Annotated in this window: 39 protein-coding genes (2 of these 39 running past the window's edge); 18 read left to right on the top strand and 21 right to left on the bottom strand. The window is 74.5% G+C overall.

The window, feature by feature from the left end:
* Positions 1 to 586 carry the 3' portion of a phosphatase PAP2 family protein gene (locus tag ACZ6S8_RS04460; RefSeq protein ID WP_469452375.1) on the top strand. Its footprint begins 11 nt before the window's first position, so only the last 586 of its 597 coding nucleotides appear in the window; the start codon falls outside the window, past its left edge; it ends in the stop codon at positions 584 to 586.
* Positions 587 to 713: 127 nt separating this feature from the next.
* Positions 714 to 1,055 (top strand): HopJ type III effector protein, encoded by a 342-nt coding sequence (locus ACZ6S8_RS04455; RefSeq protein ID WP_469452373.1) that lies wholly within the window; start codon positions 714 to 716, stop codon positions 1,053 to 1,055.
* A 102-nt stretch (positions 1,056 to 1,157) separates the two neighbouring features.
* On the opposite strand, the gene ACZ6S8_RS04450 is transcribed toward ACZ6S8_RS04455, so the two are convergent.
* Complete coding sequence (locus ACZ6S8_RS04450; RefSeq protein WP_469452371.1) at positions 1,158 to 2,780, bottom strand: ATP-binding cassette domain-containing protein; 1,623 nt, start codon at positions 2,778 to 2,780, stop codon at positions 1,158 to 1,160.
* A 513-nt stretch (positions 2,781 to 3,293) separates the two neighbouring features.
* On the opposite strand from ACZ6S8_RS04450, the gene ACZ6S8_RS04445 reads away from it, so the two are divergent.
* From ACZ6S8_RS04445 to ACZ6S8_RS04425, 5 genes are all read left to right on the top strand, one after another.
* Complete coding sequence (locus ACZ6S8_RS04445) at positions 3,294 to 8,960, top strand: amino acid adenylation domain-containing protein (protein ID WP_469452369.1); 5,667 nt, start codon at positions 3,294 to 3,296, stop codon at positions 8,958 to 8,960.
* 42 nt (positions 8,961 to 9,002) lie between these two features.
* Complete coding sequence (gene gntD, locus ACZ6S8_RS04440) at positions 9,003 to 9,998, top strand: guanitoxin biosynthesis L-enduracididine beta-hydroxylase GntD (protein WP_469452367.1); 996 nt, start codon at positions 9,003 to 9,005, stop codon at positions 9,996 to 9,998.
* Positions 9,999 to 10,070: 72 nt separating this feature from the next.
* The gene (locus tag ACZ6S8_RS04435; RefSeq protein WP_469452365.1) at positions 10,071 to 11,297 is read left to right on the top strand and encodes an ATP-grasp domain-containing protein; all 1,227 of its coding nucleotides are present in this window, start codon (positions 10,071 to 10,073) and stop codon (positions 11,295 to 11,297) included.
* Positions 11,294 to 13,141 carry a hypothetical protein gene (locus ACZ6S8_RS04430; protein ID WP_469452363.1) on the top strand — a complete coding sequence of 616 codons (1,848 nt, stop codon included), beginning with the start codon at positions 11,294 to 11,296 and terminating at the stop codon, positions 13,139 to 13,141. Before ACZ6S8_RS04435 ends, ACZ6S8_RS04430 begins: the two co-directional genes overlap by 4 nt.
* Entirely contained in the window at positions 13,138 to 14,391 is a 1,254-nt protein-coding gene (locus tag ACZ6S8_RS04425) for an MFS transporter (RefSeq protein WP_469452361.1), read from the top strand. The genes ACZ6S8_RS04430 and ACZ6S8_RS04425 overlap by 4 nt, the downstream gene beginning before the upstream one ends.
* Before the next feature lie 57 nt (positions 14,392 to 14,448).
* Here the strand turns inward: ACZ6S8_RS04425 and ACZ6S8_RS04420 are convergent, their stop codons facing one another.
* The 7 genes from ACZ6S8_RS04420 to ACZ6S8_RS04390 form a co-directional block, all read right to left on the bottom strand.
* Entirely contained in the window at positions 14,449 to 16,272 is a 1,824-nt protein-coding gene (locus tag ACZ6S8_RS04420) for a potassium channel family protein (protein WP_469452782.1), read from the bottom strand.
* A 168-nt stretch (positions 16,273 to 16,440) separates the two neighbouring features.
* The gene (locus tag ACZ6S8_RS04415; RefSeq protein WP_469452359.1) at positions 16,441 to 16,716 is read right to left on the bottom strand and encodes a hypothetical protein; all 276 of its coding nucleotides are present in this window, start codon (positions 16,714 to 16,716) and stop codon (positions 16,441 to 16,443) included.
* 359 nt (positions 16,717 to 17,075) lie between these two features.
* Positions 17,076 to 19,718 (bottom strand): SpoIIE family protein phosphatase, encoded by a 2,643-nt coding sequence (locus tag ACZ6S8_RS04410; protein WP_469452357.1) that lies wholly within the window; start codon positions 19,716 to 19,718, stop codon positions 17,076 to 17,078.
* 207 nt (positions 19,719 to 19,925) lie between these two features.
* A complete protein-coding gene (locus tag ACZ6S8_RS04405; RefSeq protein WP_469452355.1) occupies positions 19,926 to 21,800 on the bottom strand; it encodes a VanW family protein in 1,875 nt (624 codons plus the stop codon).
* Between the two features lie 201 nt (positions 21,801 to 22,001).
* Positions 22,002 to 23,015, bottom strand: coding sequence for a TolB family protein (locus tag ACZ6S8_RS04400; protein WP_469452353.1), 1,014 nt, complete (start codon positions 23,013 to 23,015; stop codon positions 22,002 to 22,004).
* Entirely contained in the window at positions 23,012 to 24,685 is a 1,674-nt protein-coding gene (locus ACZ6S8_RS04395; RefSeq protein ID WP_469452351.1) for an MFS transporter, read from the bottom strand. Before ACZ6S8_RS04395 ends, ACZ6S8_RS04400 begins: the two co-directional genes overlap by 4 nt.
* Positions 24,686 to 24,868: 183 nt before the next feature.
* Positions 24,869 to 25,822, bottom strand: a complete 954-nt coding sequence (locus ACZ6S8_RS04390) for a glycosyltransferase family 2 protein (RefSeq protein ID WP_469452349.1) — start codon at positions 25,820 to 25,822, stop codon at positions 24,869 to 24,871.
* Positions 25,823 to 26,303: 481 nt separating this feature from the next.
* Between ACZ6S8_RS04390 and ACZ6S8_RS04385 the strand changes: the two genes are divergently transcribed.
* The 7 genes from ACZ6S8_RS04385 to ACZ6S8_RS04355 all read left to right on the top strand — a co-directional run bounded on the left by ACZ6S8_RS04385 (position 26,304) and on the right by ACZ6S8_RS04355 (position 36,007).
* Complete coding sequence (locus tag ACZ6S8_RS04385) at positions 26,304 to 27,404, top strand: Gfo/Idh/MocA family protein (protein ID WP_469452347.1); 1,101 nt, start codon at positions 26,304 to 26,306, stop codon at positions 27,402 to 27,404.
* A gap of 157 nt (positions 27,405 to 27,561) precedes the next feature.
* On the top strand, positions 27,562 to 28,569 hold the full coding sequence (locus ACZ6S8_RS04380; RefSeq protein ID WP_469452345.1) for an NAD-dependent epimerase/dehydratase family protein: 1,008 nt from the start codon (positions 27,562 to 27,564) through the stop codon (positions 28,567 to 28,569).
* On the top strand, positions 28,566 to 29,762 hold the full coding sequence (locus ACZ6S8_RS04375) for a DegT/DnrJ/EryC1/StrS family aminotransferase (RefSeq protein ID WP_469452343.1): 1,197 nt from the start codon (positions 28,566 to 28,568) through the stop codon (positions 29,760 to 29,762). The genes ACZ6S8_RS04380 and ACZ6S8_RS04375 overlap by 4 nt, the downstream gene beginning before the upstream one ends.
* Positions 29,759 to 30,526 carry a NeuD/PglB/VioB family sugar acetyltransferase gene (locus tag ACZ6S8_RS04370; RefSeq protein WP_469452341.1) on the top strand — a complete coding sequence of 256 codons (768 nt, stop codon included), beginning with the start codon at positions 29,759 to 29,761 and terminating at the stop codon, positions 30,524 to 30,526. Before ACZ6S8_RS04375 ends, ACZ6S8_RS04370 begins: the two co-directional genes overlap by 4 nt.
* Positions 30,523 to 31,638, top strand: a complete 1,116-nt coding sequence (locus ACZ6S8_RS04365) for a DegT/DnrJ/EryC1/StrS family aminotransferase (protein ID WP_469452339.1) — start codon at positions 30,523 to 30,525, stop codon at positions 31,636 to 31,638. Before ACZ6S8_RS04370 ends, ACZ6S8_RS04365 begins: the two co-directional genes overlap by 4 nt.
* Before the next feature lie 26 nt (positions 31,639 to 31,664).
* Positions 31,665 to 34,964 (top strand): DUF4082 domain-containing protein, encoded by a 3,300-nt coding sequence (locus ACZ6S8_RS04360; protein WP_469452337.1) that lies wholly within the window; start codon positions 31,665 to 31,667, stop codon positions 34,962 to 34,964.
* Positions 34,961 to 36,007: a glycosyltransferase gene (locus ACZ6S8_RS04355; protein WP_469452335.1), complete on the top strand. Its 1,047-nt coding sequence runs from the start codon at positions 34,961 to 34,963 to the stop codon at positions 36,005 to 36,007. The genes ACZ6S8_RS04360 and ACZ6S8_RS04355 overlap by 4 nt, the downstream gene beginning before the upstream one ends.
* A gap of 59 nt (positions 36,008 to 36,066) precedes the next feature.
* On the opposite strand, the gene ACZ6S8_RS04350 is transcribed toward ACZ6S8_RS04355, so the two are convergent.
* Complete coding sequence (locus tag ACZ6S8_RS04350; protein ID WP_469452333.1) at positions 36,067 to 36,750, bottom strand: hypothetical protein; 684 nt, start codon at positions 36,748 to 36,750, stop codon at positions 36,067 to 36,069.
* 80 nt (positions 36,751 to 36,830) lie between these two features.
* Here ACZ6S8_RS04350 and ACZ6S8_RS04345 point away from each other — a divergent pair, with 80 nt between their 5' ends.
* On the top strand, positions 36,831 to 38,903 hold the full coding sequence (locus tag ACZ6S8_RS04345) for an O-antigen ligase family protein (protein ID WP_469452331.1): 2,073 nt from the start codon (positions 36,831 to 36,833) through the stop codon (positions 38,901 to 38,903).
* Positions 38,816 to 39,820 (top strand): glycosyltransferase, encoded by a 1,005-nt coding sequence (locus ACZ6S8_RS04340; RefSeq protein WP_469452329.1) that lies wholly within the window; start codon positions 38,816 to 38,818, stop codon positions 39,818 to 39,820. The genes ACZ6S8_RS04345 and ACZ6S8_RS04340 overlap by 88 nt, the downstream gene beginning before the upstream one ends.
* A gap of 34 nt (positions 39,821 to 39,854) precedes the next feature.
* On the opposite strand, the gene ACZ6S8_RS04335 is transcribed toward ACZ6S8_RS04340, so the two are convergent.
* The 9 genes from ACZ6S8_RS04335 to ACZ6S8_RS04295 all read right to left on the bottom strand — a co-directional run bounded on the left by ACZ6S8_RS04335 (position 39,855) and on the right by ACZ6S8_RS04295 (position 49,613).
* Positions 39,855 to 40,661: a glycosyltransferase family 2 protein gene (locus tag ACZ6S8_RS04335; RefSeq protein ID WP_469452328.1), complete on the bottom strand. Its 807-nt coding sequence runs from the start codon at positions 40,659 to 40,661 to the stop codon at positions 39,855 to 39,857.
* Between the two features lie 58 nt (positions 40,662 to 40,719).
* The gene (locus ACZ6S8_RS04330) at positions 40,720 to 41,847 is read right to left on the bottom strand and encodes a hypothetical protein (RefSeq protein WP_469452327.1); all 1,128 of its coding nucleotides are present in this window, start codon (positions 41,845 to 41,847) and stop codon (positions 40,720 to 40,722) included.
* 6 nt (positions 41,848 to 41,853) lie between these two features.
* Positions 41,854 to 43,380 (bottom strand): oligosaccharide flippase family protein, encoded by a 1,527-nt coding sequence (locus tag ACZ6S8_RS04325; protein WP_469452325.1) that lies wholly within the window; start codon positions 43,378 to 43,380, stop codon positions 41,854 to 41,856.
* Positions 43,377 to 44,141, bottom strand: a complete 765-nt coding sequence (locus tag ACZ6S8_RS04320) for a YveK family protein (RefSeq protein WP_469452323.1) — start codon at positions 44,139 to 44,141, stop codon at positions 43,377 to 43,379. Before ACZ6S8_RS04320 ends, ACZ6S8_RS04325 begins: the two co-directional genes overlap by 4 nt.
* A gap of 81 nt (positions 44,142 to 44,222) precedes the next feature.
* Positions 44,223 to 45,362, bottom strand: coding sequence for a non-hydrolyzing UDP-N-acetylglucosamine 2-epimerase (wecB, locus tag ACZ6S8_RS04315; RefSeq protein WP_469452322.1), 1,140 nt, complete (start codon positions 45,360 to 45,362; stop codon positions 44,223 to 44,225).
* Positions 45,363 to 45,366: 4 nt separating this feature from the next.
* Positions 45,367 to 46,623 (bottom strand): nucleotide sugar dehydrogenase, encoded by a 1,257-nt coding sequence (locus ACZ6S8_RS04310; RefSeq protein WP_383925348.1) that lies wholly within the window; start codon positions 46,621 to 46,623, stop codon positions 45,367 to 45,369.
* Positions 46,623 to 47,393, bottom strand: a complete 771-nt coding sequence (locus ACZ6S8_RS04305; protein WP_469452321.1) for a WecB/TagA/CpsF family glycosyltransferase — start codon at positions 47,391 to 47,393, stop codon at positions 46,623 to 46,625. Before ACZ6S8_RS04305 ends, ACZ6S8_RS04310 begins: the two co-directional genes overlap by 1 nt.
* Entirely contained in the window at positions 47,390 to 48,559 is a 1,170-nt protein-coding gene (locus ACZ6S8_RS04300) for a hypothetical protein (protein WP_469452319.1), read from the bottom strand. Before ACZ6S8_RS04300 ends, ACZ6S8_RS04305 begins: the two co-directional genes overlap by 4 nt.
* A gap of 412 nt (positions 48,560 to 48,971) precedes the next feature.
* Entirely contained in the window at positions 48,972 to 49,613 is a 642-nt protein-coding gene (locus ACZ6S8_RS04295) for an acyltransferase (protein WP_469452317.1), read from the bottom strand.
* A gap of 393 nt (positions 49,614 to 50,006) precedes the next feature.
* Here ACZ6S8_RS04295 and ACZ6S8_RS04290 point away from each other — a divergent pair, with 393 nt between their 5' ends.
* Together ACZ6S8_RS04290 and ACZ6S8_RS04285 are read left to right on the top strand one after the other, a co-directional pair.
* Positions 50,007 to 50,909: an ion transporter gene (locus ACZ6S8_RS04290; protein ID WP_469452316.1), complete on the top strand. Its 903-nt coding sequence runs from the start codon at positions 50,007 to 50,009 to the stop codon at positions 50,907 to 50,909.
* 58 nt (positions 50,910 to 50,967) lie between these two features.
* The gene (locus tag ACZ6S8_RS04285) at positions 50,968 to 51,435 is read left to right on the top strand and encodes a hypothetical protein (protein WP_469452314.1); all 468 of its coding nucleotides are present in this window, start codon (positions 50,968 to 50,970) and stop codon (positions 51,433 to 51,435) included.
* 27 nt (positions 51,436 to 51,462) lie between these two features.
* Here ACZ6S8_RS04285 and ACZ6S8_RS04280 read toward each other — a convergent pair whose 3' ends face one another.
* The 3 genes in view from ACZ6S8_RS04280 to ACZ6S8_RS04270 are tightly spaced (at most 33 nt apart) and all read right to left on the bottom strand, a layout consistent with a single transcriptional unit that may run on beyond the window.
* The gene (locus ACZ6S8_RS04280; protein ID WP_469452312.1) at positions 51,463 to 55,251 is read right to left on the bottom strand and encodes an SAV_2336 N-terminal domain-related protein; all 3,789 of its coding nucleotides are present in this window, start codon (positions 55,249 to 55,251) and stop codon (positions 51,463 to 51,465) included.
* Positions 55,248 to 56,348 carry an AAA family ATPase gene (locus ACZ6S8_RS04275; RefSeq protein WP_469452310.1) on the bottom strand — a complete coding sequence of 367 codons (1,101 nt, stop codon included), beginning with the start codon at positions 56,346 to 56,348 and terminating at the stop codon, positions 55,248 to 55,250. Before ACZ6S8_RS04275 ends, ACZ6S8_RS04280 begins: the two co-directional genes overlap by 4 nt.
* A gap of 33 nt (positions 56,349 to 56,381) precedes the next feature.
* On the bottom strand, positions 56,382 to 57,671 hold the 3' portion of the coding sequence (locus ACZ6S8_RS04270; protein ID WP_469452308.1) for a VMAP-C domain-containing protein. It continues 972 nt past the right edge of the window; only the last 1,290 of its 2,262 coding nucleotides appear in the window; its start codon lies beyond the right edge, outside the window — the gene reads right to left on this strand; it ends in the stop codon at positions 56,382 to 56,384.

Raw genomic sequence — 57,671 nt, 5'->3', positions numbered from 1 at the left:
GCTCACCCGACCCGAAGAGTCCCGGGCCGCGCGCCTCGTCACCGACGGGCTCGATCCCAAGACCTGGATCATCGCCGACACCGTCCTCATCGGCTGGCACACCGGCCGCTTCGCCGGGATCGGGTGGGGCCTCCTCGGCTGCCTGTTCGCCGCGGTCATCCCGCTGGCCTTCATCAGGTACGGCATCCGCCGCGGCCGCTGGGCCGACCGGCACGTCGGCCGGCGGCAGCAGCGTCTCGTCGTGATGACCTTCATCATCTTCTCGGTGACGACCGGCATCCTGCTGCTGTGGGACTTCGGAGCCCCCCGGGGCATGATCGCGCTGATCGCGGCCATGCTGGCCACCCTCGCCGCGCTCCTCGCCGTGACCCCCGTCTGGAAGATCAGCGTGCACGCGGCCGTGTCCTCCGGGAGCGTCGCCATGCTCGCCCTGGCCTACGGACCCCGGGTCCTCCCCGCCTACGCGCTGGTCGCCGTCGTCGGCTGGTCCCGGGTCGCGCTGAAGGACCACACGCCGGCCCAGGTCCTCGCGGGCACCCTCGTGGGCGGCGCCGTCGCGGCCGGCACCTTCGCTTTGATCCGATAGGTCGTGACCTGCGCAGATGCCGCTCGTCCGGATGCGCCGGGCGATTCTCACCGGCCGGCGCGAAGGGGGTAGTGTCGTCCGGTCACGGACGGCAACCGGAGCGTCCGCTCAACCCGGGGGATCCCACATGACCGATCTGAACGCGCTGCGGACGAGCCTTGCGTCAGGTGAGCACGAGTTCGCCGACACCCTGGCCTTCGTCGCCGCACACTACGCGTATCAGCCGGTGGCGTTCCGCAACGGCGACGTGGATAACGCCGCAGGTACGAACGAGGGTTCCTGCAAGACCCTGGGGCTGGCCCTGCTGGAAGGGCTGAGCGACCAGGAAGCGCTGCTGGCCTTCGGTGAGCACTACCGCAGCGTGCTGGCGACGCCGGACGACACGGATCACGGCAACATTCGCAACCTCATGGCCCACGGCCTGGCAGGGGTGGTCTTCACCGGACAACCGCTGACGCGCAAGGGCTGACCGGCGGATCCGGGGGCGCCGACGGCCGCGAGGGCCGCCCGTCCGCCCGGGCCGCCGGCCGGGCGCCTCCGTGCCCCGGCCCGCGGCCGACAGCCGCGCGGGTCAGCGTGTGCGGGCCACCCGTCGCTCGTCCCAGACCGGCTCGGAGGTCTCGCGGACGACGCCGTCCGCGCCGAAGACCAGGTACCGGTCGAAGGACGTGGCGAACCACCGGTCGTGCGTGACGGCCAGGACCGTGCCCTCGTACGCCTCCAGTCCCTCCTGCAGGGCCTGCGCCGACTCCAGGTCGAGGTTGTCCGTCGGCTCGTCCAGCAGCAGCATCGTGGTGCCGGCCAGCTCCAGGAGGAGGATCTGGAAACGGGCCTGCTGGCCGCCCGAGAGCTTGTCGAACGGCTGGTCGCCCTGGCGTTCCAGCTCGTAGCGCCGCAGCACCGACATCGCCCCGCCCCGGTCCCGGGCGTGCTCCGTCCACAGGATGTCGACGAGCGGGCGGCCCTGCAGTTCCGGGTGCGCGTGCGTCTGGGCGAAGTGGCCCGGCACGACCCGCGCGCCCAGTTTCCACGCGCCCCGGTGCCCGACCGACGGGTCCCCCGCGAGCAGCCGCAGGAAGTGCGACTTCCCGGAGCCGTTGGAGCCGAGGACGGCGACCCTCTCCCCGTAGAACACCTCCAGGTCGAACGGCCGCATGAGACCGGTCAGTTCGAGGCCCTCGACGGTGACGGCGCGCACGCCGGTGCGGCCCCCGCGCAGCCGCATGCTGATCTCCTGCTCGCGCGGCGGCTCCGGCGGCCGGCCCGCCTCCTCGAACTTGCGCAGCCGGGTCTGGGCGGCCTGGTAGCGCGAGGCCATCACGTCGCTGCGGGCGGCGTACTGCTGCATGTCCTGGACGAGCTTCTTCAGCTGCGCGTGCTTCTCCTCCCACCGCCGCTTGAGCTCGTCGAAGCGCGCGAACCGCTCCCGCCGGGCCGCGTGGAAGGTGGCGAAGCCGCCGCCGTGCACCCACACCTCGGAACCGGCCGGGCTGGGCTCGACGGCCACGATCTTCTCGGCGGCGCGGGCGAGCAGCTCGCGGTCGTGCGAGACGAACAGCACGGTCTTGCGGGTCCCGGCCAGCTGCTCCTCCAGCCACCGCTTGCCGGGAACGTCCAGGTAGTTGTCCGGCTCGTCGAGCAGCAGCACCTCGTCGGGGCCGCGCAGCAGCGCCTCCAGGACCAGCCGCTTCTGCTCGCCGCCGCTGAGCGTCCGGACCTCGCGCCACTGGGCCTTCTCGTACGGGAGGCCGAGCGCGGCGGTGGTGCACATGTCCCAGACGGTCTCGGCCTCGTACCCGCGGGCCTCGGCCCAGTCGCTCAGCGCCTGCGCGTACGTCATCTGGGCGGACTCGTCGTCGACCGTCATGACGAGGCGCTCCGCGGCGTCGACCGCCTCGGCGGCCTTGCGGATCCGCGGCTGCGCCACGGACACCAGGAGGTCCCGGACGGTCCTCTCGTCCCGTACGGAGCCGACGAACTGCGGCATCACGCCCAGGCCGCCGCCGGTGGTCACGGTGCCCGCGTGTGCCCGCAGTTCACCGGCGATCAGGCGCAGCAGGGTGGTCTTGCCGGACCCGTTCGCGCCGACGAGCGCCACGACCGCGCCCTCGCCCACCCGGAACGACACGTCCCCGAGCAGGACCCGTCCGTCGGGCAGGTAGTACTCCAGGTGCGCGGCTTCCACATGTCCCATGCGGCGCCATTCTTCTTCCCGCCGTCGTGATCGGCAACGCAATAGATTCCGGCCCCGGGCGCCGTGCGCCGGTATCCGTCGTGAATGCGTACGGCCGGGATCGATCCGGCCATGCGTGAAGGGCGGGCGGTCGCCGGAGGAGTCCGACCTGACATATTCGAGATCCCGCAGGCCGCTCGTCCGCAGGCCGATTCGTGGTCCGCCGGGCCGTCCGGCGGCCGGCCCGGAGACCCGCCTCCCGACCCCGTTCGGCCCGGTCCACCGGGGTCCGGAGCGCTTTCGGGCCACCCGAGGAGCTGCTCGTTCATCAGCCGGGTACCGGACATGCAGGGCTGAAAACAGCCGGTTGACGGCCCTGGATCTTGCGTTTAGCGTCCATTTCCGGGCCGCGCATATCGGACGTCGAGTTCGCACATCGAACAACCCGCAGGGGTCACGTCGGGCGCCCTTTACACGCAAGGCGGACGTCGCGCCACCGACTTACTTTCGCTCGCTGAGGTGGGAATGACCGGCATGGATGCAAGCCCGATGTCGCACGGCGCGGGCACGGACGGAACCACGGACGAGGCAACCCTCTCGGAGCTCACGGACGGGGCAACCCTCTCGGAGCTCACCGAGCGGCACGTCCGCGCCGATCCGGAGGCGATCGCGGTCGCGTACCCGGCGGAGGGCGTCACCCTCACGTACGCCGCGCTGAGCCGCCGGGCCAACCAGCTGGCGTCGTACCTCATCGGGCGGGGAGTGGGCCCCGGGGACCGGGTGGTCACCTGTCTGCCGGCGGGATCCGAACTGGTCGTCGCGTTCCTCGGGATCGCACGGGCCGGCGCCGCCTACGTGCCGGTGGATCCGGCACACCCGCTGGAGCGCCGCCGGCTGATCGTCCGCGACTGCGCGGCCCGCGCCGTGGTGACGACCGGCTCCTGCGCGCCGGACTACGCCGGCCTGCCGACGGCCGTCGTGGCCGTGGACGCCCTCGCGGACGCGATCGCCGCGGAACGCGCCTGCCTCCCGGACGTCACGCCGGCCCCGGAGGACGCCGCCTACGTCTGCTACACGTCGGGGACGACCGGGACGCCCAAGGGCGTCGTCGTCCCCCACCGTGCCGTCGTCGACCTCGTCCGGTCCACCGACTACGTGCGGCTGACCCCCCGGGACGTGGTGGCGCAGGCCGCCAACCCCGCCTTCGACGCCGTCACCTTCGAGATCTGGGGTGCGCTGACCGCGGGCGCCCGGGTGCTCGGCCTGCCGAAGGACACCGTCGTGGACCCGGCCGCCTTCGAGCGCGCGGTGCGCGACCACGGTGTGACCGTCCTGTTCCTCACGACCGCGCTGTTCCAGCAGATCGCCCGGGAGCGGCCGGCGGCGTTCGCCACGCTGCGCGTCCTCCTCTTCGGCGGCGAGGCGTGCGATCCGCGCCGGGTGCGGGAGGTCTTCGCGGCGCGGCCCCCCGGCACGCTCCTGCACGTGTACGGGCCCACCGAGACCACGACCTTCGCCACGTGGCACGAGGTCACCGAACCCGCCGCCGACGCCCGGACCATACCGATCGGCCGGCCGATCGGCGCCACGGTCGCCCACGTCCTCGACGAGTCCGGCCGGCCCGTTGCGCCCGGCGCCGCGGGCGAACTCCACCTGGGCGGGCCCTGCCTGGCGTCGGGCTACCTCGGGCGGGAGGACCTCACGCGGGAACGGTTCGTCGACGACCCGTTCGCGGCGGACGGCAGCAGGCTGTACCGCACCGGCGACCGCGTCCTGCTCCGCCCGGACCGCGCGATCGAGTTCCTCGGCCGCGTCGACAACCAGATCAAGCTGCGCGGATTCCGCATCGAACCCGGCGAGATCGAGGCGGTGCTGACCTCGCACCCGGGTGTCGCCCAGGCGGTCGTGTCGCTGCACGAGGCGCAGGACGACCGGCGGCTGGTCGCCCACGTCGTACCCGCGGCGGCCGCCGCCGCCGAGACCACCGAGCAGGTCACGGAGTGGCGGGAGATCTACGAGGCGCTGTACGACGACGCGGGGTCCGCCGAGCTCGGCGAGAACTTCAGCGGCTGGAACAGCAGTTACGACGCGAAGCCGATCCCCGCCGACCAGATGGAGGAGTGGCGGACGGCAACGGTCCGGCGCATCCGGGAGCTCCGGCCGCGCCGCGTGCTGGAGATCGGCGTGGGCACCGGCCTGCTGCTCTCCCGGCTCGCCCCGGACTGCGAGGACTACTGGGGCACGGACTTCTCCGCGTCCGTGATCGAGGCGCTGCGGTCCCAGACGGAGGCCGACCCCCGTCTGCGCGACAAGGTCACCCTGAGCTGCCGGGCGGCGGACGTCACCGAGGGGCTGCCCGTCGGCCACTTCGACACCGTCGTGATCAACTCGGTCGTCCAGTACTTCCCCAACCTCGACTACCTGAACACCGTGCTCGCACGTGTGCTCCCCCTGCTGGCGCCCGGCGGTTCCGTCTTCCTGGGGGACCTGCGCAACCTGGACCTGCAGCGCTGCATGCAGACCGGCGTGGAGCTGGCGCAGGGCAGCGGTCAGGACCGCGAGGGACTGCGCAGGGCGATCGACCAGCGCGTGGCCCTGGAGACCGAGCTGCTGCTCTCCCCCGCGCTCTTCGCCGCGCTGGCCGGAGACCTGCCGGCCATCCGCTCGGTGGACGTACGCGTCAAGCGCGGCGCGCACCACAACGAACTGACCCGCTACCGGTACGACGTCGTGCTCGGCACGGCGGAGCCCGCCGCGGACCTGCGGGACGCCCCCCGCGTCGACTGGGGCACGCAGCTGACCGGCATCGCGGAACTGGACGCGTACCTCCGCGCGCACCGGCCCGCCGTCCTGCGGGTGGCCGCGGTGCCCAACCTGCGCGTGCACGGCGAACACGCGGCGCTGCGGGAGCTGGACGCGGGCGGCCCGGCCGCCGCCGCCCTGGCGCGGCTCGCGGGGACCGGCTCCGTACCCGACCCCGAGGCGCTCTGCGCGGCGGGCGAGGCCTTGGGATACCGGGCGTTCACCACCTGGTCGGCCGACGCGGACGAGGCCCTCGACATCTGCTTCCTCGCGCCCGGCGGAGTCCCGGACGGGCCGCTCACGAACGCATACGCGGCAGGTGGCGCGGCGCCCCGCGCGGCCGCGGACTGCGCGAACACCCCCACCGCCTTCGACCGCACCGTGGACCTGGGCATCGTCCTGCGCGGCTACCTGCAGGAGCAGCTGCCGGACTACATGGTCCCGGCCGCGCTCCTCACCCTGGACGCACTGCCGCTCACCCCGAACGGAAAGGTCGACCGGCGGGCCCTGCCCGCGCCCGTCTTCACGACCGCCGCACCCGGGATCCTGCCGGGAACACCGGTCGAGGAGATCCTCCGGGACCTCTTCGCCGAGGTCCTCGGCCTGCCCAGGCGCGACGTGTACGCGGACTCGGACTTCTTCGCGCTCGGCGGACACTCCCTGGCGGCCGCCCGTCTCGTCGCCCGGCTGCGCGCGACCCTCGGGTCCGACCCGAGCAACCGCGCCCTGTACGAGGCGCCGACCCCCCTGCGGCTCGCGGCCCTGCTCGACGGTCCCGGCCCGCAGGCCGTCGCCGACGACGTCCTTTCCGGCGCCGGATCCGGCGGGACGGGCCGCCTCGTCCTGCCGCTGCGGCTGCGGGGAGCCCTGAACGCGCGGGCCCTGACCGGCGCCCTGGGCGATCTGGCCGGCCGGCACGCGACCCTGGGCGCGGCGCTCTCCCCGGACGGCGGGCACCGGGCCCCCGGGGCCGAGGCCCCCGACCCGCTCGTCGCGTCGGCGGTCCGGCCCGCGGACGCCGACGTGGCCCGCCTGCTGCGGACCGCGCGGCAGGCCGACGGGAGCCCCGAAGGCCCCTTCGGCGGGGTGGAGTTGTACGCCCTCGCTCCGGACGACCACCTGCTCGTCCTCTCCCTGCCACCCGCGGCCGCCGACGCGGGGTCCTGTCTCCCGCTCGCCGCGGACCTCGCCGCGGCCTACGCCGCCCGGGCCGTGGGTGACGTCCTGCGCCCGGAGCCGCCGGCCCCGCCCGTCGGCGCCGCGGAGCCGCTCCGGCCCGCCGGCGACGCCCCCCTCCCCACCCCGCTGCCCGTGGCCGCCCCGCAGGTGCCGGAGCCGGGCATCGGGACGTGGGAGGCGCCGATCGACGAGGCCCTGCACCGCAGGCTCGCGGAGTTCACCGCCGAACGCGGCAGCACGCTGTTCATGGTGGTGCACGCCGCCGTGGCCGCGCTGCTCGGCCGGCTCGGGGCGGGGACCGACATCGTGCTCGCCACCCCGGTGCCCGCACGGTCCGGCGAGGCCCTGCGGCTCGCCGTCGGTCCGTACACGCGCATGCTGTCGCTGCGTACGGACGTGTCGGGCGACCCGGCGTTCACCGAGCTGCTGCGGCGTGTACGGGGAGCCGACCTGGCGGCGTACCGGCTGCAGGCAGCGCCGCAGGCCCGGCCCGGCGGCGTGGTCCTCGCGGTGGCCCAGCAGACCGGCGCCGGCTTCGAGGCGGCCGGGCTGTCCGTCCAGCCGCAGCAGCCCCTCCTGCCCCACCCCGACGCGGAGCTCGCACTGCTGCTGACGGAACGGCAGAGCGCGACCGGCGCGCCGCTCGGCATCACGCTGAGCGCCACCTTCCGCCGGGACGCGGTCGACGGGGAAACGGTCGCCGACCTCGGCGGCCGGCTGGTGGCGCTGCTCGGCGCGGCCCTGGAACAGCCGGGGAGCAAGGTCAGCCTCCTTCCCCTCGGATACGAGGGCCCGGCGGCCCGTGCACGGCGCGAGGCCGACACGGAAGGGCGCACGGCGGCGCCCACCACCCTGCCCGAACTCTTCGCGCGGCGGGCCGAGCAGTCCCCGGACGCCGTGGCCCTCGTCCACGCGGGAACGGACACCACGTACGCGGAGCTCGGCGCGCGCTCCGACCGGCTCGCCCGCACGCTCGTCGGCCACAAGGCGGGACCGGGCGCGGCAGTGGCCACCGCGATCGCGTCACCCCTCGGTTTCGCGGTCGCCGCCCTGGCGATCGCGAAGGCGGGCGCGGTGTGCAGGCCGCTCGACCCGGACGCCGGTGCCCCGCGGATCGCGGAACTGCTCACCGCGACACCGCCCGTCGTGCTGCTCCTGGACGCCGCGGCCGAGGAGTCGCTCCCGGCCACGCCCGGGGTCGTACGGCTGCTCCAAGAGGCCGGGGCGCCGCCCGGTGCGTCGTCCGAGGGCCCGCTGCGCGACGCCGACCGCACCGGCCCCCTGACCGCGGACCACCCGGTCCTGCTCGCCGGCCCGGACTCCGCCGCGGCCGACGGCGTCCTCATCGGCTCCCTGCCCGTCAGCGCCGACGCCGCCCGCAGGGCCGAGGAGCTCCCGGGGGCGCGGAGCGCCTGGCTGGCCGGACGCCACCCCGGCGCCGACGACGCGCTGGGCATCCTGTGCGTCCTCGCCTCGGGCGGCACGGTGCTCGCGCCCGACGTCGGCTGGGCGGAGGAACTTCCGCGCCTGCTGGACTGGTTGCGCGACAGTGCGGCCGACGAGGTGCTGGCCTCGGCCGAGGACGCCGACGCGCTGTGCCGGACGGCCGGAGCCCTGGGGCGCGGAATCGCCCCGGTGCGGGCCCTCACGGTGTCCGCCTCGTGGGAGGGCGCCGGACCCGACACCCTCGGTTTCGCCCGCGCCGAGGGGCTGGTGCTGCGGGAACGCGGAGGTCCGGCCGAGGCGCGCTCCGTCCGGGTGCGCGAGCCCGGACCGGATGCCGGGACCGCGTGGGAGCACCGGGCGTACGTGCTGGACGAGGCGCTGCGGCCCGTACCGCCGGGAGCCGTCGGCGCGCTGTACCTCGCCGGCACGGAGCTGGCGCTCGGATACGCGAACCGGCCCGGTCGCACGGGCGAACGCTTCGTCCCCGACCCCATGGGGGCACCCGGCAGCCGCATGTGGCGGGCCGGGCGGGCCGCCCGGCGGGGCTCCGGGGACGCGCTGGAAGTCCTCGGCGAACCCTGGCCGGAGGACCCGTTCACCGACGAGTACGGGACGTTCGCCGTCGTGGTCAACGACCGGGGACAGCGTGCGCTGTGGCCCACCGCCGTCCGGGTCCCGGACGGCTGGCGCGAGGCGCATCCCGAGGACCTCCGCGAGCAGTGCGTCGGACACCTGGACGAGCACCCGACGGCGTACCTCGACATCTGCAACTGACCCGCCCCACCCGCAGAGCTCTTGCGAAACGGAAGTCATCGCATGCATGAAACGCAGCAGGCCGGTCCTTCGGACCTGCGCCATCACATACTCGACCTGACCGAGCAGGACGCGCACGCGGCCCGCCGGCTGGCCCAGCGGTGCGCGAGGGAATTCAAGACGGCCGACGATCCCCGGTTCCTCGACGAGGCGCCCGTCATCGCCCACGACCTGCCCCTGTCGGTGCGCCGGCACCTCAACGCCGCGCGCCGGGACGAGAACACGCACGCGGCGATGATCCGCGGCAACGTCCTCGACCAGGCGGCCCTCGGGGCGACTCCGAGCCACTGGCGCGAGGCCGACACGGAGTCGAGCCAGACCTACGGCTGCCTGCTCGTCCTCTACTCCGCCCTGCTCGGCGACGTCATCGGCTGGGCGACCCAGCAGGCCGGCCGGCTGGTCACGGACGTACTGCCCAGCCGGGGCTACGAGCACAGCCTGGTGTCGGCGTCCAGCGAGCTGGAACTCGCTTGGCACACCGAGGACGCCTTCTCTCCGCACCGCGCGGACTGGGTGGGCCTGCTCGCGCTGCGCAACACCGCCGAGGTCCCCACCACCGTCTCGCACGTCGACGTCCGCCGCGTGCCGAAGGACATCGCGCGGGTCCTCGCGCAGCCGCGCTTCGTGCCCGTCCCCGACGCCTCGCACGAGTTCGGCGACCAGGAGCCGGAGAACGAGCCGGTCCCGGTCCTGGACGGCCATCCGGACTCCCCCGTGCTGCGCATCGACCGGGACTACTTCCGGGCCCGCGACGAGGACCCCGAGGCGGCCGAGGCCCTCGCCTGGGTCGTGGACCACCTGGACGCCAACCTCGTCGACGTGTTCATCCGCACCGGCGACGTGTGCTTCGTGGACAACCGCAACGTCGTCCACGGACGCCGTCCGTTCCACGCCGGATTCGACGGCTCGGACCGGTGGCTCAAGCGCGTCAACATTGCCCGTGACCTGCGGCGCACCCGTCCGGGACGCCTCGACGGCGCGACCCGCGTCATCGGCTGACGGGCCGGCCCCCGTCCCCGGCCCCGGCCCCCCCTGCCCCGCACGGCACCCCAGATCCAGCGAGGAACCCGTATGACTCCGCAGACCCCCCGCCCCGTCGTCCTGCTGGTGGAGAGCCGCCGGGCGACGTTCACCGACAGCGTGCTCGGCCGTGACGACGTCACGGTCGTGCTGCTCCGCTTCGACTCCGTGGAGCTGACCCCGGAGTACGTCGAACGCGTCGCGCACGTTCCCACGTTCACCCTGGCGACCGCCGCACCGCTGGAGGACGAGGCCGCGCGGTACCTGAACTGGATCCGGGACGCCGGTGTCCTGCCGCGGTACTTCTGCAACCCGAACGAGGCGCTCCAGGCGGACGCCCAGCGCTTCGCCGCGCTGGTGGGCCTGCCGCACCTGGAGCAGGAGCAGGTCTCCTGGGTGCGCGACAAGAAGGCCATGAAGGACCGCTACGCCGAGCTGGGGATCCCCCACGCCGCCTACCGGCCGGTGGACACCCTCGACGACGTGGAGGCCTTCGCCGCCGACCACGGCTGGCCGGTCGTCCTGAAGCCGATCGACTCCGACTCGTGCATCGCCACGTACCGGATCGAGTCACCGCAGGACCTGGCCGGCATACCGGCGCTCAACCCCGAACTGGACTGGATGGTCGAGCAGTTCATCAGCGGACGGGAGTTCCAGCTGTGCGCCGTGATCGCGCGCGGGCAGGTGGTGGACGCGTACCTGTCGAAGAACCCCCGGCCGATCCTCGAAGTCCTCGACGGCGCCATCAACGCCAACATCACCTACGCGCCGGGGGAACCGCTCCCCGTCGACGCCAAGGCGCTGGCGCAACAGCTCACCGACGGCCTGGGCATCCCCCACGGTTACCTCCACGGCGAGTTCTTCCTCACCGACACGGGCGAGTTCTTCATGAGCGAGGTCGCGGCGCGGCTCAGCGGGTGCGAAGTGCCCATGAACCACGGCCTCGCCTACGGTTTCGACTTCCTCCACGTCATCCTCGACACCTACCTCGACCGGGTTCCGGTACCGGAGTACACGAAGGACCGCGCCGTCGGCGACCTGCTCCTGCCCGTCCGGCCCGGAAGGCTGCTGCACATCAGCACCGAGGAGGCGCTGTGCCGCCTGCCCGGTGTCCTCGGCGCCCACCTCACCGCGGCCCCCGGCGACCTGCTCGACCCGCCGCGCGCCTCGCACGCGAGCACCGGCTACGTCCACGTGGAGGGCGCCACCGCCGACGAGGTCGAGCAGCGGATGTACGCGGTGCTCGACGCCTTCGAACTGAAGGTGGAAGAGGCGTGAGCGGGCCGGAGCGCGGCGCGCTGTTCGTCGCCTGCGAGACGCTGCGGGAGTTCGACGAGGCCGTGAACCGGTGCCTGGCCGACGGCCCGGAGACCGCGCCGCTCCCGGTGTGGAGCGGCGGCCGTGCCGAACTCCTCGACGGGATCTCCCTGGCGGAGCAGGTCTACGACAGCCGGCGCGCCCCGGCCCCCAGCACCACCGGCGTGGTCGTCGGCGCCCCACTGCCCGAGTCGCTGCGGCGCCTGGCCGATCCGCTCGCCGAGTCCTGGGTGTCCGACGTGGCCGACCTGCCGGACGCCGGTTCGGTGCTGCTCGTCGGCGCGTACGCGGACCTGCGCTCGGACTCCGTGCAGGAGGTGATCGACCGCGCCCACGCGCAGGGCCGTGCGCTGTTCCTGCTCACCGGCCGGGACGTGCACACCCTCAGCTGGATGGTCGCCAAGCAGTACGGCAGGGTCGTGGCGCACGGCGAGGTGGGGATGATCTCGGAGCTGGACACGCTGCCCCCGGCTCCCGGCACGGTCTGGCTCGGCGCCGAGGACGTACGGCACCAGGACGTCCTGAGCATCGCTCTGGGCCGGGTCTGGAGCCGGGTGCTGTTCCACGGCAACGGCAAGGACGACCAGCTCAACCTGGGGCAGTTCACGCTGTGCGGGCTGAGCCCGGCCGGTGAGCGGCAGCCCGGTGCGGACGGCCCCAAGTGCGCGTACGGACTGGGCTGCACCAAGCCCGAGGACAAGCTCATCCCCGCACGGCGGGTCCGGGCGGCGGAGCTGGTCCTGGGCAACTGCTTCAGCGGGGCCCTCGCGGACCACGCGATGTACGACCCGAAGTACGTCATCCTGCTCGACGCGCTGGACGGTCCCGCGCAGACGGTCGTCGCCACCCTCACGGCGTGCGACGCCCAGCGTCCGGAGAACCTCGCCTGGCTCACCGACACGGCTTCCCGGGGCAGCGCGTCCGGCGCGATCAACGAGCGGCTCGGGGACATCAACCCCTACCCGTCGTTCGTCCAGGTCGGTCTGCAGTCGTCCGGGCCGGCCGACGAACCGGCCGACGAACCGGCCGACGGACCGGCGCCGGTGACCGAGGAGGCGGACACGGACCTGTACACCCTGGGGGCCCGGCTGTCCGGCCTGCTCGACAGCGGCCTGCTGAACGAGGACCACCCGCTGTGGCCCCGGCTGCGGCAGCTCGCCGACACGGTCCTGCGCGACACCGCGCGGACCGTGCTGCTGTCGCCGCCGGACGCCGGACCGGCGCTGGCCGCGATCGCCGCCGAGACGAGGTCGCTCGACTTCGCCCTGGCCCAGCGGATCGCCAAGCACCACGGCGACCCGGTGATGCAGTTCCCGACGTACTTCGGGGAGCGCAGCGTCGCCGGGGCGCCCGTCGACCTCGACGGTCCGTGCACGTGCGGCCGGCCGCTGCGCAGCTACACGCGCCGGGGGCGGGTGCCGGTCGTCACGGACACGGTGCAGGCGGTGTGCGCCCGGTGCGGTGACGTGCTGAACTCCTACGTCGACGCGCCGGAGCTCCGGGTGAAGTCGGCCGACCGGGCGGCGCCCGGCGAGAGCCTGCACGTCGTGGTCGAGGCCGTGGCGCGCCGGGCCGGCACGGTGAACACGGGCATCGTGCTGCCCGGCTACCTGAACGCCCGGGTGCGGCCCGTGCTGCGCCGGGCGCAGGCCCGGGCGGGCGAGACCGTGCGCGGTGAGTTCGAGATCGAGCTGGCGCCGGAAGCCACTCCGCAGGCCTACTACCACACCCCTTACGCGGTACAGGACTTGGGGATCTCCACTCGTCGTGTGCACTTCACACTGACCGGGAGCCCCACCGCATGAGCCTCTTCCCCGCCGGCACGTCGCCGCTGGTGCCCCTGCGCCACCCCGATTTCCGGTGGCTGGTCTCGGGGCGGCTGCTCATGTACTTCGCCAACTCGATGGCGCCCATCGTGCTGGCCTTCGCCGTGCTCGACCTCACCGGGTCCACGATCGACCTCGGCATCGTGGTCGGGGCGCGGTCCCTGGCCAACGTGGTGCTGCTGCTGCTCGGCGGGGTCATCGCCGACCGGGTGTCCCGCACGCTGATCCTGCAGGGATCGGCGGCGGCCGCCGCCTGCGTCCAGGGCGCGATCGCGCTGAGCGTGCTGCTCGGCTTCACGTCGATCCCGCTGCTGATCGCGCTCAGCGTGCTGAACGGCGCCCTCGCCGCGCTGTCCTTCCCCGCGTCGGCGGCCATGACCCCGCAGACCGTGCCCGCCGACGTGCTCCGGCCGGCCAATGCGCTGATGCGGATGGGCATCAACATCGGCATGATCATCGGCGCCTCGCTCGGCGGGATCGTCGTGGCCGTGCTCGGCCCGGGGTGGGGTCTCGTCTGCAACGCCTCCGCCTTCCTCGTCGCCGCCCTGTGCTTCCTGCGCCTCAAGCTGGCCGCCACGCAGACCGATCCGGCCGAGCGGTCCCATCCGATCCGCGAACTCCGCGAGGGCTGGGCGGAGTTCACTGCCCGCACGTGGGTGTGGGTGGTGGTGCTCCAGTTCATGGTGGTGAACGCGGCCGTCGCCGGGGGCATCCAGGTCCTCGGCCCCACGGTGGCGGACGACACCTTCGGCCGTACCGCCTGGGGCGTGGTCCTCGCCGCACAGATGGCGGGCGCGGTGGTGGGCGGCTTCATCGCCGCCCGTTCCCGCCACCGCCACGCGCTGCGCATCGGGGTGGCCGTCGTGGCCCTGGAGGCGCTCCCGCTGGTGGTCCTCGCCGAGGCTCCCGGAGCCCTGCTGCTGAGCCTGGCGATGTTCGTGAACGGGATCGCCCTGGAACAGTTCGGGGTCGCCTGGGACGTCTCGCTCCAGGAGAACATCCCGGAGGACCGCCTGGCCCGCGTGTACTCGTACGACGCGCTCGGCTCGTTCATCGCGCTGCCGATCGGGGAGATGGCCGCAGGTCCGCTGAGCGACCTGATCGGCAGGGAGACCACCCTGCTGGCGGGCGCGGCCCTGGTCACGCTGGCGACGGCCGGAGCCCTGTGCAGCCGCGACCTGAGGAACCTCGTGTCCAACCCGCCCGCCGCCGTCAAGCAGGCGGCCTGACGGCATCCCCCGGCCCCGGCCTCCGGCACGCGAGCACCGCCGCCCGGGACCCGGCGTTCACGCCCTCGGCCCGGCGTCCGGGGCCGGGAGGCGTCCGGTGCCGAGCAGCTCCGCGAGGCCCTGCCGGGTCGCGGCGACGACGACCCGGTCCTGCGGGCCGAGGACGTGCCCGGGGTGCAGGTCGAAGAGGAGGCCGCTGACGTGCCCTCGGCCGTCGAGCCGGGTGGTCCGCAGGTCGGGGCGGCGGTCGGCGGGGTCGGCGGTGTCCAGGGCGAGGATCCGCCAGTGGCCCGGCCGGAACGTGTCGGCGATGGTGCTGCCTTCGAGGTGGGGCAGGCCGGCCACGTCGACGGCGGCGAAGAGCAGGACGCGGCGCTCGACGGGCACGGCCCCCAGGATCTGCCGGCCCATCATGGCGCTGGCGAAGGCGGGGGCGGCCAGCGAGGTGACGCTGCGGCTGCGGGTCAGGGCCTGGGGGTGCGCGGCGCGCAGGGTGCGGTGGACGGCGGTGGCGAAGTCGTCGTCGTACAGGCGCAGCGCCACGCGCAGTTCGGGGGCGATGGTGCGGGCGCAGAGGATGGCTTCGAGGTTGGTGGTGTCGGAGCTGGTGAGGGCGAGGAGCGCGTGGGCGCGGCCGGTCCTGGCGGTTTCGAGGACGCCCTCCTGGGTGACGTCGCCGAGGACGACGGGAACCCGCAGGCTCCGCGCGAGGGCGATGCCCCGGGCCTCGGGGTCCTCTTCGACGCAGACGACGGGGATGCCGAGTTCGCGCAGCCGGGCCAGGACGCGGGTGCCGACCTTGCCGAGGCCGAGCAGGACGACGTGGCCGGCCGTACCGCGCGGTGGACGGCGCAGGGCGGAGGCGGAGCGGAAGGATCCGAAGGCCTCCAGGACGGCGGCGACCAGCACGGGCAGGAGGAGCAGTCCGACCAGGCCGGAGAAGAGCTGGAGCAGCTGGCGCTCCGTGGTGTCGCCCAGGGCGGGGTCGTTGATGGAGAACAGGTCCAGCAGGGTGACGTAGGCGGCGTGGACGGGGTGGTCTCCGGTGGTGACCGCGGAGGCGACGGCGATGGCGGCCACCGCGGCCGTGATCCCCGCCAGCGACCACCGGACGCGGCGGGAGAACAGCTCCGTCAGGGGCAGGCCGGCCGCGCTGATCCGCCGCTGCGGCGCGGACGGCGCGGTGTGCGAGACCGCTTCGAGGACGACCGCGCCCCGCTGCGCGGACCGGGCGATCTCCTCGGACGACGGCAGGAGCCGGGGTCCGGCGGGGCCGCTGCGGTCGGAACCCTCCGTGCCGGCGGGGTCGTCGGTCGTGGAGGACAGCAGGGCCAGGGTGCACAGGCCGGGCCGGGTGGTCTCGCGGCGCCGGCGCGGGGTGCGTTCGGCCGCCCGTAGGAGCAGGCCGTCGGCCTGCAGGACCTTGCCGGTGCCGGCGACCACGGTGGCCGCGAGGGCGGGGGCGGCCGTGTCCGCGTCGGAGAGGACCACGGTCGCCGAGTCGGCCGCGGGCCCGTCGGCGGTGCCGGCGGCCACGGCGGCGGCCTGGTCGAGGAGTTCGGCGAGATGGCTGCCCAGCCGGCGGTTGTAGAGGCGGATGACCAGGCGGACCCGGGGGTTGATGCGGCGGGCCGTCAGCGCGGCCCGGATGTTCGTCTCGTCGTCCTCGTAGACCAGCGCCGCGGCGACGGCGTGCGCCATGCCCGCCTCCCGGAGGGCGGTGGTGTCCGGCGTCTCGGCTTCGACGACCCGGGTGGAGGGCGGCGGTTCGGGACCGATGGTGTCGGCGTCGGGGAGCAGGAGCGTGACGGGCTGCCGGTAGATGTCGTGGAGCTCTCCCGCCAGGCGCACGGCGAGCGCGTCGTCGCCGCAGACGACCATCGGGTCGCCGCTGTACGGGGGTTGGGGCCGCTGGGCTGCCGGGTCCATGCGGGTCACCCCGCACCGGTGTGCGGGCGCCGGCGGTGGGCCGGGGCGTTCCACTGCGCGTTCACGGGGTTTCGCTCCAGAGGTCGGGGACGGACGGCGGCCCGGGGAGGTGTCGCCCTGTTACGGCCCGGGTGTGCCCGTGGGGGGCAGGGGCGGCCAGGGCGCGGGCTCGGCCGGCGCGGCCGGCCGCGGGTCGAACGGGGGCGGGGTCCGGGGCGTCGGGGCGGGTGAGGGCGCGAACGGTCCGGCGCGGTTGGTCATGAGGATCATCATCGTGCCGACGAACAGCACGGTGAGGACGATGAGGGCGAGGCCGACGGGGTTGCGGTGGTTGTAGACGTAGCGGCTGGTTCCCCATCTGCTCCGTATGAAGACCGGCTCGTCGTCATGCTGCACGGGTCGTGTCCCAGGGTCGAAGGTGGTCCGGCGGATGGTGCGGTCGTGAGGCCGTGAGGTCCGCGGGTCGAGCGGGTTCGGGCGGTCGCCGTGGCCGTCGTCCGACCGTCGCGCGGGCCGGGACCACCGCGGTCGCCCGCTCCTGTGCTCGCCGCCCCCGCACCGCACCGCACCCACCGTGACCTGCGGCGGGACTGGTCCCCGCCTCACCCTGCCGACCGTACGTGGTCTTGTCCATCCGTGCCAGCACCCGTCTGCGGCCCGCACCCGCCCCGGACCGCCCTCCGGGAGCCGGATCAACGGCGCACGCCCTGGCGGCCGTTGGCCACGAGCGCGGAGCGGTCAGACGGGGTCCTCGGTCAGATGGGGTCCACGTCCAGGAACGCCGCGAGGGAGGGTTCCGCGGCGCCCGGGGAGCCGGGGAGGGCCTGTTCCGCCCAGATGACCTTGCCCTCGGGGGTGTACCGGGTGCCCCAGTGCTCGCTGAGCTGGGCGACCAGGAACAGTCCGCGGCCCCCCTCGTCCGTGGTCGCGGCGTACCGCAGGTGCGGGGCGGTGCTGCTGGCGTCCCACACCTCGCAGGTCAGCCCCCGGTCGTGCAGCAGCCGTACCCGTACCGGGGCCCTGCCGTGGCGCAGGGCGTTGGTGACCAGTTCGCTGAGGATCAGTTCCGTGGCGAAGGCCAGTTCCGGCAGGCCCCACTCGTCGAGCTTCTTCGCGGCGGCGTTGCGCGTGGCACCGACCGCGCTCGGCTCGAACGGGACGTCCCACTGCGCGACCCGGTCCGGGCCGAGGGTGCGCGTACGGGCGATGAGCAGCGCCACGTCGTCGGTCGGCCGCTCGGGCAGCAGGATGTCGAGGACGGCCCGGCAGCTCTCCTGCGGATCGCGCTCGGGGTGGCTCAGCGCCGTGCGCAGCAGTTCCAGGCCCTCGCCGATGTCCCGGGTGCGCTCCTCGACCAGGCCGTCCGTGTAGAGGACGAGCTGGCTGCCCTCCGCCAGGTACAGCTCCGCCGTTTCGAACGGCATGCCTCCCAGCCCCAGCGGGGGGCCGGCCGGCAGGTCCACGATCTCCGTGGTGCCGTCGGGGGCGACGACGAGGGGCGGCAGGTGGCCGGCCCGCGCCATCGTGCAGCGCTGCGACACCGGGTCGTAGACGGCGTACAGGCAGGTGGCGCCGATGACGCCGCCGCTCGTGTCGTCGCCGTCCCCGTCGTGGTCGATGCGCTGTACGAGGTCGTCGAGGCGGGCGAGGATCTCGTCGGGGGGCAGGTCGAGGGAGGCGAAGTTGTGCACCGCGGTGCGCAGCCGGCCCATGGTGGCCGCGGCGTGCAGGCCGTGTCCGACGACGTCCCCGACGACCAGCGCGACCCGGCTGCCGGCGAGCGGGATCACGTCGAACCAGTCCCCGCCGACCCCGGACTGGGCGGGCAGGTAGAAGTGGGCCACGTCGACGGCGCTCTGCTCGGGCAGGGCGCGCGGCAGCAGGCTGCGCTGGAGCGTTTCGGCGAGGGCGTGCTCACGGGTGTAGCGGCGGGCGTTGTCCATGCTGATCGCCGCGCGGGCGACGAGTTCCTCGGCCAGCGACAGCTCGTCCTCGTCGAAGGGCTCGGGCTTCTCCGATCGCCAGAAGTTGACCACGCCGAGGACGACGCCCCGGGCCGTGAGCGGGGCCGCGATCAGCGAGTGGATGCCGTAGTCGATGATCGCCCGGGCGCGCGGCGGGTCCTGGGCCTGCCAGCCCGGCGCGTCCTCCAGGTGGGTGACCAGCTCGGCCTGGCCGGTGCCGAAGCCGCGGGCCTGCGGGGTGGAGGGCAGGAAGTCGATCAGCCGGCCGCGGGGGTAGAGGGGGTGGTCGGCGCGGATGCCGCTGACCGCGGTGCGCCGCATGTCGGCGCCCGGGGCGGGCTCGTCTCCGTCGAGCACCTGGTCGGCGAGGTCGACCGTGACGAAGTCCGCGAAGCGGGGCACGGCCACGGCGGCGAGCTCCTCGGCCGTGCGGACCACGTCGAGGCTGGTCCCGATGTCGCCGCCGGCGTCGTACAGCAGCTTGAGCCGCTTGCGGGCCGTCTCGGCCCGGCTGGTCAGGACCTGCATCTCGGTGGAGTCGCGGATGGTGACGGCGGTGCCCTCGGGCCGGCCGCGGGGGTGGGTGAGCCGCTGGTTGACGACGAGGAGCCGGTCCCCGGTCTCCAGGACCTCGTCGGTGGCGACGCGGCCGGACAGCAGCAGGTCGGCCATCCGGCGGTCGAGGCACGGCACGTTCCCGATGTAGCGGCCCTCGGCGTCGTCCGGCAGGCCGAGGAGCCGTTTGGCCTCGTCGTTCGCCAGCAGGAGCCGTCCGTCACCGTCGGTGATCAGCACCCCTTCGCGGACGGCGTGGAGCACCGCGTCGTGGTGCTCGTACATGCGGGTCATCTCCTGCGTGCCGAGCCCGTGGGTCTGGCGCCGCAGCCGTCTGCTGATGAGGGCCGTGCCGCCGGTGGCCAGGGCCAGGCCGGTGGCGATGGCCAGGAGGATGACGGGGAGCTGCCGGTCGACGACCCCGGTCACGTTCTTCACGGTCAGACCGGCGGAGACCAGGCCGATGACGCGGCCGTCGGAGGCGGTGACCGGTACGACGGCCTGGATCTCCTTGCCGAGGGGGCCCTGCACGCTCTCCGTGTGGACCCGCCCGGCGAGGGAGGGCTCGATGGTGCCGACGAACCGTTTCCCGATGCGGTCGGGCTGGGGATGGGTGTAGCGGATGCCGTTGGTGTCCATCACCACGATGAAGTCGACCCCGGCGGCCTTGCGCGTCTCCTCGGCGACGGGCTGCAGGATGGCGGCGGGGTCGGGCGCTCGCAGGGCGGCCGGCAGGCCCAGGGAGTGGGCGAAGGTTTCCGCGACGGAGACCGACCGGTTGCGCGCCTCACGGTCGATGTCGTGTCGCGACTGCAGCACGAGGGCCAGGAGGGCTCCGGCGGCGAGCAACACCACGATCGCCACCTGGAGGACGAACACCTGGCCGGCGACGCTTCGGAACCTGATGCCTAGGGGTGACCGCACCGACGTGCCCGGCACGGGAGGCGAGGAAGGGTCACGATCCCAGTTGTAGCACTTCCGGGCGCCCGCGGCCCCCGGCACGCACAATTCACACCCTGGCGGTTACCCGCCGTCCCCCGCCGGCCGGACAGCGGGCCGCCGCCGCGGCGCGGCAGGGGGCCCGCGTCACGCGGTACGGGGGCTGCCGGCGGCCAGGGCGGTGGCGGCGTCCGCCTGAGCGGAACCCGGGGCGGCGGGGGCCTGCGGCGCCTGCTGCGGGGCCTGGGGGCTCTGCGGGGCCGCGGGGGCCTGGGGGCTCTGCGGGGCCGGCGGGGTCTTCGTGGCCGGCGGGGTGCAGGTGACCTCGTCGCGGGGCGTGTAGTGGGTCGTGAACTCCTCGCGCCGGACTTCCTTGCCGCCCTGTACGAACACGCGCCCGACGGACACGTCGAAGCCTTCGAGGGGGGTCTGCACCTCGCACTTCGGTCCGCTGCCCGTCCGCTTGCCGGGCGGCGTGACGTTGGTGCGCGGCCCCTGGGTCGCCCGTACCTCGTCGTACTTCTTCGTGCCGAGCAGGCTGATGGTCAGGGAGGTGTCGGTGGATTCGGCCTGGATGTAGAGGGGGTGGCCGGTGTCGTTGATCCAGCGCAGGTCCAGGGTGCCCCAGGCGACCGTTGCCTCCCGGCCCTCCGGGTAGCGCTCGATGTAGAAGGAGTGGGCCCCGTGCTCGACGGGCTTGACGCCCGCGAAGAACATCGCGTTGTACATGGTGGTGGCGACCGCCGAGACGCCGCCGCCGGGCGACTTCACGTACTGGCCGTCGTTGATCATGATGCCGTCGACGAAGCCGTTCTCCGGGGTGCGCTCCCCGACCGTCCGGTTGAAGCTCCACTCCTCGCCCGGCATGACCACGGACCCGTTGATGAGCTCCACGGCCCGGCCGATGTTGGTGGTGCGGTACGGGGCGGCCGGGAAGGACACGGTGAAGGAGGAGACCTTCTCCTTGATGCCGAGGCGCTTGGCCCCGGCGGGGGTGAGGTCCGGCTCGACGGCCACGGTGGCGACCTCGGCGCTGCGGGCGGCTCCCGTGCGGGTCAGCAGCGGCATGACGGCCTGGCCGAGCGCCGCGTCGGTGACCTTGCGGCCCGTACGGCCCTCGTCCTCGACGATCACGCGGCCGTCGGCGTCGAGGCCGAGGTCGGCGTCGCGCGGGACCCCGGCGGCCGCCTTGACCGGGCGGGCCACCGCGGCGTCGGCGAGGAGGCCCTTGGCGTCGAGGTCGGGCACGAGGCGGCCCTGGGCGTCGGCCTTCATCACGAGGTGCTCGCCGAGGACCGCGGGGCTTATGGAGATGCGCTTGCCCGCGACGCCGAGGCTGACCGGTCCCGACATGGCGGGCTGCGCGAACTGCCGCAGCGCCCGGTCCGTCTCCTCGGCCCCGGTGCGCGGCGGGGTGCTCTCGACCGGCAGCACGACGGGGCCGCCGCGCGGCTTCAGGTACGCCTCGCGCAGGGTGGCGTAGGCGCGGTCCTCGATCAGGTTGACGCCCGGCTGCGGGGTGACGGCCTTCGCCGCGCCCTTCTCGAACGCGATCACCCCGTCGCGGACCTGCTGCCGGGTGGTGTCGGCGAGGCGGTCGACGGCGGCCCGGCCGGTCCGCTCGTCGGTGCGGATCACGGGCTGGACGTCCCGGTCGCCGGAGGCGAAGAGCCTGCCGATGACGGTCACCGGGCCGTGTCCGGCGGGGGCCGCCTCGGCCACGGTCGCGGCGGTGTCGAAGGACAGCCCGAGCGCGGCCGGGTCGGCCTTCTCGACGCGGTCGCCTATCTTCATCGCGACGGGCGCCGCGGCGGCGGGCCCGAGCTCCCGCTCCAGCGTCCGCCGGGCCTCCGCCCGGTCCATGCCGCCGATGTCCACGCCGAGGACCCGTGTGCCCGGGTCGACGTCGCCGCCGGCCACGAGCCCGGTGACGTAGAGGCCGCCCAGTCCGAGTACGACGGCTCCGCCCGCCACCGGCAGGGCGATCCGCCAGTTACCGGTCCAGCTGCCCGCGCGTCCCATGTCACTCCCTGTGGCGCCGGCCCTGCGACGGACGGCGCAGACCTCAGAGGAGGCCCATATACGACAATTCCGAAAATAATGATCCCCGCTGGGCCGCAGCTTTGGGGATGAATGTGCGGATTGTCACGAAGCGGGCGTGCCGGGTTGCGGCGGCGCCCTTCCTCGGGGCGCGACGTGAGGGGACCGCCCGGGACGGACCGGTCAGCGCAGGCGGGCCGGGGAGGACGCCCCGGGGGTCAGCAGGCGCGGGGCCCCGGTGCCGTCGGCCGGGACGGTCCACAGGTCCGTGCTGTCGACGACGCCGTCGGTGGGCAGGGCGTAGGCGAGGGTGCGGTCGTCGAGCCAGACGGCCTGGTCGTCCACGCTGCGCTTCTCCGCGAGCGGCACCTCGCGCAGGGTGCGCAGGTCCAGGACGTGCTCGCGCCACAGCGACGCGCCGCGCGTCACGCGCTTCTTGTACGCCACGCGGGTCTCGTCCGGGGAGAGGGACGGGCACTCGACGTTCCGGGCGAGCGTGGTGACCGCGCGCCGGGAGACCGAGCCCTTGACCAGGTGGGTCTGGCCGGCGGTGCCCAGGGTCGCGTAGAAGGTGTCGTCGTCCGCTGCGAAGGTCACGCCCCAGAAGTTGACGTCGGCGGCGCTGTAGGGCCGGCCGTCCAGGGAGATGGCGAACTTCTCCAGGTCGGGTTCGAGGGCCCAGGTACGGGTGTCCACGATCGAGGTGCGGGTGGAGAAGAACGCGGCGCCGTACGACTCGCCGGAGACGAAGACCGTCCAGGCGGCGAACCGGCCGCTCGGGGAGACGCGGGCCCGGCTGGGCGTGCCGGCGAGGGGGAAGGCCCGCAGCTCGCGCAGTTCGGCGTCGACGACGACGGCCCGGTTCTCCTGGGCGAGCGTGCCCGGGGTGGAGCTGAGACAGACCCCGGTGCCCGCGGCGGCGTGGAAGCGCCGGCAGGTGAGCCCGGAGGCGGTACGAGCGGCTTCCGGCGCGTCGGCCGGAACCGAGGCGAGGGACCCGCGGTGCGGGCCCTGGGCGGTGTTCAGGAAGGCGAGCCGGTCCCGCTGGGTCAGCGTGACCTCGCCCGCGGCGACCGCGGGGCCGCCCTCCCGGGGCTGGTCGGCGCGGGCGGCGGCGCGCAGCACGAACGCGGCGGCGACACCGCCGAGCAGCAGGACCGCCAGGGCGAGCACGAGCAGACGGCGGGAGAGCGTCATCGGGTTCCTCGCGGGCGTCGGGGCGGATCGGCGGGGGCGCGGTCGGGGGAGGTACGGCCCTCGGGGGCCCGGCCGTCGGAGCCCCGGCCCTCGGAGCCCCTGCCGTCCGGCGCGGGGACGGGCGCCCGGGCGGGCTCCGCAGGAGCGGCGCCCGGGCCCGGGGCGCTACCGCCGGGGGCGGTGGGGCGGAGCACGTAGGCGGCGACGGCGGCGCAGCAGAGCAGGCCCGCCGTGGCGGCGGCGAGCGCGGAGCCGGCCCCCCACAGGGTCCAGGCGCCGCCGAAGGCCAGCGAGCAGCCGAAGCGGGCGAGTGCCTGGCCGGTGCCGACGAGCGCCATGCCGGTGGCCCGCAGGCGCGCGGGCACGGTGGCGCCGACGGCGGCCGGCAGCACTCCGTCGGTGGCGGCGTAGAACAGGCCGTGCAGGGCCAGGACGACGTAGGGCAGGGCGGGCCAGTCGGGGGCCCACAGCAGCAGCCCGTACCCGGCCAGCAGGAGGGCGTGCCCGGTGAGGAAGACGGTGCGCCGCCCGATCCGGTCGGCGAGGGCCCCGGCGGGCACGGCCAGCAGCAGGAACACGGCGGCGGTGCCGAGCGGCAGCAGCGGGAACCACTGCTCGCCGATGCCGGCGCGGTCCTGGAGGAGCAGGTAGACGAAGGCGTCGCTGACGGTGGTCAGGCCCAGCAGGGCGGCGCAGAGCGCCAGGGCCCGCAGCCGGGGCAGCCGCAGCAGGGCCAGGGCCTCGCGCACGCCCACGCCTTCCGCCCGCCCACCGGCCGCCTTCCCGACCGCCGGTCCGGGGCCTGCGGCGGCCCGGCTCCCGACCGCCCGGCCCGGAGCCGGTACGGGGACCGCGGCCCGTCGGCCGTGGGCCGGTACGGGGCCCCGGGCGGGTGCGGGGTCCGCCGTCGGCGCGGGGTCCGCCGTCGGCGCGGGGTTCCCCGCCGCGGCGCGGTCGGCGGCCGCGGGGGGCCGTCCGCGGCGGGGCGCGCCGGGGCCCACCGCGCCGGTCGCGCCCGCGGCGGCGCTGCCGCCTCCCGGGACGAACAGCACCAGTACCACCACGCCCAGTACCGCGACGCAGGCGCTCACCCCGAACACGGCGTCGTAGCCGCCGACCGCCGCGTTCAGGATGAAGAAGGCGGCGAGGGGCCCGAGCAGCGCCCCCGTGGTGTCCATCGCCCGGTGCACCCCGAAGGCGCGGCCCTGTAACTCCGCCGGCGTGGACAGGGAGATCAGCGCGTCGCGCGGCGCGGTCCGCAGGCCCTTGCCGGTGCGCTCCAGCGCGAGCACCACACCCACCGGTCCGAGGCTGTGCGCGAGCAGCAGCAGCGGCTTGCAGAGCGCGGACAGGCCGTACCCGATCCCGGCGATCAGTTTGTGGTTGCGGACCCGGTCGGCGAGGTGCCCGCCGGTCAGCTGCACCAGCGCGCTCACCCCGTTGTAGACGCCGTCGAGGGCGCCGAAGCCGAGCGGGCTCAGCCCCAGGCCCGCGATCAGGTACAGCGGCAGGACCGCGGTGACCATCTCGGAGGAGATGTCGGTGATCAGGCTGACCGTGCCCAGCGCGAGGACGGCCGGGGCGACGGCCCCGGCACGGCGGCGTCCCCCTCGTCCCCGCGCGGGCTTCGCACCGGCGGGCGCGGGCGCGGAACGGTCCGCGAGGTACATGTTCTGGAGCTCCCGATGACGACGGTCTCGGACGGGCGTACGCGAACGCGCGAGTGGAACCATAGTGGTGGTGCGGGGCAACAGAGGTGCGTACGAGGCAATTCGGCCGGGCGGTGGCCGGGTCCCGCCCGGCCGTGGCCGGACCCGGCCCCGGAACCCGCCGCTCCGAGGTGTGCCGCGCCCTCAGCCCCGGCGGCTGCTCTCGTCCCGCAGCCAGGTGGAGAAGTCACGGTTCCGGATGGCCTTGCGCGAGCCCCGGCGGGCGGCGAGGGCGGCCACGAGGAACACCACGACGCCGGGCAGCAGCCGCGGCTGGGCCCGCAGCAGGGCCCGCAGGTCGGCCGTACTGGTGCGCGCGGAGGGCGCCGCCGCACCGGGCAGCGGCTCCGGCCCGGCCGGCGTGCTCGTACCGGCCGGCGCACCCCGGCCGGGCGGCCCGCCCGCCGGTCGCGACGCCTGGAAGTGCTCCACCTCGGCGGACGAAGTCGCCGCGCGGATGCGGCGCTTGACGAGGTCGGACCAGGTGCGCGGCGGATGGACGACGACCCGCGCCGACTCCACCACCCGCCGCTCCCCCGGCCCGAAGGCGAGGGACGCGGCCAGGTCGTCGGCCATCAGCGGGGGCAGGGCCGCGATCCGCGCGTGCCCCGGCTCGGACACCGCGATGACCCCCCGCCCGAACAGTCCCTCGCGGACCGCGGGGAGCCGCTGCCACACCCCGTAGTACGCGCGCACCGGCCAGGCGCAGCCGGTCAGCGGCACCTCGCGCGCGGGCGCGGCCGCGAGGAGGCCGGGACTCCCGGCGAGGGCGGCGGTCAACTCCCGTACGTCGGCGGCCCCGACGACGACGTCGGCGTCCACGTAGAGCCGCGGGAATCCCCGCGCGTGCTCGTCCCCGACCCGAAGTGCGGTGTGCTTGGAAGGAGTCGGGATCTCGACGACCCGCACCCGGGGGCCGCGTGCTCCCGCCACCTGCGCGGTGTCGTCCGTACAGCCGTTGCAGACGACGACGATGTCGGTCTCCTCGGACCCGGGACCCCGTGTGGAGGGGTCCGTCGGGGCGTCTGCCAGGAGGGCGTCGAGGAGCCGGCCGATGACCCGGCCCTCGTTGTGGGCCGGGATCACGATGCTGGTCACCCGGGAAGTATGCACGCCCGAACACCTGCACCGGACGTTTCCCTCAACTCTCCCCGGGCGTAGGCCCGGTGGTCTAGATTGAGCGAGGCCGAGCGGATCGGACGCGCTTCGGCGATGCCGGAACGGATCCGGAACCGACGGTCACGCAGGACGGTTCACGCACCACACGCACCACACATCACGCAGGGCACAGCAGGACACGTACGACACGTACGACACGTACAACGGTACGTGCGCACCGCTTGGGGGAACAGGCGGCGCGCACGGCGGCCGGACCGGCGCGGGGTGCCGGACGGCCGGGGGGCGGAAGCACGCGGAACACGCAGGGCATCGGTTGTGGGGGGCCATCACCGTTGAACGGGCACGCACGGTCGCGCACACGCGTCCGGCCCGCCGTCGACGGCACCTCCTTCCCTCGCACGCGTCCCGGCCGTGAGTTGGCGACACGCCGGTCGGCGTGCGCGGAGGGAAGGGGAACGCTGTGAAGGACACCGCCAAGGACACGGGACGGGATGCCGGCGCCACCGGAAGGGAGCCCGCCGGGCCGTTAGGCGTCGCCGTGGTCGGCGCCGGGTACTGGGGGCCCAACCTCGTCCGCAACTTCCAGTCGAGTCCGGAGTTCCGGCTCCGCTGGCTCTGCGACCTGGACGAGGACCGGGCCCGGAAGGTGCTCGGCGGGTACTCCACCGTCCAGGCGACCTCGGACTACGCGGCGGTCCTCGCCGACCCGGCCGTCGACGCCGTCGCCGTGGCCACCCCGGCCGGCACCCACCTGGACGTGGCCCTGGCCGCCCTGCGCGCCGGCAAGCACGTCCTCGTGGAGAAGCCCCTCGCCGCCACGTACGAGGACGGCCTGCGGCTGGTGAACGAGGCCGAGGAACGCGGCCTCACCCTCATGTGCGACCACACGTACTGCTACACCCCCGCGGTGGGGCGGATCCGCGAGATGGTCCGCTCCGGCGAACTCGGCGACATCCAGTTCTTCGACTCGGTGCGGATCAACCTGGGGCTGGTCCAGAAGGACGTCGACGTCCTGTGGGACCTGGCCCCCCACGACCTCTCGGTCCTCGACTTCATCCTCCCCGACCACGTCCGGCCGGTCGCCGTCGCCGCGCACGGAGCCGATCCCATCGGGGCCGGGCAGTCATGCGTCGCCTACCTGACGCTCCAGCTCAGCAACGGGGCCATCGCGCACGTCCACGTCAACTGGCTGTCCCCGACGAAGGTGCGCACCACCATGGTCGGCGGATCCAAGCGCACCCTGGTGTGGGACGACCTCAACCCCACCCAGCGCGTCGCCGTGTTCGACCGGGGCGTGGACCTGACCGCCCCTCAGGAGATCGGCGCGGACGAGCGCCGCGACATGCTCGTGTCCTACCGGTCCGGCGACATGGTGGCGCCCGCGCTGGGTGAGAAGGAGGCCCTGCGCAGCATGGTCGAGGAGTTCGCCGCCGCGGTCCGCAACGGGCGCCCGGCGCTGACCGACGGCCGGGCGGGGCTGCAGGTGCTGGACATCCTGGAAGCGGCCTCCCGGAGCCTGGAGTTCCGCGGCGCGGTCGTCGGACTGCGCACCGGGCGCTGACCGTTCGCACCGCCTTCATACCGGACACGGCTCCGGACACGGCACCGGCCGCACCACCGGCGGTTCGCCGGGAGCCGCGGCGCCGGCCGTCGCGGACACGGCCCGTCAGGCCGGCCGCCACAGGGAACACCACGACCGACTCAGTAGGGGCAGGGCGTTGAGCAGCGTACGAGGCAAGAGGATTCTGGTCACCGGCGGAGCGGGCACCATCGGCTCGCACCTGGTGGACCTCCTGGTGGACAACGGAGCACGCGAGATCGTGGTGCTCGACAACTTCGTGCGGGGGCGGACCGCCAACCTGGCCCGCGCCCTGCCGAGCGGCGTGGTGGACGTCGTCGAGGGCGACATCCGCGACGTGGCCGCGGTGCGCAAGGCGACGGAGGGCGCCGACCTGGTGTTCCACCTCGCCGCCATCCGGATCACCCAGTGCGCGGAGGAGCCGCGGCTGGCGAACGAGGTCATGGTCGACGGCACGTTCAACGTGCTGGAGGCGGCGGCCGCGGCCGGCGTGGGCAAGGTGATCGCCTCGTCCTCCGCCTCGGTGTACGGCCTGGCCGAGACCTTCCCCACCACCGAGCGCCACCACCCGTACGACAACGACACCTTCTACGGCGCGGCGAAGGCCTTCAACGAGGGGGTGCTGCGCAGCTTCCACGCGATGTACGGGCTGGACTACGTCGCGCTGCGCTACTTCAACGTGTACGGCCCCCGGATGGACATCCACGGGCTGTACACCGAGGTGCTCATCCGCTGGATGGAGCGGATCGCCGCCGGCGAACCGCCGCTGATCCTCGGCGACGGCACCCAGACCATGGACTTCGTGCACGTCCGCGACATCGCCCGGGCCAACCTGCTCGCCGCGGAGTCGGACCTGACCGACGAGGTGTTCAACGTCGCGAGCGGGACCGAGACCAGCCTCCTGGACCTCGCGCTCGGTCTGCTGGAGGCGATGGGCGCGGACGGCCTGGTGCCGGAGCACGGGCCCGCGCGCGCGGTCAACGGCGTCACCCGCCGGCTCGCCGACACCTCGCGCGCCACGGACCGCCTCGGCTTCACGGCCGAGATCGACCTGCGCACGGGCCTGCGGGACCTGGTGGACTGGTGGCGGGCCGAGCGCGCCGCCGACGCGGCCGCGGGCAGCGCCGCCGCCGGGGCGGGCCGATGAGCACCCCGGACGCGGCCCCGGCCACCGCGGGCGCCGTGTCTCCGGGCCCGGACGCGGCCCCGGCCCGGATCCCCGTCATGGTGCCGTGGCTGGGCGAGGAGGAGGCGCGGGCCGCCGCCGACGCGGTGCTCTCCGGCTGGGTGGCCCAGGGGCCCCGGGTCGCCGCGTTCGAACGGGCCTTCGCCGAGCGGGTGGGCGCCGAGCACGGCATCGCGGTCAGCTCGTGCACCACCGCCCTGCACCTGGCGCTGATCGCCCTGGACCTCGGTCCGGGCGACGAGGTGGTCGTGCCCTCGCTGTCGTTCATCGCCACCGCCAACGCCGTCCGCTACGTGGGGGCCGAGCCGGTCTTCGCGGACGTCGAGGAGGCCACCGGCAACCTGACGCCGGCCACCGTCGACGCGGTCCGCACGCCCCGCACCCGGGCCGTGCTCGCCGTCCACCAGGGCGGAGTGCCCGCCGACGTGCACGCGCTGCGCGCGGCGTGCGCCGACTGGGGGGTCCCGCTGGTGGAGGACGCCGCCTGTGGGATCGGCGCGACCGTCGGCGGCAAGTCCGTCGGCCACGGCGCCCTGCTCGCCGCCTGGTCCTTCCACCCCCGCAAGGTGATCACCACCGGCGAGGGCGGCATGGTGACCACCGACGACGCGCGATGGGCGGAGCGGCTGCGCCGGCTGCGCGAGCACGGCATGAACGTGTCCGCGGCGCAGCGGCACGCGAGCAGCAAGCCGATCGCCGAGAGCTACCTGGAGGTCGGCTACAACTACCGGATGACCGACATCCAGGCCGCGGTCGGCCTGGTCCAGCTGGGCCGGCTCGACGCGATCGTGGCCCGGCGGCGGGAGCTGGCGGCCCGGTACGCGGAGCTGCTGCGGGACGTGCCGGGCCTGCGTCCGGTCCGGGACCCGGCGTACGGGGAGGGCAACTTCCAGTCGTACTGGGTGCTGCTGGCGCAGGACTTCCCGGTCGGCCGGGACGCACTGCTGGCCGCCCTGTCCGAGGCCGGGATCTCCGCCCGGCGCGGGATCATGGCCTCGCACCTGGAGCCGGCGTACTCCGGGCACGGCGCGGCGCCGCTGCCGGTGACCGAGCGGATCAGCCTCGGCTCGCTGATCCTGCCGCTGTTCCACACCATGACGGAGGCCCAGCAGGACCGGGTGGTGGCGGTGCTCCGCGCACAGGCGGGCGGGTGAACGGGCCCCGGGTCACCGAGGACCTGCTGATCGTCGGCGCGGGCGGGTTCGCGCGGGAGACCGCGCAGGCCGTACGGGACGCGGCCGACGCCGACCTGGCGTACGGTTCCGCCCCGCGCTGGCGGCTCCTGGGGCACCTCGACGACGACCCCGCGCTGGACGGCGCCGAGGTGGACGGGGTGCCGGTGCTCGGCGGCTGCGACCGGGTGCACGAACTGGGCCGGGCCCGGGTGGTGGTCTGCGTCGGCAGTCCGCGGGACTACGCCGTGCGGGCGCGCCTGGTGCGGCGGCTGGGGCTGCCGGTGAACCGGTATGCGACGGTGGTCCACCCCACGGCGGTGGTGTCGCGGTCCTCGACGCTCGGGGCCGGTTCGGTGCTGCTGGCGCACAGCGTGCTGACCGCGGGCGTACGGGTCGGGTCGCACGTGGCGGTGATGCCGCAGGCGGTCCTCACCCACGACGACGCGGTCGGGGACTTCGCCACGCTGGCCTCGGGGGTCCGCCTCGGCGGCGGGGTGCGGGTGGGGCGCGGGGCGTACGTGGGCGCGGGCGCGCTGGTCCGCGAGTACACGACGGTCGGCGCCTGGTCGCTGACCGGGATGGGAAGCACGGTCCTGGCCGACGTGCCGCCCGGCGAGGTGTGGGCCGGAAGCCCCGCCCGCCGGCTGCGCGGGGCGGGTGGTCCGGCGCTCGACGAGCTGCGGGCCGAGGGGGCGGAGACCGGCCGGCGGCCGGAGACACGGATGGGGAGTCCAGTCACATGAACCAGATACCGCTCGTCGACCTGAAGGCGGCGCACGCCGAGGTCGCCGCGGAGGTGCGCGCCGGTTTCGACCGCGTGCTGGCCGGCACCGCCTTCATCGGCGGTGAGGAGGTCCGCGCGTTCGAGCGCGAGTACGCCGAGTTCGCCGGGGTCGGGCACTGCGTGGGGGTCGCCAACGGCACCGACGCCCTCGAACTGGCGCTGCGCGCGAGCGGGGTGGGGGTGGGCGACGAGGTGGTGCTGCCCGCGAACACCTTCATCGCGACGGCGGGCGCCGTCGCCCGCATCGGCGCCCGGCCGGTGCTGGCCGACTGCCTGCCCGACACCCTGCTGCTGGATCCCGCGGCCGCGCTCGACGCGGTCGGGCCGGCCACGCGCGCCGTCGTGCCGGTGCACCTGTACGGGCAGTGCGCCGACACCGCGGCACTCGCCGCGGGCCTGCCGTCGCACGTCAGGCTCGTCGAGGACGCGGCGCAGAGCCAGGGCGCGACCCGCGACGGCCGCTCCGCGGGCAGCGGCGCCATCGCGGCGACGAGCTTCTACCCGGGCAAGAACCTGGGCGCGTACGGCGACGCGGGCGCGGTGGTGACCGACGACGCGGAGGCGGCGGACCTGGTGCGGGCGCTCGCCAACCACGGCGGGGTCGCCAAGTACCGGCACGACGTGCCCGGTTTCAACAGCCGGCTCGACGGGCTCCAGGCCGTGGTGCTGCGGGCCAAGCTGGCCCGGCTCGCCGACGGCAACGCGGCCCGCCGGGCCGCGGCCGCCCGGTACGACGCGCTGCTGGGCGGCCTGGCGGCCGCCGGGCGCGTGACCCTGCCGGTCACCGCGGGCGGCAACGTCCACGTGTGGCACCTGTACGTCGTGCGGGTCGACGGCGCGGACCGCGATGCCGTCGTCGGCAAGCTCAACGCGGAGGGGATCGGCGCCGGCGTGCACTATCCGGCGCCCGTCCACCTCACCCCGGCCTTCCGGCACCTCGGTCACGTCCGGGGCGACTTCCCGCACGCGGAGCGGGCCGCGGACCGGATGCTCTCCCTGCCGCTCTTCCCGCAGATCACCGCCGCTCAACAGCAGCGGGTCGTGGACGCGCTCACCGACGCCCTGCGCTGACGCCACCAAAAGGTACAGAGGTACAGATGAACAGACGGACAAGGCTGCTCCGGTACGGTCTCTTCACCGTGGTCGCGACCCTGATGGCCACGGTCTTACCTCCGTCCGCGGTGGCCGGCGCTGCCGACCCCTGCGGTCCGGGCTCGAACGCGATCGTGTGCGAGAACTCCAAACCGGGCACCCCGATGTCCGACTGGTTCGCGCCCAGCGCCTACGGCGACATCAAGGGCTTCAGCGCCCAGATGAGCGTCCAGGCGGGCGAGAGCGTCCAGTTCAAGGTCCAGTCGCCGACCCCGTACAAGGTCTCGGTCTACCGGCTGGGGCACTACGGGGGCGACGGGGCCCGCATGCTGTCGACGCCGGCGCAGGCGGCCCAGACGTACCCGGCGAACGTCGCGCCGGGCGGGACCCCGCGCAGCTGCACCACCAAGCCGTCCACGGGCCTGGTCGACTGCGGCAACTGGCCGGTGACCGCGACGTGGAGCGTGCCGGCCGACGCCGTGTCCGGCCTGTACGTGGCCAACTTCGACCAGGCGGACGGCAACGGCGTGATGCCCTATCCGTTCGTGGTGCGCAACGACGCGAGCCACTCCGACATCCTGGTGCAGACCGCGGACCAGACCTGGCAGGCGTACAACAACTACGGCGGCCAGGACCTGTACGACGGCGGCGGACCCGCCCCGGACGGCCGGGCGTACGAGGTCAGCTACAACCGGCCGATGGACATCGGCGGGGAGAACGGGATCTACGGGTCCGAGTACCAGATGATCGCGTGGCTGGAGCGCAACGGCTACAACGTCAGCTACATGTCCGGCATCGACATGTCGACCCGCGGGGCCGCCCAGCTGGGCAACCACAAGGTGTTCATGTCGTCGGGGCACGACGAGTACTGGACGCAGGACCAGTTCACGAACGCGCTGAACGCGCGGCGCGCCGGGCAGCACCAGACGTACTTCGCGGGCAACGAGGTCTTCTGGAAGACGCGCCTGGCACCGAGCATCGACGGCGCCAACACCGCCAACCGGACGCTGGTCTGCTACAAGGAGACCAAGCTGTCCTTCCCCCAGCCGAACGGCGTTCCCGACCCGAGCGGGATCTGGACGGGCACGTTCATGGACCCGGCCAGCGCGGCGAACGGGCGGCCGTTCCAGCCGCAGAACCAGCTGACGGGCTCGCTGTTCAGCGTGAACGGCTACCGCAGTGACGCGATCACCGTTCCGGGAGCCTTCGCGAAGATGCGGCTGTGGCGGGGCACCAGCGTCGCGAACCTGACCCCCACCCAGACCGCGACGTTCCCGGCCGGCACGCTCGGCTACGAGTGGGACAGCGACGTGGAGGACGGGTACCGGCCGCCGGGCCAGATCCAGATGTCGTCCACCACGGTGGACATCAACGACGGCAAGCTCCGGCTGGACTACGGCAACACGTACGGCAACGGCACCGCGACGCACAGCCTGGTCGCCTTCCGCGACCCGACCTCCCGCGCGCTGGTGTTCGGGGCGGGCACGGTGCAGTGGTCCTGGGGCCTGACCAACATGCCGACCGGCAATCCGGACGACGCGGTGGTCACCGCCGACAAGCGCATGCAGCAGGCCACCGTGAACGTGTTCGCCGACATGGGCGTCCAGCCGAAGTCGCTGCAGGGCGACCTGGTCGCGGCGACCGCCTCCACCGACACCACCGGCCCGGTCATCACGGTGACGAGCCCGGCGGCGAACGCCACCGTGCCGGCGCTGCGGCCGGTGACCATCACCGGCACCGCCGGTGACAGCGGCGGCGGCGTGGTGGCCCGGGTGGAGGTCTCCACCGACGGCGGGACCACCTGGAAGGCCACCACGGGCATCGCGTCCTGGAGCTACAAGTGGACCCCGACCGTCCCCGGACCCGCGCAGATCAAGGTGCGCGCGGTGGACGACAGCGTCAACATGGGCACGACGACCACCGTGCCGCTGACCGTGGGCCCCCAGCAGTGCCCGTGCACCGTCTGGCCGGCCGCGGCCGTACCCGGCACGGTCAACGCCGGTGACGGAAGCGCCGTCGAGCTCGGCGTGAAGATCCGCTCGTCGGCGCCCGGCTCGATCACCGGGGTCCGCTTCTACAAGTCCCCCGCGAACACCGGCACCCACACCGGCAGCCTGTGGAGCAGCACCGGCCAGCGCCTGGCCACCGGCACCTTCACCAACGAGACGGCGTCCGGCTGGCAGCAGCTGAACTTCTCCTCGCCGGTCCCGGTCAAGGCCAACACCACGTACATCGCCTCCTACTTCGCCCCGAACGGCGGGTACTCCTTCGACACCACCTTCGCCTCCGGCTCCGCCGGGCTGGCCCCGCTGACCGCGCTGCGCTCCGGCACCGACGGAGGCAACGGCGTCTACCGCTACAGCGGTACGGGCGGGTTCCCGTCCACGGCGTCGGCCGGCAGCAACTACTGGGTGGACGCGGTCCTGGACACGGCCACCGCGAGCACCACCCCGCCGACGGTGACCTCCACCACCCCGCAGTCCTCGGCGACCGGCACCCCGATCACGGCGGCCGTGAAGGCCACCTTCAGCGAGGGCATCGACGCGGACACGCTGGTGTTCACCCTGAAGGACGCGGGCGGCGCCACCGTCCCGGGCACCAAGGTGCTCAGCGCCGCGAACAGCGCGACCTTCACCCCGTCCGGCGAACTGGGCCTGAACGCCACCTACACGGCGTCCGTTCAGGCCTCCGACCTGTGGGGCAACGCCATGGCGGCGCCGCTGACGTGGAACTTCACCACCAGCGCGAGTCCGCCCGCGGTGACCTGCCCGTGCACCCTGTGGGGGCCCACCGCCGAACCGAGCACGGCCAACGTGGGCGACGACACCAACTCGGTGGAACTGGGCACCCGCTTCCAGTCCGCGGTGAGCGGCTACGTCACCGGCGTCACCTTCTACAAGGGCCCCGGCAACACCGGCGTCCACACCGGCAGCCTGTGGTCCGCCACCGGCACGCTCCTCGCCACCGGCACGTTCGGCAGCGAGACCCTGTCGGGCTGGCAGCAGCTCCACTTCACCACCCCGGTCCCGATCACCGCGGGCACCACGTACGTGGCCTCGTACCACGCCCCGAACGGCAGGTACTCGGTGGACGGCGGCTACTTCGGCGCCGCGCACCGCTCCTACCCGCTGGTGGCACCGGCCGACGGGAGCGGCGGCGCCAACGGCCTCTACAAGTACGGGGCGGCCACCGCCTTCCCGACGAACACCTTCGGCTCGGTGAACTACTGGGTCGGCCCGGTGTTCACCACCACGCCGCCGGCCGGCGTCCAGCAGGACGGCTCGACGGAGGTGTCCGGCCAGTGAGCACCGTCAGCGTGGTGATCCCCTGCTACAAGTACGGCCACTTCCTGGCCGACTGCGTCAAGAGCGTCCTGGACGAACAGGAGGGCGTCGACGTCCGGGTGCTGATCATCGACGACGCCTCGCCCGACGACTCCGCGGACGTCGCCCGCGCCCTGGCGGCCGCGGACCCGCGGATCGAGGTGCGGGTCCACGAGCAGAACCGGGGCCACATCGCGACGTACAACGAGGGCCTGCTGGAGTGGGCCGACGGGGACTACGTCGCCCTGCTCTCCGCGGACGACCGGCTGGTCCCGGGGGCCCTGGTCCGGGCCGCGGCCGTGCTCGACGCCCACCCGGAGGCCGGGTTCTGCTACGGCAGGCCGCTGCGGTTCCGGCACGGCGGCCCGCTGCCCGCGGCCCGCACCCGGAGCACCGGTTCGGTGGTCTACCCGGGCAAGTGGTGGCTGGAGCGGCGCTTCCGGGAGGGCACCGGCTGCATCACCTCGCCCGAGGTGGTCGTCCGCACCAGCCTCCAGCGCAAGGTCGGCGGCTACGATCCGGACCTGCCGCACGCCGGGGACATCGAGATGTGGATGCGGCTCGCGGCCCACGCCGACGTCGGCTACGTCCGCGGCGCCGACCAGGCGTTCTACCGCGTCCACGGCGACAACATGTCCACCACGGACTTCGGCGGGCAGCTCGACGACCTGCGCCAGCGCCTCGTCGCCTTCGACTCGGTGCTCGTCAAGTGCGCCGGGCTGCTCCCGGAGGCCGGCCGGCTCTCCCTCGCGGCGCGCACCCGGCTCGCCCGGTACGCGCTGCGCCGCGCCTACCGGGCGTACGACCGGGGCCGCACCGGGGTGGTGCCGGTCGAGGAGCTGGAGGCGTTCGCCGCCGAGTGCCTGCCGGGCTACACCGCGCTCGCCGAGTACCGGGCGCTGCGCCTGCGCCGGCGCGTCGGGGCGCGCGCGATGCCGTACCTCCAGCCGCTGGTGCTCTCGGCCGTCGCCGACCGGGGGCGCGAGTGGCTGTGGTGGAAGTCCTGGAAGCGCCGAGGGATCTGATGAACCACCCGCACCACCGTTCCACCTGCTCCGCCCGGCCCGCCCGGCGTCCCGCTGTCTCAGCGGGCCGCCGCGGCGGCCGGGACCCGCTCCTCTGCCGGGCGGTCCGGACCGGCGTCGGCGCCGCGGCGCCGGCCGCGGCGCGTCAGGAGCTGGTCCGTCCACAGGGCCGCCGCCACGCCGGCGACCAGGGCGAGCAGCGCCGTACCGGCGAGTCCGCGGCTCTTGGTCCCGGCCTGGGCCGCGGCCGTGGGCGGCACGAGGACCGTGACGCTCATCCGCGCCGCCTGCGGTATGCCCTGCTGCGTCTGCATCTCCGTCAGGTGCTTCGTGTACACCTCGATGACCGCGCGCACGGTCTCGTCCGCCGCCATCGGGTCGGCCTGCTCCGCCTGGACCTGCAACGAGGGGATCAGGTAGCGGGGGGTGACGCTGGTGCCGCTGTTGCGCGGGATCAGCCGGTACGTGCCGTCGACCCCGGCGGCCCGCAGCTCGGCGCGTCCCGCGGCGGAGTCCAGCTGCTGCACCGCCGCGTAGGAGACGGCGGCGAGCGGGGGCTGGAGGTTGGCGAGCTGGTTCGGCTGGCTCCCGGTCACCGGCGGCTTGAGGACGACGATCGCCGAACTCAGGTACGTCGGGGAGGGGCGCATCACCTGCAGGGCCCCGAAGGCGGCGATCGCCATCGCCACGACCAGGACGTACCAGCGCCGACGCAGCGCGCGGACCAACTCACCAGGCGACAAGGGGATTCCTTCCATCGCGGTCGATCCTCGCAGTTCAGTGCTCACATCGCCATCAAATCCCTTATATCGCAGGGGTGTTCATGACCATCGGTGAGATAGGCGCGGTCCTCCGCCGCCGCTGGTACGTGATGGTGCCCCTGACGGTCCTGAGCCTCCTCGCGGGTCTGCACCTGTACCGGTCGGTGCCGGTGGCCTACCAGTCGCAGAGTTCCGTGGCGCTGCTGGACTCGACCGCGGTGGCCGAGCTGGCGCCCGCCTTCGGCAATCCCATCTCGAACGCCGGCGGTTCGCTGGTGGTGACGGCGGACGTGCTGATCAGGACGCTGTCGGGGACGGACGCGGCGCGCGACCTCCAGGGCCTGGGCGTGACCGACCCGTACACGGTCGGGTTCGCGGCGAACACCTCGGGGCCGATGCTGACGCTCACCGTCACCGGCTTCGACCGGTCGAAGGTGCTGGAGGAGACGAGCACGCTCACCACCTTCGCCGGGGAGCAGCTCAACGCGCTGCAGGCCGCCGCGAAGGTCCAGCCCGCGTACTTCGTGCAGACCGCCCCGGTGGTGCTGCCGCAGACGCCGGTACCGCAGCTCAAGAGCCGCTACCAGCAGGTGCTGGGCGTGGTCATCCTGGGGACCACCACCGGTTTCGCGCTGTCCTTCGTCGCGGAGAGCCTGCTGAACGTCCGCCGCCGCGGGCGCGCGGCGGCGTCGGCCGCGCACGGGTCCGCGCCGGCCGCGCCGCCGGTGCGCCGTCCGCGCGGGCGGCCGCGGGGCCGGCCGCTGGACGCGACCGCGCTGCTCAGCGGCTACCTGGCGCTGGCCTTCTTCATCCCCTCGAACCTGGCCCTGCCGGGGATGGGCGGCGTGGGGACCCCGGCCAACGTGTTCGCGCTCCTGTGCCTGTTCTGGTACCTGGCGACGTGGATCACCGGCCGGATCAGGGCGGCGCCGGGCACCCGGCTGCCCCGGGTCGTGATGTGCCTGCTGGCGGTCGCGGTGCTGGCCTCGTACCTGTCGAACGCCTCCCGGGGCAGCTCGCACAAGGAGGTCCTCGCGGCGGACCGCGGCCTGATCGGCCTGCTGGTGTGGGTGTCGCTGGTGGTGCTGGTCTCCGCCGGGATCCAGTCGCGGGAGCGGCTGGACGTGCTGCTGCGCCGGGCGGTGGTGATGGGGGCGGTGGTGGCCGCCATCGGCTACTACGACTTCTTCACGGCCACGAACATCGCCGACCGCATCAGCATCCCCGGACTCCAGTCGAGCGTCGCGCAGATCACCACCCTGGACCGCGGTTCGTTCACCCGGCCGCGCTCCACGACGGCGCAGCCCCTGGAGTTCGGCGGGATGCTCGCCCTCCTGCTGCCGTTCGCCGTACAGCAGGCCTTCGACCCGGTGCGCCGCCACCTGAGCGGCTGGCGCCGCTGGGGGCCGGTGGTCCTGATGGGCGGCGCCCTGCCGCTGACGGTGTCGCGGACGTCGATCATCGGGGCGCTCATCGTGGTCCTGGTGATGGTGGTGCGGTGGAAGCCGGAGCGGCGGTGGGCCGCGGTCGGCCTGCTGCTCGGCTCGGTGGCGTGCTTCAAGGTCATCGTGCCCGGGCTGATCGGCACCATCACCACGCTGTTCGGGTCCTTCCTGTCGAACTCCGACAGCAGCACCCAGGCCCGCACCGTCAAGTACAGCGCGATCGTCCCCTACCTCGACGAACGCCCGCTGTTCGGTCAGGGCTTCGGCACGTTCCTGCCCGAGCTCTACTTCTTCACCGACAACCAGTACATGCTGACGCTGGCCGAGATGGGCTTCCTGGGGCTGGTCGCGCTCCTGGCGCTCTTCTTCACCGGCATCCACCAGGGCGGCGCCATCCGCCGGCTGGCCGGCAGCGAGTCGGACCGCGAGCTCGGGCAGGCGTTCTTCGCCTCGGCCCTCGTCTCCCTGGTCAGCGCCGCCACCTTCGACGCCCTCAGCTTCCCGATGTTCGCCGGGATGTTCTTCCTGACGACCGCCGCCGGAGGCAGTTACCTCGGCTTCATCCGGCGCGCGGCGCCGAAGCCCCGATCCGTGGAGTCCCCATGTCCTCCCGTCACCCCGACTCCCCCCGTCCCGGGGCCCCGAACCCCGGGTCCCGCGGTCCCGTCCCCGGTCGCGGCGGCCCCGTAACCGTCCTCGTCGTCACCTGGAACAGCGCCGGGGTGCTGCCGGAGTTCCTCGCCTCCCTGCCGGAGGGCATGGACGGGCTGGACTGGCGCCTCGTCGTCGCCGACAACGACTCGGCCGACGGCACCGTGGACCTGGTCCGCTCCCTCGCCCCCGGCACGACGATCGTCCAGACCGGCCGCAACGCCGGCTACGCGGCGGGGGTGAACGCCGCCCTCGGGGCCGCCGCCGCGTGGGAGGGCGGATTCGGGGCCGTCCTGGTCTGCAATCCCGACATCCGGATGCGGCGGGGCTGCGCCGCACTGCTCGTGAACGCCCTCGACGCCCCGCTGGACGGCGGCGGCCGCGTCGGGATCAGCGTCCCGCTGCTGTACGAGGAGGGCGGCAGCTCGCCCGTGTACTCGCTGCGGCGCGAGTCGCGCGTGACGCGGGCGCTCGGTGAGGCCGTGCTCGGCAACCGCCGGGCCGGGCGCTTCCCGCTCTGGAGCGAACTGGTCACCGATCCGGCCGCGTACGGGCGGGCGACGGTCGCGGACTGGGCGACGGGCGCGCTGATGGCGCTCTCCCCCGGCTGCCTGGAGGCGTGCGGGGCCTGGGACGAGTCCTTCTTCCTCTACTCGGAGGAGACCGACTACTGCCTCCGGGCCCGCGACCGCGGCTTCGCCACCCGGCTGGAGCCCGCCGCCTCCGCGACCCACCTCGGCGGGGACTCGCAGGTCTCCCCGCGCCTGTGGACCCTGCTGACGCTGAACCGCGTACGGCTCTACGGGCGCAGGCACGGGCCCGCGGCGACGGCCGCGTTCCGCGCGGCCGTACTGCTCCGGGAGGCCTCGCGGGCGCTGCTCGGCCGGCCCGCGAGCCTGGCGGCCGCCCGGGCACTGGCCGGCCGATCCGCACTGCGCGCCACTCCCGGCCCCTGACGGGGGGCGGCCCCGCGGTCCGGTCGGGCCGGGGTCACCCGGAGGGCCGCGTGCCGTCCCAGGCGGTGTAGAAGCTCTCCGGGTTGACGAGGTAGCGCACGGTGGGGCGGGGCAGGTGGCGCACCTCGTACCGGCGGCTGTAGCGGCGGACCAGCTCCCAGTCCTCGCGGGGCAGCACCTCGGGGGTGCGCCGCAGCCGGCTGAAGTACAGGGACCGGTTGCGGCGCGCCACGAAGGCGTTGGTGTCGAGGAAGGCCTCGTGGGCGGAGCGGCGGCGGTCGAACGGCACGGACAGGACGTCCCGTTCGGAGCCGTCGGGCAGCACCCTGCGCAGCGCGGTGTACACGGCGTCGGGCCCGTCGGCGGGCTCCAGCACCGCGAGGGCCTGTTCCAGGTGGTCGGGCTCCCACAGGTTGTCGTCGTCCAGGAAGGCCACGTACCGGGACCGGGTCAGCCGGATCCCGACGTTGCGCACGACGCCGGCGGTGGCGGTGTTGCGGGCCAGGGAGACCGCGAACAGCCGGGGGTCGTCGGGGAGTGCGGCCAGTCCGGCGCCGTCGTCCACGACCACGACCACCTGGTCGGCCACCGTCTGGGCGAGCGCCGAGCGGACGGCCGCGCGCAGGGCCTCGGGGCGCCGGTGCGTGGCGATCACGGTGGCGACGAGGGCGGTCGGGGGACGGCCCAGGGACGCGGCGAGCCGGGTGGTCTCGGCGTCCTCGAAGCGGCGCAGCCGCAGGGCGGAGGGGGCCAGCAGGACCTTGTTCCTGGCCTCGAAGAGCACCAGCCAGCCGAAGGCCCGCTTGAGCAGTTCCCAGGGGGCGCGGGCGATGCGGCGCATCGTGTCCTCTCGGTTCGGGGGCGCGGGCGGTAAGGCGGCCCGGCTCGGGGGGCGGGGGTCAGGGCGGGGGTGCGGGCACGACCGGCCGGCCGTCGGACATGCGGTTGCCCCGCCACACGTTCCCGGCGCCGTCCGCGTTCCAGGCGGTCACCGCCCCGTAGGCGCCGGCGGCCGGGTGGTACTGGGTGGAGAACACGTTGTCCGTGACCTGGATGCCGGTCGCGCCGGGGCCGCCGCCGTAGAGGGCGTACGCGCCTCCGGCCAGCCAGTTGCGGTCGACGACGACGGAGGAGACGACCCCCGTGTCGGCGAACAGGCCGACGGCCGCGGTGGCGCCGCGGTCGACGGGGACGGGGTTCAGCAGGGTGTTGTGGCGCACGGTCAGCCGGCCCTTGTTGCCGCCGCCGCTGATCACGGCGTCGGTGTGCTGCCATTCGCCGCCCAGGTTGCGGAACGCGACGATGTCGTGGACGTAGTTGTCGTGCAGGTCGCCCTGTCCCATGGACAGGGCGTTGCCGAACACGGAGATGTCGCACCAGCCGACCTCGACGGAGCTGACGCCCATGTTGGAGACCGCGTAGTTCACGCCTCCGTTGTCGGGGCCCTTGCCCGGCACCGCGGTGATGGTGGTGTGCAGGACCTTCAGTCCGCTGAAGCCGGGGCGCAGGTTGATCCCCCACCAGTTGGCGGAGGTGATCCGGCTGTCGATGACGGTGACGTCGTTCGCGTAGACGTCGAGCGAACCGCGGATGTCCCAGCCCCGGATGACCGTGCCGTCGGTCTTGACGGACATGTTCCCCGTGTCGTGCCGCTCCAGGGGGATGCGGGGGCCGGTGGTCCGGGCGTCGGGGAACCCGCAGGCCCCGGGCGAGGAGCAGGCGGTGGTCGCGGGGGGTGGCTCGCCCGCCCCCTTCGTGGGCGTGGCGGAGGGCGCGCCCGGCGTGGCCGGCGGGCTCGCCGCGGCGGACGCGGAGGGGCTCGCGGACGCGTCGGCGGTGGGCCCGGCGGTGGGCGGCCCGGGCGCGGCGGTGGCCCCCGGGCACTCCAGGGCGGTGTCCGGGCACGGGACGGCCGCGGGCTCCCCCGACCCGGTGCGGTCGGCGCGGAACAGGGCCATGGCGGCGGCCAGCAGTACCGCGGCGAGCAGCCACGACCCGAGGACCTTCCGGCGGTGTCTCACGGCCACGGCCGGTTACCCGCCGACCGGGGCGGCGGGCATGGCGTCGGGCACCGCGGCGGAGTCCGCCGCCGGGCCCCGGCCGCGCAGGAACGCGCGGCTGGGCAGGACGCACAGGGCGTAGCAGAGGGTTCCGGCGGTACCGGTCGCGAGGAGCGCGAGGACCCCGTCGCCGAGGAGGCGCTCCAGCCCGAGGACCACCGCGGCCATCACCGCGCCGCCGAGGAAGGGCCAGGCGCAGGCCCGCGCGACGGTGCCGAGGCCGATGCCGCCGCGGTGCAGTGCGATCAGGAACACGGGGACCACGACGGCGCCGGCGACCAGGACGTGCCCCTGGGCGACGCCCACGATCCCGGCGGCGCCGGCTCCGGCCACCAGGGCGGGGATCAGGAGCAGGAGCCACAGCCCCTGGACGGCGATGAGGGAGCGGCGCCGCCCGATGGCCACGAGGCAGTCGTACGCGAGTTCGCAGAGGATGCGGACCAGGCCCAGCGCCATCAGCCAGGGCAGCGCGGCGGCTGCGGGCAACCAGCGTGCCCCGTAGACGAGTTCGACGATGGGCGCGGCCAGGGCGGCGAGCAGTACGCAGAGCGGGACGGTGCCCGTCATCACGACGCCGAGGGCCCGGCCGAACCCGGCGGCCAGCGCCCCCGGGGTGTCGGCCAGCCGGGAGAATCCCGCGAAGGAGACCCGGCGGGCGGCCTCGGAGATGATCCGTACGGGCCAGCCGGAGATGTTGAACGCGAGGACGTAGAAGCCGAGGGCGAGCTGGTCCAGGGTCGAGCCCACCACCATGGTGTCGACGTTGACGACGCCGAGGGCGAGCATGCTGGCCCCGGCGAGCGGCAGCCCGAACCGGAGCAGTGCGCGGGCCTGTTCCCGGTCCCAGCCGAACTTCAGGGTGCCCGGGGCGGCGAGGCAGCAGCCGGCGAGGGCGGCCGCGTTGCCGGCCACCGAGCCCCAGGCGAAGCTCATGGCGCCCCAGCCCTGCACGGCGAGCAGCAGCGTCACCGCGGTGCTGAGGACGAAGTTGAGCCCGTCGATGGCCATCCGCCGGGCCTGTGCGAACTCCCGGGTGAGGAAGCCCGCGGGGACTTGGGAGAGCCCGTCGAGGACGACGCACACGCACATCACGCGCAGCACGCCGGAGGCTTCCGGCGAGCCGAGGACCCGGGCCACGGCGGGCGCCGCCGCGAACAGGGCCGCGTACAGCAGGCAGCTGGAGACGGCGCTGAGGGTCAGGACGGTGGGGGCGAAGCGGCGCGGGTCGCCCTCCCAGCGCACGATGGCGAGGGACACGCCGAGTTCGTTCGCGGAGAGCAGGACCAGCAGGACGGTCTGGGCGATCCCGTAGACGCCCCACGCCTCGGGCCCGAGGAAGAAGCGGGCGAGGATGATGCCGGTGACGAAGTTGCCGAGGCGCATGACGACGGTGTTGACCAGGCTCCACCGTGCGGCCGTGCCGACCTTCCGGCCGAGCGAGGGCGCCGCCGGGGCGGTGGTCCCCGTTCCGGTACCGGTACCGGTGTCCGGGCCGGTCACGGCGACCCGGACGCATCGGCCGTCACGGGCGCGGCGGCTCCCGACGGTACGGGTCCGGCGGCCCTGGCCGGTACGGGTCCGGCGGCTCCGGCCGGTACGGGTCCGGCCTTCTCGGGTCCTGCCTCCTCGGGCGCGGAGGGGCGGTGGCGGCCGGGCCCGGTCGCCCTGCGCCGCCGGGCCTCGACGAAGAAGGTGGCCACCAGGCTCAGTACGAAGCCCAGCGCCCCCGCCATGATCAGGTACTGGAGCCGGGTCTTGGTCTGCGGCTCCGCCTTCTGCGGCGGCACGATCGTGGTCATGCGGATCATGGCCTCCGGGGTCACCGACTGCTGGGTCTGGAACTCCTGCAGGCGCTTCTCGGCGTAGGCGGTGAACAGTTCGTCCGACTTCAGGACCGCGGCCGGGTCGGTTCCGGTGACGCTCAGCCACAGGAACGGCCCCTGGGCGTTGTCGGCGATCTTCGCCTCGTGCAGCCCGGTGACGCCGAGCGTCTTGAGGTCGGCGGCGGCGTCGTCGGAGTTGAGGTTGCGGGCCAGGCCGTCGGCCATGCCGGTGAGCGAGGCCTGGGTGCTGAGGAAGGGGTTGCCGTCGAAGGCCACCGTGGCCTTCTTCGAGTTGAGCAGGGTCACCGTGCTCTGTGACACGTACTCCACCGGGACCAGCAGGTACACGCCGGCGGTGAGCGCCGCCGTGAGCAGCAGTCCGGGCAGCAGGACGTACCAGCGCCTGCGCATGACCCGCCAGATCTCCGCGAGATCCATGGTCTTCCCCCTCGCGGCCGCGTCGCCGTCCCCGACGCGCGGCCGCTCTTCATTGCGGTGGTGACACGGCTGTCGCCGTGGTTACGGTCGGTGCGTCCCCGGGCCCGCCGGTGGCGGGACGAGATCGGTGGGGCGGAGCCGGGTGTGCGCGGGCGGCCCGTCCAGCAGGACCCGTGCGATGCGGTCGCTCGCGCGGCCGTCCCAGAGCTCGGGGCAGCGGGGTGCGGGCGGGTCGTCCAGCACCCGGTTCACGGTGTCGGTGATGCGTGCGGGGTCCGTGCCCGCGAGCACGTTGGTCCCCTCCGTGACGGTGATGGGGCGCTCGGTGTTCTCCCGCAGCGTCACGCAGGGCACGCCCAGGGCGGTGGTCTCCTCCTGGATGCCGCCGGAGTCGGTGAGGACCAGGCGGGCCGAGTCCTGCAGGGCGATGAAGTCGAGGTAACCGGCGGGCGGTACGAGCCGGATGCCGTCGGGCACGCCCAGTTCGGCCAGCCGTTCGGCGGCCCGCGGGTGCACGGGCAGCAGCAGCGGGCAGCGGCCGGCGATCTCTCCGAGGGCCTTGAGCAGGCCGCGGAGCGCGCCGGGGTCGTCGACGTTGGCCGGCCGGTGCAGGGTGACCAGGCCGTACCCGCCCCGGGTCAGCCCGTACCGGTCCAGGACGTCGGACCGCCGGGCCCGGTCGAGGTTGGCGAGGAGGGTGTCGATCATGACGTTGCCCACGACGTGGATCTGGTCCTCCCGGTACCCCTCCGCCCGCAGGTTCGCGGCCGCGTCGGGCGAGGGGGCCAGCAGGTAGTCGCTGACCCGGTCGGTGGCGACCCGGTTGACCTCCTCCGGCATGCTCCAGTCGCGGCTGCGCAGTCCGGCCTCGACGTGCGCGAGCAGCGGGCCGGCCTTCGCCGTCACCAGGGCGCAGGCGAGGGTGGAGTTGATGTCGCCGACGACCACGACCGCGTCCGGTGCCAGCTCGTCGAGCAGCGGCTCGAAGGCCGTCATGACCCGTCCGGTCTGCTGGGCGTGGGTGCCCGACCCGGCGCCCAGGTACCGGTCGGGCGTGCGGATGCCCAGGTCGCGGAAGAAGACGTCGTTCATGGACTCGTCGTAGTGCTGGCCGGTGTGCACGAGGACCACCTCGGCGCCGCGGCGCTCCAGTGCGTCCATCACCGGTTTGATCTTCATGTAGTTGGGTCGCGCTCCGGCGACGCAGACGATCCTCGTCACGGCTTCAGAGCACCTCCACGGTCGGTCCGGAGACCCGGTTGCGGCAGTCGAGGACGAACGAGGCGTGCTCGGTGACCATCTGGTAGTCGAAGGAGTCGTGGTCGGTGAGCAGGACCACGACGTCGGCGGCGGCGAGCTCCTTGCGGGTCGGCTCGACCCGGACGAGGCGCGCGTCGACCTTGATGCTCTCCACTACGTGCGGGTCGGCCGCGCGGACCTTGGCGCCCATGTCGAGGAGCAGTTGGGAGATGCGGACGGCCGGCGACTCCCGCGCGTCGCCGGTGTTCTTCTTGTACGCCAGCCCGAGCAGCAGGATCCGGGAGCCGTTGACGGAGCGGCGTTTGGCGTTGAGGGCGTCGATGACCCGGCGGGTCACGTACTCGGGCATGTGGCTGTTGATGTCGTTGGCGAGCTCGACGAAGCGGAAGCTCTGGCCGAGTTCGCGCTGCACCCGCCAGGACAGGTACGAGGGGTCGATGGGCAGGCAGTGGCCGCCGACCCCGGGGCCGGGGGTGAACTTCATGAAGCCGAAGGGCTTGCTGGAGGCCGCCTCGATGGCCTGCCACACGTCGATGTCGAGGTGCCGGGCGAACATCGCGATCTCGTTGACCAGGGCGATGTTCACGTGCCGGAAGGTGTTCTCCAGCAGTTTGGCGAGCTCGGCCTCCTTGGGCGAGCGCACCGGCACGGTGGTGTCGACGAGGTCGGCGTAGAAGGCCTCGACGGCCTTCAGGGAGGCGGCGTCGACGCCGGACACGACCTTCGGCGTCTGCTGGAAGCCCCAGACGGTGTTGCCGGGGTCGATGCGCTCGGGGCTGTAGCCGAGGTGGAAGTCGACTCCGGCGGTGAGCCCGGAGCCGTCCTCCAGGATCGGCGCGAACAGCTCCTCGGTGGTGCCGGGGTAGGTGGTGGACTCCAGCACCACGGTGGCGCCGGGGCGCAGGAAGCGGGCCAGGGTGCGGGCCGACTCCTCGATGTAGCGCAGGTCGGGTGCGCCTTCCTGTAACGGGGTGGGGACGGTGACGACGGCGACGTCGAAGCCGCCGCAGTCACGGGCGAGTTCGCTGGCCCGGTAGCTGCCGCGCTCCAGTGCGCGGCTCAGCCGTTCGGAGGAGACGTCCTCCACGTACGACTCGCCGGCGGCGAGGCTCTTGACCCGCCGCGCGTCCACGTCGTACCCGATCACCTGGTGTCCGACTTCGGCGGCCCGGATGGCCAGCGGCAGTCCGACGTATCCCTGTCCCACGACGACGACGCGCATCAGTGACTCCTGTTCGCGGAAGGGGCAGACGGTGTGCGGTGGATGAGCTCCCGGACCGTCATGAGGAGGAAGGCAGCGTTGGTGGTGAGGTAGCGCTTGCCGAGGCGGCGCGGTTCCTGGAGGGTGCGGTAGAACCATTCGAGCCCCATCCGCTGCCAGACCAGCGGGGCCCGCTTGGTGATGCCGGCGAGGATGTCGAAGGAGCCGCCGACGCCGTGCACCACGTGGGCGCCGGTGCGCTTGCCGTGGGCGGCGGTGAAGATCTCCTTCTTCGGCGAGGTCATTCCGAGGAACAGCAGGTGGGCGCCGCTGTCGGCGATCGCGTCGGCGACGGCCTCCTGGTCGGAGTCCTCGAAGTAGCCGTTCCGGCTGCCCGCCACGCGCAGGTGCGGGAAGCGCTCGGAGATCTGCCGGAGCATCATCTCCAGGACGTCCTGCCGGGCGCCGAGCAGGTAGACGGGGATGTCCGCCGCCTCGGCCGCGGTGAGCAGGCGCATGAACAGGTCGATGCCCGCGACGCGTTCCGGCAGCCGGACGCCGAGGACGCGGCCGGCCCAGACCACCGCCTGGCCGTCGGCGAGGACGAGGTCGCAGCCGCCGACCGCGGCGGCGAGGCGCGGGTCGCGCCGCATGTTGACCAGCTTGGCGGCGTTGACCATGCCGATCTCGATCTGTTCGCCGCGCCGCACCGCGTCCAGGCAGCGCTGCACGGTCTCGTCCATCGTCAGGGCGTCGAGCGCGACCCCGAAGAGGGAGTGTCGTGAGTTCATCTCTGTGGCCCTCCGAGCCAGGCGAAGAGGAGCCAGCCGAACTCGTACGGGCGGCACTCGCGGTCCACCGCGTCGGGGCGGAAGATCCGGTCGAGCGGCCCGAGTCGTGCCTGCGGGGCGACGCGGGTGGTGAGTCCCCGGGCGGCCCGTACGGCCTTCAGCGGGTCGCCGCGGTAGACCTTGCGCCAGGTGACGCCGAGGTTGTCGCGGATCATCGGCTCCCGCGGGGTGCCGTCGGCCCCGGCGGTCTCGGGTACGTCCGTCATCCATCGCAGTCCGCGGCGGATCGCGGCGCCGAAGTCGGTGCCGCCGGCCTCGGCGAGGTCGAACAGGGCGGTCGGCGCCATGGCGTGCTGGTGCACGCTGTAGACGGGATAACCCTCCACGACGCCGCCGGTGCGGGCGTCGTAGTGCCACCACCACTGGCCGCCGTCCCCCTGCAGGTCGCAGATCCGGGTGGCGCAGGCGTCGGCGGCCCCGAGGGCCTCCAGGTCGTCGCCGCTCGCGTGCAGCCGGGCCAGCGCCTGGAGCGGATAGGTCTGGTCGGCGAAGCAGGCCACGTGGGAGCGGTATCCGGGGACCAGCCCCGGCCCGGTGGCGTGCGCGAACAGCGGGCCTTCACCGGTCCGGGCCGCCAGCAGCCGGTCCCGGGCGGCCGGGAGGCGGTCCTCCACGTCGACCGCGTCGCGGGCGGCGGCGAGGGCCGAGAGGACCCAGGCCGCCTCGACCGTGTAGCGCGGCCGGCCGGGGACGTCCAGGGCGGCGACCCGGGCGAGGGCGTCGGACACCTTGGCGTGGCCGGTTTCGGCGGCCGCCCACGCGATGAGCGCCGCGTCGCCGAGGTTCTCCACCCCCGGGAGCCGCTCCACGAGCAGTCCCGCGAACTCCTCGGCGGTCCGTCCGCCGAACAGGGGGCGCTGCCGTTCCTCGGGCAGGAACCGGGCGCCCAGCGCGGTGATGGCCGCGTACCGGGTGCTGGTTCCCCGCCGCTCCAGGCGGCGGGTGCCGTCGGGCGCGACGGCGGCCGCCCGGGTGAACACGAAGGTCTCGGCTCCGGGCAGGTACATCTGCGGCAGTCCCGCCTCGGCCAGCGCGAGCAGCCGCTCGGCCAGCGCGTGCAGCGGCAGGTCCGCGTGGGCCAGTGCTTCTAATCGTGCGGTGGTCACCGGTTCCCCACCCCGGCTCCCCGTGTACTGCGCGCTCCCCGTATGTCCGAGCTGTTGCGCTCCAACACACCTACCCCCTCTGATCGCTCCTCGGACGGACCTGGCGGTCGTCGTTCCGCGGAGGGGATTGCGCGTGACGACGCCCGTGCCCGCGGTGGTGTCCCACCGGTGGCACGAGCCGTCCGACGGCTGCAGTCTGGATCCCCCCAGCGATGCCCGCGGACCGGGGCAGGCGCGACCGGCGGTGTCTGCGGGCGCGGAGATCCGCGCCGGCACATCCGCTGCTCGCGATGCCCTCGTCGTGTACAACCCCCCACCGAGCAGCGGCTGTTGCCTGCTCAGATCCCGTGTACAGGGACAAGGTATGCCCAAGGATGTTCGTTGATTGTGGTTTTGAGGAAATGCCGAAGGCCTAAATTGCGGGCGTCCCGTCGGGCCCGTTCGGCGAGCTCTCCGAGGCCCGTTCGGCGAGCTCGCCGTCCTTCTCGTCGTGCAGCGCCCCGGTGCGCGGACAGGCCCAGACGCCCGGCTCGTCCGCCTGTTCCACGAGGCGGACGCCGGCCCTCCCCACCCAGCCGATCCGCCGGGCGGGCACTCCCGCGACGAGCGCGAAGTCCGGTACGTCCCGGGACACCACCGCCCCGGCCGCGACCAGGGCCCAGCGCCCGACCCGCACCCCGGCCACGCACACCGACCGGGCGCCGAGCGAGGCCCCTTCGGCCACCACGACCCCGGCGGACTCCCAGTCGTCGCCGCGCTTGAGACGGCCGTCGGGCTCGACCGCGCGCGGGTAGAAGTCGTTGGTGAGGACCGCCGCCGGGCCGATGAAGACCCCGTCGCCGAGCACGGCGGGCTCGTACACGAGCGCGTAGTTCTGGAGCTTCACGTGGTCGCCGATCCGCACGCCCGGCCCCACGTACGCCCCGCGCCCCACGATGCACCCGCGCCCGAGCCGGGCCTCCTCCCGTATCTGCGCCAGGTCCCAGACGGTGGTGCCCTCGCCGAGTTCGGCCGTGTCGTCGACCTGGGAGGAGGGCTGGATGCGGACGCTCACAGGGCGGTCCCCTAACGGCTCGCGAGGATGTCGGGCGCACGGAGTGCGGCGGTGCGGCGGTGCGGCGGTGCGGCGGTGCGGCGGTGCGGCGGTGCGGCGGTATGGACGTACCGCCACACAGGCGTACGACCGCACGGCCATACGGACGGAGCATAGGTGCCGCCGGGCCGTACCACCCGCCGGTTCAACCGACTGTTCACGGACCGGACTTGGCCTGTACGTCACCGCCTCCCCGGACGCCTCGGACGCGCGGGCGCGCGCGACGGCGCACCGAAGCACGCTCCGGAGTGAAACCCCGTCGGCGGTGGCGCGTTAGACCCTCGCACCGCGCGCCCCGGGCGCCGACCGGCGGTGACGACGAGCACGACGAGCACCACGAGTACGAGGAGCGAGATGGCAGACCCGACGACGCCGGCCGGACGCGGCCGGATGAAACTGGCGGCCCGCTGCCGCGTGGTCACGGAGGCCCCGGCCTTCGGACTGGTCGTCTTCTGCGTGATCCTGCTGAACGCGGCCCTGATGGGCGCGGAGACCTACAGCGGACTCGCCGGGGAGTACCGGCAGGCACTGCGCTCGGCCGAGGACGCGTGCCTCACCGTGTTCACCCTGGAGATGCTGCTGCGCATGGGCGCGCACGCGGACCGGCCGAAAGCATTCTTCCGCGACCCCTGGAACCTCTTCGACCTCGCGGTCGTGGGCTCCGCCTTCGTCCCGCTCGTCCGCGAGAACACCACCCTGCTGCGGCTGCTGCGCCTCGCCCGCGTCCTGCGCTCCGCCCGGTTCCTCCCCCACCTGCGCATCCTGCTGGTCGCGGTCGGCCGCAGCCTGCCCGGTACCGCCAGCTTCCTGTTCGTCGGCGCGCTGGTGCTCTACCTGTACGCGATGGTCGGCTGGGTGTGCTTCGCCTCCTCCGACCCCGGGCACTTCGGCTCCGTGGGCCGCGCCGCCCTCACGCTGTTCCTGCTCACCACGCTCGACGGGCTCACCGACGCGGTCCGCGCGGGCCTGGAGATCTCCCGGTTCAGCATCATCTACTACGCCTCCTACGCCCTGCTCGCCTCCTTCGTCCTGGTGAACGTCCTGATCGGCGTGGTCCTCAACTCCCTGGACGAGGCACGGGAGATGGAGGCGGAGGCCAACCGCGCCGCGCCGCCGGACGGCTCCTCCCCCGCGGACGCGGCCGTCCGGGAGCGCATCGCGACGGCCCGCCGCGCCCTGGACGCCCTGGAAGCCGACCTCGCGGCGGCCCCCCACCCGTCGCCCCGCCCCCTGGAGCCCACGCACGCGGGCGCGTAGCGTGAGCCCAACCATGCGGCGACGACGCCGGGTTGCGCCGCGAGGTCAGGGAGAGACGATGCCGGGACGACGGTTGCTGCGGGCGGGAATCACGATGGCCGCGGTCGCGGCCGCTCTCCTGGGGACGGGTCCGGCGGCCGAGGCGGCTCCGCGCAGCTTCAGCGCGGCCTCCGTCCACGCCGGAGGGGCGGGCGCCGTCGGCGCCCAGGTGACCGGCGGGATGACCTGGTACAACCGGTCGGTCACGCTGACCTCGGTCCGGTTCTACCTGGCCCCCCGCGAGTGCGGCAGGTTCGACATCGTGGCCTGGCAGGGCGACCGGCTGGTCGACTCCGCCTCCTACCCGCAGCAGTGCGCGGGGGCGACGGCCCGGTGGATCACGTACGGCGACGTGCCGCTCGACGGCAGCTGGATCGCCGGCGGCGTCACCGAAGTGGTGATCGACGTCTACGACGACACGCACACGGGCCACGGTTGGGCGGACTGCACCCGGGCGGGCTCCTCCTGCTACACGTGGCCGCGCTGACCCGGGGTTCACCGGGCGGGCTCGTGGTCACTCCGGCTCCCGCTCCGGGTCCGCGTCATGCGGTTCCGGGGCGGTGTCCGGGTCCGGGGCGGTGGCCGGGTTCGGGTCCGAGCCGTGGATGTCCCGGGTGCCGTCCGGGTGGTGGGCCACCGTCCAGGTGCCCGGGAGGGCGGTGAAGGCTTCGGCCGCGTCGGTGCCCGACGGGAACCGGACGCCGTCGAAGCGGATCCGGCCGTGGAACACCGCGTGGTCGAAGGCCGTCGGCCCCTCGAACACCGCCCCGGCGGAGACCAGCCCGTGCTCCCACACCGCGTACGAGAACACGGCCGGACCGGCGAATGCGGCCCCGCTGAGCCCCGCCAAGCCGCGGAAGACCGTACGGAAGAAGTCGGCCGGGCCGGCCGCCCGGATCCGGTTCAGGTCCGCCGAGGCCTCCAGCACCGCCCGCGCGAAGGAGACCTCGTCGAGGAACGCGGCGTCCGTGAACCCGGCCGGGCCGCCGAAGACCGTACGGCGGAACGCGGCGCGCCGCGCGAACAGGCTCCGGTCGAAGGCGGCGCCGGTGCGGAACACGGCGCCGTCGAAGACGGCCGGAGCGTCGAAGACGGCGCCCTCGAACCGCGCGCGCCCCGCGAACACGGCGCGCGCGAAGGAGGCGCGGCCGCCGAACCGGACCCCCTCCGTGCTCCAGTCGTCCTCGAAGTGCGCGTGGTCGAAGGAGCACGGGCCCGGCGTGACGCGTCCCGTCGCCGGATCCCGCAGCGCGTCCAGCACCCGCCGGAGCAGGCCGCCCTCGAAGGTCGTGCCCCGCAGGTCCACGGGCATGCCGGGCCGCAGCCCCCGGAGGTAGGCCTCCCGTACGGGCGCCGCCGCGTGGGCCAGGCAGCGCGGGTCTCCGGGCAGACGGATGCCGGCGCACCCGCCCCGGTCGGTGTCCGTCCGGGCGGCCCGCGTCAGGTCCCGCGCCGGGCCGTCCTGCGGGGCGCGGAACCCGCACCGCGGCCAGTCCGCGCCGCCGCCGCGGATCTCGGCCGCCTCGGCCAGCGCCTGCCCCAGCTCGGCCGCGTCGCCCGTCCACAGCCAGCCCTCCGGGCCGTCGCCGGCGCCCGGGAGCCGGCGCAGCGCGCCGGGCCCGAGCAGGCGGCCGAGCTCCTCGTGGAGGGCCGGCGACAGGGCCAGGAAGGGGCCGGTCCCCGGCGGCCGGGACCCGGCGTCCCACATCCGCCGGGCGGCCGCCGCCACCGCCGTCCCGCTGAAGCCCGCCTCCTCGAATCCGGCTTCGCCACCGCTCACGGCCACCGCGAGCAGCGTGGTCCAGGCCCGGCGGTCCCCGTTGACCTCGCGCACCACCGACGGCAGTTCGCCCAGCACCCGGCCCGCCTTGCCCAGGGCGCCCGGGGCGTCGACCACGACCAGCAGGTCCGTGCCGGAGGTCTCGATCACCTGACCGGCGGTCCCGGTGCGCCGCAGGACCGCGCGCAGGGCCTCGGCGACCGGCGGCCCCGCGGGGCGGCCCGCCGTGTCCCCCTCGACGTCGACGCCCACCGCCAGGTGCAGCGGGGTCCCCGGATCCCCGGGCGGGACGGGGGCGCCGGTGTACGCGTCCAGGACGGCGCGGAAGTCCGGCTGCTCCAGCAGGGCGCGGCCGGACAGGAACACCATGCGGTCCGGCCAGACCTCGTGGACCATGCCGAGCAGGCTCCCGGCGTACGAGACCGGGCCGCCGCGGTAGTGCGCCCAGGCGTCCGGCTCGGCGGACAGCCGGACGAGTTCCCCGTTCCGGGCGCCCTCCGGCAGGGCCGTTTCGGCGGTGAGCGCGACCGGGTCCCCGAGGCCGGTGTGGCCGTCGACGCGGACCCGCCCCGCGGGCCCGTCCGCCGGTGCCCCCCGGGTCGACGCGCCCGCCGGAGCCGGTGCGTCCGCCCAGGGGGGCGGCCCCGGCCACTCCCCGGCGGGGACCAGGTCCCGGTCGGCGAGCAGCAGGAAGGCGCGGGGGGAGGCCTCGTCGCACCACACGGTGTGGCAGAGCGCCTCCCACTCTCCGGCGCGGACCCAGCCGGTGGCGCCCGGCCCGAGCCGGGCGTCGCCGACCGTCAGGACCAGCCGGGGCGTCAGCAGGGTGCCGACGTCCTGGGCCTCGCCCCGCATCGACTCGAACCGGACCGCCACGAGCCGCTCGCGCATCCCGGGCTCCGGCGCCGCCGGCCCGGGCCGCTCCTCCCGCGCCGTCGTCCCCGTATCCGGCACCGGGGGTGTCGTCGGCCGCGCCGCGAACGGCAGCGCTCCCTCGGCCACCGCGCGGCGGCCCTCGCGTCCCGTGGTGACCCGGGTGGCGGAGAAGTCCGGGCCGGTCCCCCGGTTGCGGGACATGAATTCCCAGACCCGGCGCCGGACCAGCTCCCGCACGGCGGCGACGTCCCCGCGCAGCTGCGAGCCGAGCAGGGCTTCGCGTACGCCCGGCAGGAACTCGAACTCCACCTCCGCGGCGTCCCGTTCGGCGCCCCAGGGGGCGAAGAGACCGCCGAGGGCGACCTCCGCGAGGTGCCCGTGCTCCGCCCCGCGCAGAAGGGAGCGCCGTACGAGGGTCATCACGGGCAGCGTCAGCGGTACGGCGGCCAGGTGCGCGGCGAGCTGCTGCGCGGTCGGGGAGGCGTTCGCGCGGAAGTTCTCCACCGCCTCCAGGCCGGTGGGCGGTTCGCCGGGCGGCGGCGCGGTCGCCGCGGATCCCGGTGCGGCGTCCAGGCGCAGGCAGGCCATGCGCCGCCAGCGCCCGTCTCCGGACACCACCCGCGCCAGCCGGCCCAGGCTTCCCGGGGCGAGGCCGACCACCGGGACCACGGCCGCTCCTCCCCCGCCGTGCCGGGCGCGGGCGCGGGCGCGGCGCACGGCGGGCACCCGCTGCCAGGAGCGGGTGGCGGCCGCGGGCCGGTCGGCCCGGACGGCGAAGGGGACGGGCCGGACCGCGCCGCGGGTCCAGAGCCGCTCGGGCAGGACGTTCAGCACGGCCACGGCGTTGTGGGCGCACCAGCGCCGGAGCACGTCCTGCAGCGGGGTCTGCCGCCAGCCGGCCGCGACGGTGTCGGAGAGGACGAGGATCAGCCGGCGGCCCGCCGGGTCGGAGAGTTCGAGGGGGTTGCGGGGCGCCCCGCCCCGGCCGCGGGCGACCATCGGGGTGGCGCCGGGTCCGGTGCCGGTCAGCTGCCAGGTGCGTACGTCCCGGAAGACACCGCTGCGGGTCAGCACCCGGCGCAGTTCGTCCACGAGGTCGGCCCACAGCAGCATCGAGGGGTGGGCGTCGACGACCAGCGCCAGGTCCAGCCAGCGGCTCTCGGCGGGCCGCAGCACCGGGCTGGGCACCATCCGTTCGATGCTGCGTTCCACGGTGAGCTGTTCGTCGAGTTCCTCGCCCGGTCCCCCGATGGAGCGGCGGCCGACGGGGCGCAGGGACCGCATCAGGGCGAGCGGGTCGTCGAGGGAGGCGGTGCGGGGCAGCCGCAGGGGCGATCCGCGCCGCCCCCGGCCGGCGTCGGCGGGCTCCTCCCGGACTCCGTGGGCGGCGGCCGGGTAGAGCTGCACGGCCGGCTCACCGGGTAGGGGTCCGCCGGAGGCCGCGGGTTCCACCGGCGACGGCGCGTCTCGGGGCGGGAGCTGGCCGGACCGCGCGTCGGCGCCGGGGGCTGCGGGCGGCGGGCCGCCGCCCCCGTCGATCCGGGCCGCGAGCCACAGGATGTCGGCGATCTCCTCCGCTCCGGCCCCGGGGTGGGGGCCGCCGTCCCCGGCGCCGTCGGCGAAGGCGGCGAGGAGCCTCTCGATCACGCGGGGGGCCCGGTCAGGTGCTGCATCACGGTGGCGAGGAAGCGGTCCCGGTCGACGGGCGCCGACCAGGCCCCGGTGAGCCGGAGTTGGATGGCGTTCAGGAGCTGGTCGGTCGCGAGGTCACCGTCCTCGCCGCGCTCCAGGAAGCTGCGGACGAGCTCCCGGTACTCGCCGTTCTCCTCGATGTCCACGCCGAGCCGGCGGCGCACGATGCGGGCGAGCTTCTCCGGCCCCGGCGGTTCCAGGTGGAGGCGGACGCAGCGGCGCAGGAAGGCGGGCGGGAAGTCCCGCTCGCCGTTGCTGGTGAGGACGACGACGGGGAAGTACCGGCACTGGACGCGGCCCTGGGTGATCCGTACGGCGGCCTCGGGGTCGTCGTCGGTGCCGATGGCGACGGTGGGGTCCTCCTGGGCGAGGCGGGCGAGTTCGGGGACGGTGAAGCCGCCGTCCTCGAAGACGGTGAGGAGGTCGCCGGGCAGGTCGATGTCGCTCTTGTCGATCTCGTCGACGAGCAGGACCCTCGGGCGGTCCTGCGGCAGCAGGGCGGTGCCGAGCGGCCCGAGGCGCAGGTAGCGGGAGATCGAGGGGGCGGCGGGCGTCCCCGCGCGTCCGCCGCCCGGCAGGCCGGACGCGGCCACTGCGGCCGCCGCCGCGGCCCCGGGGGTGCGCAGCTGCTCCAGCCCGGCCTCCTGGAGGCGCCCGATGGCGTCGTACAGGTACAGCCCGTCGCGCAGGACGGTACGGCTGGTGATGGGCCAGTGCAGTACGGGCCCCAGGGCGAGGTCCGCGGCGATGCTGTAGGCGAGGGTGGACTTGCCCACCCCGGGCTTCCCCGTGATCAGCAGCGGCCTGCGCAGGTGCAGGGCCGTGTTGACCACGTCCTTCTCCGGTTCGTCGGGTACGTACCCCTCCCCGCGCCGGCGGGTCCGCTCCCAGGCCGGTCCCCCGCAGCCGGGGGGTGCGTACCCCGGGTCGGGGATCCCGGTGAAGTCCCGCCAGGGCGGCGGGGATCCGGCCTCCAGGCGGGTGCGCCGGTCCGCGCCCGCTCCGGTCCCGTGGTACAGCCACCAGTCCTTCGCCACTGCCTCTGCCTCCATCGTCGGTACCGCCGTCGGTCGGTCGTCGGGGGTTCAGGCCAGGGAACGGAGGCCCGGCGTGTCGTCGGGATCGTCCCACAGGAGCACCAACCGGTCTCCCCCCGCGCCGGGTTGGAGGGCGCGCGGGGAGCCTGCGGCCGCCCCCGCGGCCGCCCGGCGCACCTCCCGCACCCGTGCGGGCAGCGCGAGGACGTCGAGCGCCCCGGGGTCCGGGCGGCCGTCGGGGCCCGCCGGTGCGAGCAGGTCCAGCAGCGGGGGCGCGGGGAGCCCGCCGCCGCGCCGCCACACGGCGACCGGGACGCCGCCTTCCAGGACGGCTTCGAGCAGGCCGGCGTCCGGCGCGGCGGCCGCGGTGTGCCCGAGGACGCAGGCGGGTGCCGTCCCGGCCCCGAGGTCCATCCCGAGCGCGTCCGTGACCTCCGCGTCCTCCACGACGCGTACGGCGTCGGGGTGGCGGCCGCCGCGGGCGCACAGCCAGCGCCACTTGGCGTGCCATTCGGCGCGGGTGTCGGCGCGCTCCTGCGGGCAGCGCACCACCACCTGGTAGAGCAGCCCGAGCGCGCGGCGGCGGCCGGCCGGGCCGCGCGGGACCGGCCACTGGTCGAAGTCGGCGTCCAGCAGCTCGTACGGGACGTGGAACTCGATCCGGTCCAGGGCTCCGGCCGGCATCCCCGGCGCCGCGGCCTCCGCGTCGGTTTCCGAACCCGCGCCGATCAGCGCGAGTTGGCGTACGAGTTCCTCCCGTACGGCGGCCAGCCGGACCGGGGCGCCCTCCGACTCCCAGATGTGCGCGGTCCGTTCGCCCCGCAGCCACATCCGGGCCAGGTATCCGTCCCCGCCGCCCGGCGGCACCTCCAGCCGGACGTGCAGGGCCGATCTGCGCGGCGGCGGCGGGGGCGGGGGGAGCGCGGGGAGGCCGAGCCGTTCCCGGGTGGCGCGGACCCACTCCCGCAGCCGGGCCGCCCACGCCGGGTCGCTGGTCCCGGCCCGGTCGGCGAGGAAGCGTACGAAGGGCACGGCCGGCGGCATTCCGGTGCGGCCGCCCTGGCGTTCGTCGAGGTCCTGGACCACCTCCAGCAGGCTCTCCCCCGGCAGCCCGGCGTGCACGGGCGGTGCGCAGCCGGCCGCCTTGAACGCCCAGGCGTACGCGTCGTGGGCGCTGCGCGGCAGGTCCCGGCCCTCGAAGAGGTCGCCCAGCCCGTCCCAGGCCTGCTGGTCGAGGCGGGGCGCAGCCCGGAGGCCGGCGGACGCGGACGCGATGTCGGGGACGCCGGGGACGCCGGGGACGCCGGGGACGCCGGGGACGCCGGGCAGGCCGGGGAA

This window comes from Streptomyces sp. NPDC048461 (assembly GCF_055587105.1).
This window is presented reverse-complemented; position numbering and strand designations above follow the sequence as displayed.

What these genes read in the sequence shown, in the direction of transcription:
- ACZ6S8_RS04395 (WP_469452351.1), bottom strand. Translation starts at nt 24,685, where the DNA reads ATGTACCTCGCGGACCGTTCCGCGCCCGCGCCCGCCGGTGCGAAGCCC.
- ACZ6S8_RS04450 (WP_469452371.1), bottom strand. Translation starts at nt 2,780, where the DNA reads ATGGGACATGTGGAAGCCGCGCACCTGGAGTACTACCTGCCCGACGGA.
- gntD (WP_469452367.1), top strand. Translation starts at nt 9,003, where the DNA reads ATGCATGAAACGCAGCAGGCCGGTCCTTCGGACCTGCGCCATCACATA.
- ACZ6S8_RS04275 (WP_469452310.1), bottom strand. Translation starts at nt 56,348, where the DNA reads ATGGAGGCAGAGGCAGTGGCGAAGGACTGGTGGCTGTACCACGGGACC.
- ACZ6S8_RS04320 (WP_469452323.1), bottom strand. Translation starts at nt 44,141, where the DNA reads ATGGATCTCGCGGAGATCTGGCGGGTCATGCGCAGGCGCTGGTACGTC.
- ACZ6S8_RS04445 (WP_469452369.1), top strand. Translation starts at nt 3,294, where the DNA reads ATGGATGCAAGCCCGATGTCGCACGGCGCGGGCACGGACGGAACCACG.
- ACZ6S8_RS04335 (WP_469452328.1), bottom strand. Translation starts at nt 40,661, where the DNA reads ATGCGCCGCATCGCCCGCGCCCCCTGGGAACTGCTCAAGCGGGCCTTC.
- ACZ6S8_RS04360 (WP_469452337.1), top strand. Translation starts at nt 31,665, where the DNA reads ATGAACAGACGGACAAGGCTGCTCCGGTACGGTCTCTTCACCGTGGTC.
- ACZ6S8_RS04290 (WP_469452316.1), top strand. Translation starts at nt 50,007, where the DNA reads ATGGCAGACCCGACGACGCCGGCCGGACGCGGCCGGATGAAACTGGCG.
- ACZ6S8_RS04310 (WP_383925348.1), bottom strand. Translation starts at nt 46,623, where the DNA reads ATGCGCGTCGTCGTCGTGGGACAGGGATACGTCGGACTGCCGCTGGCC.
- ACZ6S8_RS04375 (WP_469452343.1), top strand. Translation starts at nt 28,566, where the DNA reads ATGAGCACCCCGGACGCGGCCCCGGCCACCGCGGGCGCCGTGTCTCCG.
- ACZ6S8_RS04455 (WP_469452373.1), top strand. Translation starts at nt 714, where the DNA reads ATGACCGATCTGAACGCGCTGCGGACGAGCCTTGCGTCAGGTGAGCAC.
- ACZ6S8_RS04405 (WP_469452355.1), bottom strand. Translation starts at nt 21,800, where the DNA reads ATGGGACGCGCGGGCAGCTGGACCGGTAACTGGCGGATCGCCCTGCCG.
- ACZ6S8_RS04420 (WP_469452782.1), bottom strand. Translation starts at nt 16,272, where the DNA reads ATGGTCGTCTGCGGCGACGACGCGCTCGCCGTGCGCCTGGCGGGAGAG.
- ACZ6S8_RS04345 (WP_469452331.1), top strand. Translation starts at nt 36,831, where the DNA reads ATGACCATCGGTGAGATAGGCGCGGTCCTCCGCCGCCGCTGGTACGTG.
- ACZ6S8_RS04305 (WP_469452321.1), bottom strand. Translation starts at nt 47,393, where the DNA reads ATGAACTCACGACACTCCCTCTTCGGGGTCGCGCTCGACGCCCTGACG.
- ACZ6S8_RS04425 (WP_469452361.1), top strand. Translation starts at nt 13,138, where the DNA reads ATGAGCCTCTTCCCCGCCGGCACGTCGCCGCTGGTGCCCCTGCGCCAC.
- ACZ6S8_RS04340 (WP_469452329.1), top strand. Translation starts at nt 38,816, where the DNA reads ATGTCCTCCCGTCACCCCGACTCCCCCCGTCCCGGGGCCCCGAACCCC.
- ACZ6S8_RS04365 (WP_469452339.1), top strand. Translation starts at nt 30,523, where the DNA reads ATGAACCAGATACCGCTCGTCGACCTGAAGGCGGCGCACGCCGAGGTC.
- ACZ6S8_RS04285 (WP_469452314.1), top strand. Translation starts at nt 50,968, where the DNA reads ATGCCGGGACGACGGTTGCTGCGGGCGGGAATCACGATGGCCGCGGTC.
- ACZ6S8_RS04435 (WP_469452365.1), top strand. Translation starts at nt 10,071, where the DNA reads ATGACTCCGCAGACCCCCCGCCCCGTCGTCCTGCTGGTGGAGAGCCGC.
- ACZ6S8_RS04400 (WP_469452353.1), bottom strand. Translation starts at nt 23,015, where the DNA reads ATGACGCTCTCCCGCCGTCTGCTCGTGCTCGCCCTGGCGGTCCTGCTG.